This window comes from Pseudomonas sp. PIC25, from assembly GCF_002286785.1.
GTDB lineage: Bacteria > Pseudomonadota > Gammaproteobacteria > Pseudomonadales > Pseudomonadaceae > Pseudomonas_M.
Genome location: NZ_MUJY01000098.1, coordinates 1 through 56,425 on the forward strand (window position 1 = coordinate 1; position 56,425 = coordinate 56,425).

Genomic DNA, 56,425 nt, shown 5'->3' on the forward strand with positions numbered 1-56,425 from the left:
CTCTGTACGAAAAGTGCCTGCGCTCGGTGATGCGTCGTTAAAAATCGGTTCGGAATGCTCATTTACAACTCGTAAACTCCGCTTCCTCACCGATTTTTGTCGGGGGCGCCGAGCCTAGCCTGACCTTCGCTCGACGACTTTTCGTACAGCCCCTAGAGCAGCGGCATCCTCAGCGTAGAGCCGGAGGGCGGCTTTTTACAGCCGTGGGCCAGCGCGGCTGACTAGCGGTAGCCGAAGACCGGTATCAGCGCAACCCCCGTGGATCACCCTTGCCGGCCACGGCCGCCGCTTCGTCCGGTGTCAGCAACGCGGTGCGCGGCACATCCATCAGCCGCGCGCAGGCCGCCAGGACATTGGCCCAGGTGGCGCGGTTGACGAATTGCATACCCGCCTCGTCGAAGGTGCCACCCCGGTTGCGATAGCCCAGGACCGCGCTGTTCGCAGCATCCGGCAGGATCGGCCAGAGGTGCCCACGCGCCACTTCCGGGCGCATGTGGGTGAGCAGCACGCGGCGGACGTGAGAGTCCGGGAACAGCCGCTCGGTCAGCGCCTGCTCGGCCACCGCTTCCAGCTCCTGGCGGTCGCGCGGCGCACGGAAACGCCCGGGCTCCTGCAGGTAGACCAGCCGATACGGATAACCGGCCTCGCGCAGGCGCACCGCGGCACGACGCATTTCCGCCAGTTGATAACTGCCGTTGGCGATCAGCAGCAGCGGCTCGCTGCCGGCCTGCTCTTCCACCACCAGTGCCCCGTCGCGGGCCAGTTGCTCGGCCTGGGCGCGATCGAACACCGACGGCCGCTCGCGCTTGGGCGCCACCACGCAGGCCAGTTGTCCTCTCGCCCGGTAGATCGAGGGCAACAGCGCCAACAGGCTGTTGTGATCGGCCGGGAACAGCACGCGCACCGCATCGCTCATCTCGCCGAGCAAGGCTTCGCAGAAGGTAGTGTCCTGGTGGGACTGCTGGTTCTTGCCGTTCTCCCAGGTGTGGGAAGTGGCCACCAGAGGCCAGCCGAGCCAGCCGGCCGGGCGTCCGGCTTCCTTCTGCTGGCGGGCGAAGATCAGTGCCTGGCGCACCGCACCGAGCATCTTCACGCAGAAGGCTTCGTAACTGGCTACCAGGTTAAGCCCGCCCTGGTTGGCCAGGCAGGCGGAGACCACCGCTTCCTCGTTGAGCGCGGTGATCACCTTGCCGTCCAGCGCTTCGTGGACATTTTCCGGCTCGCAGACGCGATGCTTCAGTGCGTCGAGCACCCCGCCCAACCGGTTGCTGGCCAGTTCGTCGGGATTGCCCACCCGTGGCCGCAACCCTGGATTCGCCTTCACCAGATCGACGAAGAAACGGTCCAGCGCCGCCATCGGCGAGCAGACATCGTCCCGGTAGTGCAGCGCCGGCATCACCGGCTCCGCCGGCCGGCGTACCGCCAGCAGGTTGTCGCGCTCCAGCGGGCGGCCCTGGCGCAAGGCCGCGAAGCATTGGCGCGCGCTGTCCAACTCCGCCAGCGGCACGTACAGCGGCGCGGCATGCTCGTTGAACAGACGGCTGGCCTCGGCATCGCGGGAGGGATTGCCCGGCAGCGGCAGGTTGTGGGCGGCGTTGCTGCCGGCTCCGTAGAAGCCGAAACCCTTTTCCGTCTCGGCAATGGCATAGGGAATAGGCAAGGGATAGTGCAGGATGCCGCTGTTCTTCTCCTGGACCCGTCGCGCCAGCCGTTGCTCCATTTCCCATAGGGTGCAGACGAAGGCCGCCGGGTCGCGACCGTCGAAGGTGATCGGGTCGAAGCCGCAACGCCGCAGGTGCTGGCGGAAACCCTCCAGCCCCTCGTGGGTGCCCAGCTCGGTGCGCTGTTCGATGCGTCGGCCGTTGGCGATCATCACCGGCAGCGCCGTGCCGCAATCCTCGGCCCGCCACCAGCGCGGCATCCAGTCGCTGCCGCGCTGCTCCTCGGCGGCGCCATCGGAGAGGAAGGCCACCAGGGTCTCGCCGGGCAGCGGCAGGTGGGCGTACTGCAACTCGGCAAAGCCGAGGTAACCGCCCTCGGCGATCCCGCCGGCGGTGTGCGGGTTGACGTGGCTGCCCAACGGTACGCCGGGCGCCCCGTCCGGCGCCTGGGCGTAGCTATAGAAGTCCTGTACCAGCCGGTTCAGCCCTTCGTCGTCGAAGCCATAGCGCTCGGCCTGTTCCGGATGCTGGTTGCCGGTGAGCAGGTTGAGCGCCTCGATGGCCGCCACGCAATGGCCCTGGCCCATCAGCCAGCCACGGGTCTCGCCGCTGAGCGCGTTGAGTGCGAGGTAGCCGGCATAGGCCGGGACCATGTTCAGCGCGCCACCGGTATGTCCTTCGGGTGCCTGTTTGAAATCGTCGGCCCCCAGCGGCTCGCCATCCAACCGCACACGTCGGGCGTAGGTCATGTGCACCACCAGCCAGAGGCCGGCGGCGCTCAGCCGGTCGAGGGCATGCAGGGTGCGGTAGACGCTGGCCAGGTCCGGCTGACGCCCGGCCTGCACCAGTTGGTGAGCGAAGCGGTACACCGCGGCCTGGGTCTCGGCACTATGCTGAAAGGGACCGTAGCCCGCCTGCCAGGCGGCGAAGATTGGCTCGGCCCGGGCATGTTCGGCCAGCTCGGCCTGGCTCGGCAGTATCTGATGCATGTGAGGGCTCCGTGAGTTGATGGGATCAAGTCTAGGCAGCTCACATGACGCCGATGCTGATGTGCATCAACACGGCCCCGCGATGGCGCTGACAGGCTATCGAGACATCACATAGAAGGAAGTAGCCATGGCCTTGCTCAGTTTCCTCGGTGCCATCCAACAGGTCACCGGTTCCTGCTACCTGATCGAAAGCCGCGACGGCGCGCGGGTACTGCTCGATTGCGGCATGCGCCAGGGGCGCCGCGAAGAAGAGGAAGGCAACCGCGCGCCCTTTGCCTTCGATCCGAAGACCCTGGACGCCGTGGTGATTTCCCACGCCCACCTCGATCACACCGGGCTGCTGCCCAAGCTGGTTGCCAAGGGCTATCGCGGCCCGATCTTCGCCACCGAGGCGAGCTGCGACCTGATGGAACTGATGCTGCTGGACTCCGCCAATATCCAGGAAAAGGACGCCGAGTGGGAAAGCAAGTGGCGCGCCCGCCTGGGCAAGCCGCCGGTCAATCCGCTCTATACCGTGGCCGACACCGAGCACACCCTGAAGCGTCTCCACCCCCTGCCCTACGGTCAGCCTCACGAGGTGGCGAAGGGCGTGAGCGTGACCTACCACGATGCCGGCCACATCCTCGGCTCGGCCATCGTCGAACTGGCGGTGCAGGACCACCACATCACCCGCCACCTGGTGTTCTCCGGCGACCTGGGCAACACCTGCTCGCCCTTGATGAAGGACCCGGCCATCCTCACCCGCGCCGACGTGGTGCTGCTCGAATCCACCTATGGCGACCGCGACCACCGTTGCAGCGCGGACACCCTGGACGAGCTGGCCGAGATCCTCCAGGCCGCCCACCGCGACGGCGGCAACGTACTGATCCCAGCCTTCGCCGTCGGCCGCACCCAGGACCTCATCTACTACCTCGGCCGCTTCTACCAGGAAGGCCGGCTGCCCCAGCAGGCAGTGTTCCTCGACAGCCCCATGGCGATCCGTGCCAACGCCATCTACTCGCGCTACCACGGTTCTTTCGATCCGGCCGACCGCGCCGAACTTCAGGCCCATGGGGTCAAGCGCGTGGAAGACTGGCTGCCGATCCTGCGCACCACCCCGACGCCGGAAGAATCCATGGCGATCAACCGCATCAAGCGCGGCGCCATCATCATCGCCGGCAGCGGCATGTGCACCGGCGGGCGGATCGTCCAGCACTTCAAGCACAACCTCTGGCGCGAGGAATGCCACATCGTGTTCCCCGGCTTCCAGGCCAAGGGCACCCTCGGCCGCGCCATCGTCGAAGGAGCCAGCACCGTGCGCGTGCTGCACCAGCGCATCGCGGTGAAAGCCAAGGTGCACACCCTCGGCGGCTTCTCGGCGCATGCCGGGCAATCGCAACTGCTCGAATGGGTGAAACACTTCGATCACCATCCTGAGCTTTACTTGGTGCATGGGGAACTCGAAAAGATGCAGGCTCTGCAAACCGTCCTGCGCGAGCGCCTCGATTGGATCGCCAATATCCCTGAACCAGGAGAACAGATAGCCCTCTGAATGACGCCGACGGTTCCTGGCAACTCCGCCGGCGTCGCCGTGCCCTGTGCGGCCGGCCCGATCGCCAGCTTCGGCTGGCGCCTGCGGCATAATGCAGAAACTGTCGGCACTCCGGTGCATTCGCACCGCGACGGCGGCAGCCCTGGGGAGTAGACGCCGCTTCGCCGGTGTCCAACATTCCCTGATGTACAAGGAGAAGTCGAATGCCCTACGAACCGGACGATTACCTTTCCCGCCACTTCCAGACCAGCGGGGTCGATCTCGCCAGCAAGATCGACGAATTGGTCACCCTGTCCGTCCCCGATACCAGCCCCAACCTGCCGCTTTACCGCGAAATGCTGCTCACCGTGATCCGCATGGCCCAGGCCGACCGCAACCGCTGGGACGCCAAGATCATGCTGCAGACCCTGCGCGAGATGGAGCACGCCTTCAGCCGCCTCGAACAGTTCAAGCGGCGCCGCAAGGTCACCGTGTTCGGCTCGGCGCGCACGCCGCTGGAACACCCGCTGTACGCCCTGGCTCGCGAACTGGGCGCCACCCTGGCGCGCTACGACATGATGGTCATCACCGGCGCCGGTGGGGGGATCATGGCGGCCGCCCATGAAGGGGCCGGCCTGAACAACAGCCTCGGCTTCAACATCACCCTGCCCTTCGAGCAGCATGCCAACCCCACGGTGGACGGCACGGAGAACCTGCTGTCGTTCCACTTCTTCTTCGTGCGCAAGCTGTTCTTCGTCAAGGAGGCCGACGCCCTGGTGCTCTGCCCCGGCGGTTTCGGCACCCTGGACGAGGCGCTGGAAGTGCTGACCCTGATCCAGACCGGCAAGAGCCCGCTGGTCCCGGTGGTCCTGCTGGACGAACCCGGCGGCACCTACTGGACGCATGCCCTGGAATTCATGCGCGCCCAACTGGAGGAAAACCGCTACATCCTGCCCAGCGACATGCACCTGATCCGCCTGGTGCACAGCGCCGAGGATGCCGCGGAGGAAATCGCCCAGTTCTACCGCAACTTCCACTCCAGCCGCTGGGTCAAGGACCTGTTCGTCGTGCGCATGAACCACCCGCTGAGCGACGCGGCGCTGGCGGAACTGCGGGAGAATTTCGCCGATCTCTGTCTCAGCGGCACCTTCGAACAGCAGCCCTCCTGCGAAACCGAGCAGGACGAACCGGAGCTTTGCCATCTGGCCCGTCTGGCCTTCACCTTCAACGGCCGCGACCACGGCCGCCTGCGCGAACTGCTCGACTTCATCAACCTCTCCCAGCACTGGGCCAAGGCCTGACCCCGAACGCCAGCGCGCCGGCCTGTCAGGCCAGCCTGCTGGCTCGTCGTGGGCAGTGTTCGCAGATACAGGCGTTCGCCCGGCGAAACCCCGCTGGGCGCCCCTACAAGAGCTCGAGAAACCGCACAGTGTTTCCTGTGGGAGCGAATTCATTCGCGATAGCCTTACACCGTCTTCGCGAATGAATTCGCTCCCACAGATTCGTAGCCCAGACTTCTATAGGGCGATTCATTCGCCCAATGGCACGGTCCGAAGCGCCCGCCCCGTCAAAAGAACGTGGGCAAGGTCTCGATGACTTGCAACTCCGCGTCCACCAGGCAGATCTGCCGCCACTTGTCGAAGGTCAGGCAGGGATGGGAGGCACCGAAGGCGATGATGTCGCCCACATGCAGCACCGCGTCGACGGGGATGTCCATGAAGGCATGCTGGTCCATCAACTTGTTCACCCGCCAGGCGCTGACGTTCTCGGCCACCGTGCTGCCGGATCGGTAACGCCGCAGCGGTTGCGGCATGGCATCGGAGGCGATGTCGCGCTTGCCCAGGGCGACGATGGCCCGACCCGGCTCCGGCAACGACTGCACATGGGCCCAGACCTCCATCGCCGGACGCAGTGGCGCGTCCCAATCCGGATGGCGCGCCTGCACTGCCGCCTGCGCCTCGCCGTAGAGACCATGGTCATGCACCACATAGCACCCCGGACGCAACACGCCGGTGAAACGCTCGCGCACGTCGTGGCGGTCGAAGGCCTCGGCGATCAGGTCATACCAGGCCGAACCGGAAGCCGTGACGATAGGCCTCTCGAGGGCGAACAGGCCGCGCTCCAGCAGGCCGACGGCGATGGCCACCAGTCGCTCGGCGTAATCGCGAACGCTCCCAGCGCTGTCCTCGCCGTAGATGACCCCCTCGTAACCTTCGATGCCGGTCAAGGCCAGCGCTGGCTGGGCCGCCACCGCCTCGGCCAGGCGCTGCGCCTCTTCCGCGCTGCGGCAGCCGCAACGACCGCCGGGCACGCCGACTTCGATCATCACGTTCAGGCGCAGCCCGCGCTCGCCGAAGAAGCGCCCCAGTTCGGCGACGTTGTCCGGGTGGTCGACCAGGCAGTGGAAATCCACCCCGGGATCGCCCAACAACTCGGCCACCAGCTCCATGTTGGGCGCACCGACCAACTGGTTCGCCAGCAGCAGGCGGCGTACCCCATGGGCATGGGCGGCGCGGCACTGCACGGCGGTGGCCAGGGTGATGCCCCAGGCGCCCTGGTCGAGCTGCCGCTGGAACAGCGCCGGGGTCATGGTGGTCTTGCCGTGGGGCGCCAGCAGCAGGCCGTGCTGCTCGGCATAGCGCTGCATCCAGCGCAGGTTGTGTTCCAGGGCATCGTTATGGATGACCAAGGCCGGCAGGCTGACGTCGCTCAGCAGCCGACGGCCGCCCTGGGGCAGGCCTTTGTCGAGGATGGGCAGGGACATGGACGGTTCCTTATGCATACAGGCATCGCCGCCACCGTTGGCACGATCGAATCGGCCCCCACGGCAGTTGGCGGCGTTCTTTCCCGGAGGAATTGGCCACCCAGTCTACTGCCTGGGCCCGACGCCAAGGCAATGGCCTTGGCGACGCGAAGCCCCACGCAATCGTGGGGGCTTCGCCTCAGGGCCGGTTTACGATCTGCTGTGCATCAGTCCGGCAGCCAGGCGGAACGCCAGGCTTCCAGGTTACGGCCCTCCAGCATCCAGTCCGAAAGCACCACGCTGCGCAGCGCATCGCCGGCTTTTGCGGTGGCGTCCATGTCGGCGAGGTGCATGCGGATCGCCTCGACCCAGTCGCGGAAGCGGTTCTTCACCCGCGTCACCGGCAGGTCGCCCCGGTAGCAGCGCAGATCGCTGCACACCACCGGGAAGCCGCAGGCGCCGTACTCCAGGAGACGCAGGTTGCTCTTGCACTCGTTGAACAGGTTCTCTTCCACCGGGGCGATGGCCAGGTCCAGGTTCAGGCTGGCGAGCATCGCCGGATACTGCTCGATGGCGACGCCCTTGTGGATTTCCTTCACGTAGGGACGGATCGCCTCGGGGCACATGCCGAAGAATACCCAGTCGACCTCGCCCGCCAGCTCCTTGACCACGTCGGCGATCATTTCCAGGTCGCCGGTATGGCTCGAACCGCCGGCCCAGCCGACCCGGGGCCGCTCGCCGACCCTCCGCTCGGCTTTCAACCCGCCCCACCAGGGCACCGGCAGGCGGTTCTCGATGACCCGCATCTGCGGATGCAGGCCGGCGAACGCCTCGGCCAGCGCCTCAGTGGAGACCACGAAGCGGTCGACGTAGCCCAGGCCGCGACGCAGCGAACGGAGAATGTCCTTGGGCATCTTCTCCCGGTGCACGCTCTTGATCGGCAGGTTGGGCAGATAGTCGTCCAGCTCGTAGACCTTGAAGGCCCTGGAGAAAATCTGCATCCGCCGCATGGCGTCGAGGCGCTCCTCGCCGATCTGCCGTTGCAGCAGGATCACATCGGGGTCGTAGCGTTCGAGGTCGGTGACGTGCATCAGCCCCATGGACAGCGCCCCCTCGATCAGGCCCGCCTGGTGCTGGGCCTGGAACGGTTGCATGACCCGGTAATGACCGCAGCCGAACGGGTCCGCCGGGTGCGCCAGCACCACTGGCAGCGGTCGCCAGGACGACAGCGGCCGCCAGGAAAGCTGGGTATCGGCCAGTTTGAAGCCGCCCGGCTGCGCCAGCGACAGGTTGGGGTTGTAGGCCGGGTCGCGCGCCAACAGCGGCAGCCACTTGGCGTACATGGCGTCCTGTTCTTCCGGCGTCGCGGGGGTTTCGTCGGCGCGGTCCAGCATCAGCTTGGCGTAGGGTGTCCAGACCGTCAGGTAGCCGGCCTGGCGCGCGCGCAGGCAGAGGTCCGCATCGACGTAGCGCAGCGGAACGTCCGCCTCGCTGAGCCCGCCCAGCTCCGCATAGAGATCGGCCGGGATCATCAGGCAGTCGCGGCTGACGGCGCTGCAGTTCTGCGCCACCTGCAAGCGATGCAGGTAGCCGGGCGCATCCAGCGGCTCGCCCACGAACGGGCGCCCCACAGGCCCTTCCAGGCCGAGGATCGAACAGGCCTGGGCGATCTTGCCGTCGGCGCCGAGCAGCTTGCCGCCGACGATGCCGACCTCGGGACGCTGGGCATGGTTGACCAGCTCGTCCAGCCAGTCGCCCTCCACCACCGCGGTATCCGGGGACAGCAGCAGCAGGTAGCCGCCACGCGCCTGCCCGGCCGCCAGGTTGAACAGGTCCGCCAGGCCGGCCGAGCCGTCGGCGCTGCGCACGATGCGGATGCGCTCTTCGCCCAGCCCGGCCAGGGCAGCCAGCCAGGCGCTCACCGCCTCGGCTTGCGGGTGGCTTTCCAGCAGCAGGATTTCGTAGGGCGAGTAGCCGGTGGTCTCCAGCACGCTCTCCACGCACCGCTGCAACTGCGGCAGGCGCTCGCCGGCCTCGATCAGCAGCGAAACCAGCGGACGCTCGGCATGACCGTAGTCGATGCGGTAGCGCCCCGGCTGCGGCGATGTGACCTGGGCGGACTGGTAGCCGCGCAGTTCGAGGTGCCGGACGATAGCCTGCTTCTCGGCCTCCACATTGCCGAGCGTCGGCGGTGTGCCGATCAACAGCGGCTCGGGCACATGGCCCAACCCGTCCAGCCCGCCCAGGTTGATCAGGCGCAGGATCAGTTCGAATTCCGGTGCGTCGCGGAACGCCGGATCGAATCCCCCTGCCCCGACCGCCACATCGCGGCGGAACAGCCAGTGGCGACTCATGCCGGCCGGGAAGCCGAGCAGGTAATCCAAGTTGAACGCCGGGCGGAAGGCCGCCCCCAGGGTGCCGTCGCCTTGGCGGTACAGCTCGTCGCAATAAATGGCCCGGCACTCGGGGGCGTTGAGCAGCTCCAGGCCGGCCATCAGCAGGCCGCCCGGAGTGAACTCGTCGCCGGCGCGGGCCAGGCCGATCCAATCGGCACTCATCCCGAGCAGGGCCTGGTTCAGCCCGTCGACCCAGTTTTCCGGGGTGACGGTCAGCACGTCGCCGCCGCTGAAGGCGAGGTCGTCGGCACTGGCGACGGACAGCACCACGACCTGGACATTGCGGTAGAAACCTGCCTCCAGCGAGCCCAGCGTCGCCCCCAGCCGGGCACGGTCGCCTTCCAGATCGAGCAGCACCAGGCCGAAGCCCGGTCCATCGCCCTGCTCGGCCAGGCGTTGTTCGATCAGGCGCCGCTGGACCGGCGTCAGCGCGCGACGCTTCAGCCAGTCCTCCAGGCTCGGTGCCTGGCGGCTGCGCCCGCCGTCGCCGACGCCCATCTGCTGCAGCAGTTGGCGCCGGCCCGCCCTCACGCGCTCGCTGCCAAGATCGGAGTGGCGGCGATACATTTCCTGGTAGAGCGCACCGAAGTTCTTCCGCTCGCGTCCGAGCATGTGGTCGCCGGACGCCCCGGCGCCCTCGCGTACCCGAACCTCCGCGGTGATCTCCGGCATGTGCACGACCGGGTAGCGCGCCGCCAGGCGCAGCAGCATGTCCCAGTCCTCGAACGCGGTGAGGCCGGTGTCGAACTCACCCACCGTCGCCAGCATCGCGCGCGGGTGCACCCAGGTGTTGACCGGGATGTAGTTCTGGACGAACAGCTTTTCCCGGTCGAACTGGCTGTGCAGGAACGGCGTGGAGCGGTCCAGCTCGATGCGGGCGCCCTCTTCCAGGCGCTCGCGGACGTAGACCACGCCGCTGTACGCCACGGCGTTGGGGTTGCGCTCCAGCACCGCGGCCAGCTTCGCCAGGTGCTCGGGCAGGTAGATATCGTCGTCGTCGAGGTAGGCGATGTAACGCCCCCGGGCCTGTTTCAGCCCCGCGTTACGCGCCGCGGACAGGCCACGGTTGCGCCCCTGGTAGAGATAGGTGATCGGGAAGTCGAAACCGGTGAGCAGCGACTCCACCGGCGTGCCGTGGTCGTTGACCAGAATGACTTCGAAGTCCTTCAGGGTCTGCCGCGCCAGGCTGGCCAGGGCATCCACCAACAGCTCGGGACGGTTGAAGGTGGTCAGGATGACGGAGAACAGAACCTCGGACTCGGCTTCCTGATCCAGCGCAGCCTCGAACAGCGCCTGGCGGATACGCTCCTTGCGCGCCTCGAAACGCGCCTGCACGTCGGCCGGGTAGGCGGCGAAGCGGCGCAGATAGAGCTCCCAGATGCCCGCCGCGCCCTGGCGCATGCGCTGGCGCGAGCCCGGCACGGCCAGGTTCAGCTCGAGGATTTCGGTGTGCTCGGCCAGTGGCTTGTCGGATGCGTAGAAGCCCTTGGAAATCTGTCCGCCGTGGACGCGATAGCCCACCGTCGCCTGATGCAGGAAGAGGAACTCCGGCGCCACCTGGGCCATGCGGGTCCAGAGTTCCCAATCGCCGGCCAGCATGTCGGCGCGATGGATGCCGCCATCCGGCAGGGTCAGGCTGGGCAGGATGCTGCGCCGCAGAATCGCCGCCGACGGGGTGATGTAGTTGTCGTAGCGCAGCAGATCGACCAACTCGTCGCGACCACCGACGTAACTGCCGGCGCGGTGGCCTGGGTGCACGGCGTGCTTGATCACCTTGCCCTGCTCGTCGATCCACATGCACTGGGTGTAGCCCAGGGCGACATGGGGATGCCGATCCATGGCCTCGACCAGGCTGCGCAGGTGATCGGGGTAGATCAGGTCGTCGGAGCCCAGCACCACCACGTAGCGGCCGGCCCCCGCGCGCAGGCACTGGTTGTAGTTGCCGATCATACCCAGGTTGCGCGGGTTGACCTGATAGCGGAAACGCGGGTCCTGGCGGTAGCGTTCCAGCACCTCCACGCTGTTGTCCGGCGAGCAGTCGTCGAACACCAGCAACTCGAAACGCACCCCCTCCTGGGCCAGCACCGAATCGATGGTCTGCGCCAGGTAGGCGGCGTTGTTGTAGGACATCACCGCCACGGTGACATCGACCGCCGGGGCCTTCGGCGTCCGGCGGCGGGCCTTGGCCTCGCTCAGCCGGCCCAGCCCATCGAGCAGGCGCCCGATCGCGGGGGTTTGTCGATTGAGTTCTGTCATGCAAGGGACCCCGTCACCACGGCCCGGAACGTCTCGTAGTCCCGGTAGTAGTCATCTTCGTCATAGTGTTCGGACGCAAGGACCATGCACACCGAACCACTGGAAAAGTTGTCGATCTCCCGCCAGATCATCGGCGGGATGTAGAGCCCGTAGTAGGAGCGGTTCATGTGGTACTTGAAGCGGGTCCGGCCGTCGTCGAGGAGGATGTCGAAGCTGCCGGACATGGCGATGAGCAACTGGTGCAGCCCCTTGTGCGCGTGACCGCCGCGGTGCGAGCCGCCCGGCACGTCGTACAGGTAGTAGACCCGCTCGATGCCGAATGGCACATGGTGATTGGCCTCGATGAAGGTGAGGTTGCCGCGGGGGTCCTCGATCTTCGGCAAGTCGATGATCTTGCAGTCTTTCAGTGACATGTCGGCTCCTTGGACTCGGCCTGTGAGGCGTGGCCGGCGAAACGGTTGCAGGCATCGATCACCGCCTCGACGAGGGGCTCGGGCATGCCCGGGTACAGCGGCAGGCTGAGGACTTCCCCGGCCAGCCGGTCGGCGATGGGCAAGGCATGGGCGGCCAGTTCCGAGTAGGCCGCCTGTCGGTGGATCGGGATTGGGTAGTGAATCAGGGTCGGAATGCCGCAGGCGTGCAGATGTGCCTGCAGCGCATCGCGCCGGGCGCAGCGCACCACGAACAGGTGCCAGACGTGGCCTGCCGCCGGCTCGCCCGCCTGCGGCAGGCCGATCAGCGGGTTGCGGATGCCCGCCCGGTAGCGTTCCGCCAGGGCACGGCGTTGCTCGGCATCGTCGGCCATGCGCCGCAGCTTGACCCGCAGCAACGCCGCCTGCAATTCGTCCAGGCGCGAGTTCACGCCCTTCACCGCATGCACGTATTTCTCGCTGGAGCCGTAGTTGCGCAGGCGGCGCACCGCCTCGGCCAGTTGCGCATCCTGAGTGGTCACCGCGCCGGCATCGCCCAGGGCACCGAGGTTCTTCACCGGGAAGAAGCTGAAGCCCGCCGCATCGCCCAGCGTGCCCACCGAACGGCCAGCGGCATCGAAGGCGCCATGCGCCTGGGCGGCGTCCTCGATGAGCAGCAGGCCGTGGCGATCGGCGAGGCTACGCAGCCGGTCCATGTCGGCCAGCCGCCCGTAGAGGTGCACGGCGATGATCGCCCCGGTGCGCGGGCCGATGGCCGCTTCCGCCCGCTGCGGATCGATGAGGAAACTGCCCTCCTCCGGCTCCACCGGCACCGGCACGCAGCCGGCCTCCGTCACGGCCAGGGCGGTGGCCACGAAGCTGTTGTCGGGCACGATCACTTCCGCTCCCTCGGCCAGTCGGCCCAGTTGGCGGTAGGCCTTGAGGATCAGGGTCAAGGCATCCAGGCCGTTGCCCACGCCGATGACATGGGCAACCCGGCACGCCTCGGCGAACTCGCGCTCGAAGGCGTCCACTTCCGGGCCCAGCACGTACCAGCCGGAGCGCAGCACCCGCACGAAGGCGTCGGTCAGCTCCGCCTCGTCGCGTGCGTTGAGGGCCTGCAGATCAAGAAAGCGATGCATCGTCGTCATCCAGGTAGCGCACGATCCGTGCAGGGTTGCCAACCACCAGCGCCAGCGCCGGCACGTCCCGGGTCACCACCGCGCCGGCTCCGACCATGGCCCGCTCGCCGATGGTCAGCCCGGGCAGGATCACCGCGCCGGCGCCAATGGAGGCACCGCGCTCGATGCGCGTCTCGGGGAAGCGTTCCGGCCACTGCCGGGAGCGCGGGAAACGGTCGTTGGTGAAGGTGGCGTTCGGCCCGATGAACACGTCGTCGGCGACCCGCAGCCCATCCCACAACTGCACGCCGCACTTCACCGTGACCCGGTCGCCCACCACCACATCGTTCTCGATGAAGCAGTGCGCGGCGATGTTGCAGTCGCGACCGATGCAGGCGCCCGCCAGGATCACCACGAACTGCCAGATCCGCGTGCCCTCGCCGATCGCCTGGCTCTGCACGTCCGCCAAGGGGTGACGCATGGTCATGCCATCAGCTCCTTGAGCACCTCGACCACGCGCCGCCCGGCCTGGCCGTCGAACGCGTGGAAGAACTCGTCGATCGCCGCGCGCCGGTCCGCGCCCAGCGGGTCCTCGCCCCGACGGAGCTGGTCGAGGAACGCGCCGATACCGGCGGCATCGCTGGCCGACTGGTAATGGCGGACCACCGCCGCGCCCTCCTCGTTGAGGCCCAGGCCATCCGGGTTGCGGAGGTAGAGCACCGGCTTGCCGGTGGCCAGGTATTCCATCAGGAAGGAGCCGACATCGCTTATCATCGCCTCGCTGGCGGCGAAGGCGTGCCGATGATCGGAGCGTTCGTCGACCACCACTCCGCGCTCGCGCAGTTCGTCCTTGAGCGCGGCGATACCCGCCTCGTCGAGGATGTTCAGGTTGGTCAGCTTCTTCCACAGCAGCGGGTGCGGACGGAACAGCAGCGCCAGGTCGGGGCGGCTGGCGAAGGCGTCGAGGATGTCACCGGCCAGCCGGTCGAAGGTGGACCAGAGATCGCCGTCGAAGGAGAAATGCGCGTTCCACAGCACCGCGCGACGCCCACCGATGGCCTCGCGCAGCGCCGGGTCCACCGGGAAGTGCGCGAGGTCCACCAGTCCGTCCATGCGCGGATGACCGGTGACATGGACATGCCGGGCCCCGCTCGGGCAGTGGCGGACGAACATCTCGCGCACACCTTCCGAGCGCACGAACACCGCGCTGGCCCCTGCCGTCACCGGCTGGCCGTACTGGTACACGTAGTTGTGCTCGCCACCGCCCACTTCCAGGCCATAGGGGATATAGGCCGTGCAGCGCACGCGCTGACGGAGCTTGGCGAAGCGATAGGCTTCCGGGCGGGTCTCGTCGTAGGGCGAGGTATAGAGCACGGCGTCCAGCCCCGCCTTGTCCAGGTCGAAGGCATCCCAGGCCACGAACGGCACGCCCATGTCGTTCAGATGCGCTTCCGATACCTCGCGGCGCCACTGGTAGTCCTTGTGGATGAACGGCAGCATCACCACGATGACGTCGAGGTCCGCGTCTTCGCGGGCGGCCTCCCAGACGCTGCGCACGTTGGCCCAGGATTCGGGCAGTTGATAGAGAATCGCCAGACGGCGCTTGGCGGGTACGCTTTGGCCGTTACGCATGTTCACCCCGCTCTTCCCAGCCACCGGCAATGACCTGGCGCGCCATGTCCAGGTCGGCGGTGGTATCGATGTCGAAGGCCTTCAGCTCGGCCGCGCGGATCGGCAGGTATGGCTCGATCGCCTGGTAGACGTAGATCGGCTTGTCCACCACCAGGCGCGGCTCAATGACAGCGATGCCGGTCCATTCCCAGGCGTGCTGCGGTTCGCGGGTGAAGCCGGTGACCGCCTCGCCGGTGTCGTCCAGCAGCACGCGCACCCCATCGCTGGTGGTGTAGCGGGAAATACCGATCAGTTGCGCATGCTCGTCAGCCGCCGCCATGAAGGCGCGGAAGGACGCCTCTTCCACCACGGTGTCGGCATCGATCACCAGGAAGCGTTCCTTCAGGTGCCGCGACACGCGGTGAATGCTCTGCAGGGTGTTGGTCCGGGCATAGTCGGGGTTGCGCACGACGATCAGGTCGCGCCGCAGGGACATGGCGTGGTCGATCACGTCCTCCTCCTGGAAGCCCACCACCAGCCAGATGGTTTCCGCCCAGGCCAGGCGCTCCAGGTGGTAGTCGAGCAACGTGCGTCCAGCCACCTCGACCATGCACTTGGGCTTGTTCAGCCCCAGGCGCGAGCCGATACCGGCGGCACTGATCACAACATGTTTAATAGGCGACATAGGGCATTCCCGTCGTTGATCACGAAATCGCTCAGCTTGACCAGCAGGCGATTGGGCGAGTGGGTACCGCCGAAGGCGATGCGCCAGTCGGCGGCTTCGAACATGGGCACGTCGTTCATGCCGTCGCCGACGGCGATGATCCGCTCGAAGCGGTCGCGCAGGCTGCTGACGGCATCGCCCTTGTGCAGGATGTGCGCGATACCGTCGAGGCGGCCGTCTTCCAGGCGCGCGGTGGAGGTGAAGCTCTGGATGCCGAGGCGGTCGAGTACCGGCTTGACCCAGATGTCCAGGTTGCCGGTGACCACGAAGCACCGCTCCGGCCGGCTGGCGATGAAGTCAAGGATATGGCGGTCGAACTCCACCTGTTCGGACAGCGCGGCGTGGATCCAGTCCAGCTTGGCATCGCGCAGCAGACGGACACGCAGCTTGAAGGATTTGTCGAAAGGCAGCACGCCGCTGATCGTGGCTTCGGTGAGAACGGATATCTCGTCTTCGAGCCCGACGGAGGACGCGATCAACGGCAGCAGCTCCTGACGGGTCAGGGTTCCGTCGAGATCGAAGCAGTAGGCAGTGGTCATGGACATCAACCCTTTTGCAGGATGGTGTAGTACTGGCGCGTCTCGGCACGCTTTTCCAGGTTGTCCGGGAACAGGAACTCGGCGATCCGGACGCTGAAGCGGCCGGGCTCCAGGGCCTGTTCCAGCAACCGGTCGAGTTCGTCGATGGTCCGGTAGATCGCCGAATATTCCTGCCCCAGTTCGTTGGAGTAGAAACGATCCAGGGTGAAGCGCTCGCTCACCCCGACCGGTTCGCGCAGGTAGATGCGTCCGCCCGGCGCGCAGAGGCGCCCGGCGTCGGCCAGGACCTTCACGCAGTCTTCGTCGTTCAGGTAGATCAGCAACCCGGAGATGATCACCAGGTCGTAGGGCGGCGGGACGACCAGGACGTCCGGCTCGATGGCGATGGCGGACATCACCTGGAAGCGCAGGTCGGGCTTGCCGCGCCGCACCGCCTCGGCTTGCGCCTTCTCGATCAGCGAGGCGGCGAAGTCGATGCCCAGGTATTCGGCGCCGGGGGTGTGGTCGTGGAGGAACCAGCCCCAGCGACCGATGCCGCAGCCGATGTCGAGGATGCGGCTGCCGGAAGCCAGGCGCAGTTGCGGCGCCAGCACCCGCTTCTCCGCCTGGTCGCGTTGTTCGACCAGCGCCGGATCGTTGTCTTGGTACATGGTCGTGCTGAGCGCGGAAGCGTATTCCCGCTTTCCGCGCGCATCGAAGAAGGCTTGGGTCGCGCTGTAATCGATATCGATCCGCGCCCCTTTCACTCGGCCCCGGGTGCTCATGGTCTCCCCCGTCGATAGGTACATGCCAGAAGCGCAGCCAAGGATCGGGCCCGCGTCAAGCTTCCGGCGTTACGAGAGGGATAAGCAAAAGGTCAGCCAACCACGGCAAGAGCCCGCCGTGGCGGCCCGGAGCGCTACATCTTGTTGAACAGCGACAGGGAGGAAATCTTTACGTAGCTCTGCTGTGCCGCTTCCAGCACCACGGACTGCAACGACAGCCGCGACAGGGCTTCGGCATAGTCGAGGTCCTGCAGGCCGGACTTGATGCTGGTGTTGATCAGGCTCAGGTCTTCGTTGCTGGTCTGCGTGGAGTCGACCACGTTCAGGCGGGCGCCGATCTCGCCGCGCGCCTTGAGCACCGTGGCCTGGCCGTTGTCCAGGTTGATCAGCGAGGCGGCCACCGCATCGCGCACGTCGAGGCTGCCCTGGGGCGAGTCGGGCGCGCTTTCCAGCACCTTGCGCAAGGCGGCGATGGTGTTGAGGATGCCCTGCTTCTCGCTGGAGTCGCCGCCGCTCATATCGAAGCTGTCGCCGTCGGCCGGCAGGCTGTCGAAACGCAGGCTGAGGCCGAAGGCATCGGCCACCAGCGGCAGGTTGCCGCTCACCGTCTGGGTGGTGCCCGACGGGGTCAGGGTGAGGTCGAAGCTGGACGGCGAGCCACCCACCACGTTGCTCACGCTGATGGTACCGGTGCCGTTGGTCAGGCCTTGCCAGGTGGACAGGTCGCTGATGGCGACGGCGCCCAGGGCGGAGCTGGTGGTTTGCACGGCAACCGCCTGGCGGGTCGGTATGACGGTGAAGCGCTCGCCGGTGGCCTTGGGCGTTTCCGCCGCCTGACCGTCCAGGTAGAAGCTCAGGCCGGCGACGACGATGCGGTCGCCCTCGCCAGGATCGCCGTCCATGCGTCCCTCCAGCAGCGGCGCGGCAGTGCCGTCCCAGGGATGAGCGTAGACGCGGTAGACATCGCGCTCGGCGGTGTCGAACACCACCTCGATGGCGCCGGAGGGGTTGCTCTGCTGGAAGGCGTTGTAGGCGATCTCGTCGGCCACCACCGCCTCGCCGATGCTCAGGGTCGAGCCGGCCACGGTCTGGCTGCTGGTCTGCAGGCGCGCGGCATTGGTGACGTTGTCGAAAATCGCCTTGCCGTTATCGGTGATCGCAATCTGCTGCGATCCGGCAATCTGGATCTTGCGCTGGCCTTCGTCGCCAACGTAGCTGTAGCCGCCGTCGGCGTTGCGGATGAACGGCTGGGTCTTGCCCTGGAAGCCACCGAACAGGTACTCGCCCCGGGCGTTCTTGCTGTTCATCAGGTCGAGCAGCTCTTCCTCGCGCTCCTTCAGCTCGGCGGCGATCGCCTGGCGCTCGTTCATGCCCAGGGCGCCGTTGCCGGCCTGCACGGCCAGTTCGCGGACCCGGTCCATGACCACGCCGACGCTGTTCAGCACGCTTTCTTCCTGGGTCAGGCTGTTCTTCGCCGCCGTCAGGTTTCCGGCGTACTGGCCCAGCGCGGCCTGTTCCTGCTCCAGTTGCAGCAGGCGCACCGCCGCCACCGGGTCGTCCGCCGGGGTGAGGATTTTCTTGCCCGAACTGATCTGTTCCTGGGTCCGGGTGATGTTCGAATAGTTGCGCTGGATGCCGCTGACGCCGTTGTTGAACGCCTGGATGGTCGAGATGCGCATGGCTGCTTACCGGAATGTACTGATCAGGGTATCGAACAAAGATCGCGCAACTTGAATGACCTGGGCCGAAGCGTTGTAGTACTGCTCGAACTGGATCAGCTTGGCCGCCTCTTCGTCCAGGCTCACGCCGGACAGCGAATCGCGGTTGTCCTGGGCCTGCTTGAGCAGCGCGGTGGTCGCTTCGCTGTCGACCCGCGACTGCGCGGTCAGGGTGCCGACCCGCTCGACCAGCTCGCCATAGCCGTCGCTGAACGACGCCCCGGAGTTGGCGATCGGGTTGCCGGCGGTGTCGTAGCTCACGCCCACCACCGCCTTGTTCTGCAGGTCCACCAGCTTCAGGCCGTTGCGGTTGTCCGAGACCCCGCTCTGGTTGTAGGCCAGGGTGAAGGTGTCGCCTGTCGAGGGCACGCCGCTGACGGTGAACTCGTAGCTGTAGGTCTCGTTGCTCACCGGATCGGTGTAGTCCAGGCGCAGGTTGTTGGTCTGCCCGCTGGTCAGGCCGGTGGTCGAGGGCGACACGTAGCTGAGCGTGGCCCCCGCCGGCAGCGTACCGGTCAGGGTGCCGCTGGTGCCGTCGTAGGTCAGGGTCAGGCCGCCGCTGCCGAACAGTCGGTTCAGATCATCGGTGAGGACCGGCGAAGGTCCGCTGTTCAGGCTGGGCTGGCCGATGGTGCCGGTTCCTCGGTTCTGCGTATTGGCTTCCGCCCGCGCCGTCGCGGCGAATGCCAGTTGGTCGGCCTGATCGAGCACTTTCTCGATGCTTGCCGCGCCGCGCCGGGTGGGCATCAGGGTCACGCTGCTGCCGGCCGCCGGCGCAACCGCGAAGCTCACCGAGAAACCCTCGTCGCCGATCACCAGCGGGTCCGCTGCGGTGCCGCTGCCGGTGACCGGGATCACCGCGTTGTCGGAAAGCCGGCGCACGCTGTAGTTGGTGCCGTCATAATCCAGGCGGTAGTCGCTGGTGGTCAGCCGCGAAGTATCGTCGATGCGCACCTCGGCGCCGGTGGGATAGCTGCGCAGGGCCATCAGGTCCGGCGAGTTGATGTCCTTGAACAGGTTGGTGCCGACGTTGCCCTTCAGGTCGATACCCTGGCCGAGCTGCTTGTTGACTTCCTCGCTGACGGACAGCGCCAGACGGCCGAGGGAGTTGAAGGTCGGGTCGAGCACTTCGCTGCGGTAGCGCAGCAGGCCGCCCATCTCGCCGCCGCTGATCTGCGAGGTGATCGACTGGCGCGAGCCGCCGCTGACGAACTCCACCTGCATGCGCAGCGGATCCTGGGGGCTGGGGGTCACGGCCAGGGTGTTGGCCTTGGCGCCCACCACCAGCGGCTGGCCGGTGCCGACGAATACGTTCAGCGAGCCGCCATCCTGCTCCACCACCTGCACCCCGATCAGGGTGGACAACTGGCGCACCACCTCTTCACGGGCGTCGAGCAGGTCGTTGGGCTCCTGGCCGGTGGCCTTCATCGAGCTGATCGCATCGTTGTACTGGGCGACGGAAGTCGCCAGGCGGTTGACCTGGTCGGCGATCGAGCCCATCTGCTTGTTGATGTACTGGTTCTGCTGGTCGATGCGCTCGTAGACGGTGTTGAAGCGCTTGGCCAGGCCCTCGGCCTCGGACAGCACCAGTTGCCGCGCCGGCACGTCGGCGGGCGACTCGACGGAGGTCTGCAGGGCGGCGAAGAACTTCTGCAGCGACGGGCTGATGCCGGTCACAGTGCCGGCCAGCAGCGCATCCATCTGGTCGATCTGGCTCTTGTAGGCAGCCACGTCGCTGGCCACCACGGTGTTATTGCGCACCTGGGCGGTGAGGAACTCGCTGGCCAGGCGGCGCACGTCGTTCACCGTCGCACCCGAACCGATGTAGCCGGCACCGCTGAACTGCGGCACACGGGTGCCCTGGACGGTTTCCTGGCGCGAATAGCCGGCCGTGTTCACGTTACTGATGTTGTGACCGGTGACCGTCAGCGAGGTCTGGCTGGTACGCAGCCCGGACAGACCGATGTTCAGCAAGTCAGCCATGATTCACTCAGCTCCTGGTGACGCCGCCGTCGGCAGCCGCGATGGTCTGGTAGGTCTGCATCTGCCGGGCGATCTGGGAAATCTTGCGGGCATACTGCGGGTCGGTGGCGTAACCGGCACGCTGTAGCTCACGCACGTACTGGTCGGAGTTGTCCGCGGCGCTCAGGGCTTTCTCGTAGCGGCCGTTGCTCTGCAGGAAGCTCACGTAGTCGTTGAAGCTGTGCTCGAAGGAGTCGTAGGCGCGGAACGCCGCGACCTCCTTCACCGGCTTGCCGTTGTAGTACTCGCGGGTCACCACCCGTGCCGACTCGCCGTCCCAGCTGCCATGGGCCTTGATGCCGAACAGGTTGTGGCTGCTGGAGCCGTCCTGCTGGCGGATGATCGACTTGCCCCAGCCGGTTTCCAGCGCGGCCTGGGCCACCAGGTAACGCGGGTCGACGCCGATCTTCGCGGCGGCCTTCTCCGCCATCGGCAGCATGGTGGCGACGAACTCCTCGGGCGAGGCGAACGCCGCTTTGCCGGGTGCCAGCGGCGGCTGGGCCAGGCGGCGGCCGGCGAAGGCATCGCTGCCGTTCACGCTCAGGCTCTTGTCCGCGGGCGCGGCGAATGTCTGGGCCGGGACCCAGTCGGCGCCGGCCAGCGGCTGACCTTCCGCGGCGGTGGCGGACGGCACGATGCCGGCCAGCAGGCGGTCGGTGAGCTTGCCCGGCAGCGCCAGGCGGCGCTGGTTGATCAGCGAAGAATCGTCGCGTTTGTTGTCCACCGCCGGCAGGTTGACGCTCTTGGCCGCCGTGGCAGCCGTCGCGTCGCCGGTCTGGGCGAACGGGTTGGGCCGTGCATCGACCTTCCCGGTCTTCGACAACTGGCGCACCAGCACGTCGGCCAGGCCGATGCCCTGTTCCTTGGACAGGGTCACGGCCAGCTGCTGGTCGTGCATGTCCTGGTAGGTCTTGGTCTCGCTGCTGTTCATGTAGTTGCCCTCGGCGAACACTTCGTTCGCCGAGCGCATGGCTTTGAGCATCTGGTTGAGGAACAGCGACTCGAACTCCTGGGCCACCTTGCGGATGTTGCCCTCGCTGTCACGGTCCTTCCCCACCTTCAACTGATTGAGGCGGTTCAGGTCGGTGTAGGAACCGCTGTCAGGCGTCGAGCCTGGGGCGAAGAGTCGAGTGTCCATAGCCGTTTCCCTATATCACGATGAGGTCGGCCTGGAGGGCGCCGGCTTGCTTGAGCGCCTCGAGGATCGCCATCAGGTCGGACGGCGCGGCGCCCACCTGGTTCACGGCGCGGACGATCTCGTCGAGGGTGGTGCCCGGGCCGAACTTGAACATCGGCTTGGCCTCTTCCTCCGCGTTCACCCGCGAACGCGGTACCACCGCCGTCTCGCCGCCGGAAAGGGCTTCCGGCTGGCTGACGATGGGATCTTCGGTGATGGTCACGGTCAGGCTGCCATGGGTGACGGCGGCCGGCTGCACGCGCACGTTCTGACCAATGACGATGGTCCCGGTGCGCGAGTTGATGATGACCTTGGCCACCGCCTGGCCGGCCTCGATCTCGAGGTTTTCCAGCACCGACAGGTAGTCCACGCGCTGGCTCGGGTCCAGCGGCGCGCTGACGCGCACCGAGCCGCCGTCGAGGGCCTGGGCCACGCCGGGGCCGAGCAACTCGTTGAGCTTGTCGACGATGTTCTTCGCGGTGGTGAAGTCCGGGCGGTTGAGGTTCAGGGTCAGGTAGTTGCCCTGGTCGAAACCGCTCGGCACCGGCCGCTCGACGGTGGCGCCGGAGGGAATGCGCCCGGCCGACGGGACGTTGACGGTGATCCGCGAGCCGTCGGCGCCCGAGGCATCGAAGCCGCCCACCACCAGGTTGCCCTGGGCGATGGCGTAGACGTTGCCGTCGATCCCCTTCAGCGGGGTCATCAGCAGGCTGCCGCCGCGCAGGCTCTTGGCGTTGCCGATGGAGGAAATGGTCACGTCGATGGTCTGGCCCGGCTTGGCGAACGGCGGCAGCTCGGCGTGCACGGACACCGCCGCGACGTTCTTAAGCTGCACGTTGCCGGAACCGGCTGGCACCTTGATGCCGAACTGCGCCAGCATGTTGTTGAAGGTCTGCAGGGTGAACGGGGTTTGCGTGGTCTGGTCGCCACTGCCGTTGAGGCCGACCACCAGGCCGTAGCCGATCAACTGGTTGGAGCGCACGCCCTGGATGCTCGCCAGGTCCTTCAGGCGCTCGGCCTGGGCCGGTACGACGAAGGCCAGCGCCAGCAGCGCCGCGCAGGCCGCCACCGGTTTCCGCAGGAGAGTCGGCAGGAGAGAAAGTCCGCGCATTGTCATACTCCTGCTCAGAACGGCCACATCGGGCTCATGAAGAAGCGGTCCAGCCAGCCGGGCTGACTGGCATCGGCGAAGGCGCCGGTACCGGAATAGGTGATGCGCGCGTCGGCGATGCGGGTCGACGGCACGGTGTTGTCGGTGCCGATGTCGTCGGCACGGACCAGGCCGGCAATGCGCACCAGCTCGTCGCCGGTGTTCAGGGTCATCCACTTCTCGCCGCGCACGGAGAGAATGCCGTTGGGCAGCACTTCGGCCACGGTGACGGTGATCGAACCCTGCAGGCTGTTGCTCTGCGCGGCCTGGCCGGAACCATCGGTCTCGCGGGAGGCGTCGTACTCGGCGCCGAGGCTCATCGAGTTGCCGGTCAGCGGGTTGGCCATGGACACCGCGCCGCCGAGCAACGAGGTCAGGCCGATGTTCGCGCTGCTGTCCTTCTGCAGCTTGGAGTTGGCGTTCTTGCTGGCCTGGGTCCGCTCGTTGAGGGTGATGGTGATGATGTCGCCCACCCGGTAGGCCTTGCGGTCGTCGTAGAGGTTGGTCTCGAAACCGGCCTGGTAGATGGCCCCGTTGTTCTGCGCAGCCGGCAGCGGCGTGCGCGGCAGGACCGGCGCGTAATAGGGGTCATTCGGCTTCGGCGGCGGCGACATGCAGCCAGTCAAGGCGGCACCGAGCAGCGGAAGGAGAATAATCAGCCGGTTCATCACCACGTACCTCACGGTGTTGCGTTGCATAAAGCGGGTAACCCGCCGAAATCCAATGGCCTTGTCAGGCCGGCCGGGCTTCACCCGGCAGGGGCGTTACAGGTTCTGCGAGACGAAGCCCAGCATCTGGTCGGCGGTGGAGATGACCTTGGAGTTCATCTCGTAGGCGCGCTGGGTGGTGATCATGTTCACCAGTTCCTCGACCACGCTGACGTTGGAGTTTTCCAGGGTGTTCTGCAGGGTGGTGCCGAGGCCGTTGAGGCCCGGGGTGCCGACCTGCGGCGCGCCGCTGGAGGCAGTCTCCAGGAACAGGTTGTTGCCGATCGCTTCCAGGCCCGCCGGGTTGATGAAGTCGGCGATCTGGATGTTGCCGAGGATCTGCGGCTGCGGGTTGCCGGTGGTGGTCACCGAGACGGTGCCGTCCTCGCCGACGGTGAAGGTCTTCACTTCGTTCGGCAGGACGATGGCCGGCTCCAGGGCGAACCCCTGGGAGGTGACGATCTGCCCGTCGGAGTTCAGGTGGAAGCTGCCGTCGCGGGTATAGGACACGGTGCCGTCCGGCAGCAGGACCTGGAAGAAGCCGCGGCCGTTGATGGCCATGTCCAGCGGCTGCTCGGTGGTCTGCAGGCTGCCGGCGGTGAAGATCTTCTGGGTGCCGACGATGCGCACACCGGTACCCAGCTGCAAGCCGGAGGGCAACTGGCTGTCCTGGCTGGACTGACCGCCCGGCTGGCGGCGGATCTGGTACAGCAGGTCCTCGAACTCGGCGCGGTCGCGCTTGAAGCCGGTGGTCGAGACGTTGGCCAGGTTGTTGGAAATGGTGGTCAGGTTCATGTCCTGGGCGGACAGACCGGTCTTGCTGACCCACAGTGCCGGAAGCATCGTCATTCTCCTCGGGCGCCGGAAACACGGCGCCTCGTGCTAGTCATCAGCTGATTTGCAAAACACGCGCCATGGCCGAGGAGTTGTCTTCGGCGGTACGCATCATCTTCACTTGCAGTTCGAATTGGCGGGACAGCGACAGGATCGCGGTCATCTCCTCGACAGCATTCACGTTGCTCGCCTCGAGGAAGCCGGAGGTCACCCGCACGTTGGCGTCGGCCTCCGCGGGCTGGCCGCCCTTGACGCGGATCAGGCCGTCGGTGCCCTTCTCCATCTGCTTGAGATCTGGATTGACCAGCTTCAGGCGATCCACCTCGGCCATCACGCTCGGCGCTTCGCCGAGGGCACGGATACTGATGGTCCCGTCCTGGCCGATCTCCACCTTCTGCTCCGGCGGCACGGCAATCGGCCCGGCATTGCCCATCACCGGCAAACCGTTGCCGGTGCGCAGCATGCCGAGGGCATCGATGCGCAGGCTGGCGGTGCGCACATAGGCTTCGCCGCCGTCCGGCGCCTGTACCGCGAGCCAGCCTTCGCCGCTCACCGCCACGTCGAGGTCGCGGCCGGTTTCCTGCAGGGTGCCGGGAGTGAAATCGGTTCCCGGCCGCTCGCTCATGGCGTACACGCGGGACGGATAGCTCTCGCCGAACACCGGCATCGAACGCGCCTGCTCGAAGTCGCGGCGGAATCCGTTGGTGGAAATGTTCGCCAGGTTGTTGGCGTGGGCCCGTTGGGCCAGGGTGTTTTGGCTGGCTCCGGTCATGGAGACGTACAGCATCTTGTCCATGGCAATCGCTCCGAGGGCTTTTTGACGCCCAACGTTTGGTTGCCATGGACAGAGCAAGCGCCGTGCCAATACCGAAATCAATCAATAAGTAATTGATGTTAAAAGAAAAATAAAAAGAAGAAGGCCTCTGGCGAGGCCCATTGAAAGGAGAGACGGCGGAGAACTGCCGCTTGCGGCAAAGGCGTTGCCGCCGGGGTGCCATGCTGGCACTCCGGCGGCCCGGATCATCAACGCAGGTTGATGATGGTCTGGGTGATTGCGCTCTCGGTTTCGATGGTCTTGGCGTTGGCCTGGTAGTTGCGCTGGGCGACGATCAGGTTCACCAACTGGTCCGACAGCTCGACGTTGGAGTCTTCCAGCGCACCGGCCTGCAAGGCGCCCATGGTGCCGGAGCGCGGCGTGCCGATGACCGGCTCGCCGGACTGGAACGACTGCACCCAGGCAGTCTTGCCCACCGGGGTCAGGCCCTGGACGTTGGCGAAGTTGGCCAGGACGATCTGGCCCTGCACCTTGGACTGGCCGTTGGTGTAACGGGCGAAGACCACGCCGGTGTCGTCGATTTCCAGGCCGGACAACTGCCCGGTGGTATAGCCGTCCTGGCTGATGCTGCTGACCGCGAACGCACTGGCGAACTGGGTCGACTGGCGCATGTCCAGGGTGATCCCGCCAGCGTTGGCAGTGGCACCGTTGGCGCTCCAGACCGGCGGTGTCGCGCCGTTGGAAACGGCCGGCACCCAGTTGGTCAGGCTCAGCGTGCCGTCGGCGTTCACCGTGAAATCGGTGGAGTTCAGCGCGGTCAGATCGAGCTGGCCGGAGGAGTTGAAGGTCAGATCCACCGCGTAGGGCGTGGTCGAAGTGGGGTCGTTCGGATTGCGTCCGTCGATCAGCGTATTCATCGACCAAGTGTTGGCGCCGGTCTTGACGAAGTACTGGGTGAGCACATGGGCGTTGCCCTGCGAGTCGTAGATGTTCACCGAGGTCGACGAGTTGTAGGTGGTCGGGTCCGCCGGGTCGAACGGCGTGGTGGCCGGCACCGTGTTGGTGGAGTTCAGGTTGTAGGTCTGGGCAATCTGGGTGGTGGCCTTGGGCGCCTGGCTGCTGGTCTCGATGCGCAGGTCGCTGACCACGCCGTTCTGCAGGTTGCCGTTGGCATCCACCGCGTAGCCCTGCAGGCGATAGCCGAAGTTGTTGACCACGTAGCCTTCGCGGTCGGTGCCGAAGTAACCGGCGCGGGTGTAGCTGACGTCGCCGTTGTTGCTGGTGACGAAGAAGCCGTTGCCGTTGATCGCCAGGTCCAGGGCGTTCTGGGTGTAGTTGATGTTGCCCTGGTTGAACAGTTGCGACACGTTGGACAGCAGCACGCCGCTGCCCTGCGGGTTGGAACCGGTACCCAGCACCGACGCCGCATAGACGTCGGAGAACTCGGCGCGGGACTGCTTGAAGCCGGCGGTGCCCGCGTTGGAAATGTTGTTGCCGGTGACGTTGAGGTCACTGCTCGCCGCGCGCAGACCGCTCAGGCCGATGTTGAACGCCATGGAATGTCTCCTTGCCGGTACTGCCGGCGATTACTGACCGATGACCTGTACTTGGGAAAGTGCGACGCTGCCGAGCCCGGCGAGGTTGAGCATCAGCTCGCCGCCGTTCTGGCCCAGGGTGACGCTGTCGACGTTGGCCGGCAGCATGGTGTAGAGCCCCTTGGTCTCGTTGCCATACATCGCCTGCGCTTCGAACTTGTAGGTGCCGGGCGGCATCAGTTCGCCGCTGCTGTTCTTGCCGTCCCACATGAAGCTGACGTTGCCGGCGGCCTGCTCGCCGAGGTTGACCCGGTTCACCAGGGCACCGCTGCTGTCGTAGACGTTGACGAACACGTTGCTGCTGCTCGCCGGCAGCACCAGGCTGGCCTTGAAGGTCTCGCTGGTGTCCACCACCGCTTTCTCGGTGGGCACGATTACCTTGCGACCGACCAGAGAGGAGGCCTGCAGCGCCTGGGACGATTGGTAGCCGGAGAGGATCGACTCCATGCTGGTATTGAGCTTCTCGACCCCTTCCACGGTGCTGAATTGCGCCAACTGGGCGATGAATTCGCCGTTTTCCTGGGGCTCGAGCGGGTTCTGGTTGTTCAACTGGGCCACCAACAGGTTGAGGAATTCGTTCTTGCCGAGTTCCTTGCTGGACGAGGTGTCATTCTGGATCTGGTACTTGTCCAGAACCGAACTGGTCGAGCCGAGGCTGCTGCTTTCGATGCTCATCGTTTATCCCTCTCCTACGCTCACTGACCGAGGGTCAGCACGCGCTGCATCATCTGCTTGGCGGTGTTCATCATTTCGACGTTGGTCTGGAAGGCACGGCTGGCGGAGATCATGTCCGCCATTTCCTCGACCACGTTGACGTTCGGGTAGTACACGTAGCCGTTGGCATCGGCGGCCGGATGGTTCGGCTCGTAGCGCGGCGTGAGGGTGCTCTGGTCCTCGATCACGCCGAGCACCTGGACGCCGGCGCCGGACTGATCCTGGTCGGCGAACAGCGAACCGCGGTCACCGCCCTCGGCAGCCTGCTGCTGGAACACAGTGGCAAACACCGGATGGCGGGCGCGGTAGGTCTGGTCGATGCTGGACGACACCGTCTCGGCGTTGGCAATGTTGCTGGAGATGGTGTTCAGGCGAGTGCTCTGGGCGCTCATGCCGGTACCGGCGATATGGAAAACACTGCTGAGTGACATGGCATGAACCTCCGTCATTCACCGCGAAGGGCGCTCATCAGCCCTTTGAACTTGCTGTTGAGAAAGGTGAAGCTGGCCTGGAACTGCACGGAGTTTTCCGCGTAGTTGGATTGTTCGAGCTGCAGATCGACGGTGTTCTGGTCGATCGACGGCTGGGTGGGAATGCGATAGCGCAACGCCGGATCGCCCATGGGCACGCCTTCCGCAGCGATGTGCTGGCTGTTGGTCCGGCTCAACCCGAGCGCGCCACCCTTGGCCTTGGCATTCTGCTCGGCGAGCACCGAGGCGAAGTCCAGGTCGCGCGCCTTGTAGTTCGGCGTGTCGGCGTTGGCGATGTTGTTGGCCAGCACCTCGGCACGCTGCGAGCGGAAGCCGAGCGCTTTTTCATGGATGCCGAGGGCGTTGTCGAAGCTGATGCTCATGGTCGGGAACCTTGCCGGTGGGCGTCGTGGTTTTTCCTCGCCAACGAATTAGCAAGGCCCGTGCCATTTTTGTTTTTCTTTTAAAATCAGCTAATTATCTATTTCTAGAAGTGCCTTGCCGGCAAAAGCGGCAAGGGCTTTCCGCCGTGGGAAGGGGAGCGGCAAAGGACGATTGCCGCTTTTGCCGCTGGAAGAACGGCTGAAGAAATATTGTGGGAGCAAACTCATTTGCGATCGGGCTGCTCGACGCCTCACGTGGATGGAGGCGTTCCCACATGCGGGTCGAGCGAGCTTTTTATAGGAGCGAGCTCTGCTCGCGAATCGAACAGCGCCGAAGTTCGCCAGCAGAGCGGGCTCCTAAAAGCGCGGTCACTTCACCTTGTAGATGATCCCCGGACTGCACTGGACCATCTGGTACAGCTCCGGCAGGCCGTTGAGCGCCTCGGAAGCGCCGAGGAACAGGTAGCCGCCGGGCTTCAGGGTCGCGTGGATGCGGGTGAGGATGTCCTTCTTCACCTCGGCGGAGAAGTAGATCAGCACGTTGCGGCAGAACACGATGTCGAACTTGCCGAGGCTGGCATAGCTGTCCAGCAGGTTCAGCGCGCGGAACTCGACGCGGCTTTTGATCGGCGCCTTGACCGCCCAGCGGCCCGGCCCCTTCGGATCGAAATAGCGCTGCAGGCGCTCCTGCGACAGGCCGCGGCCCATCGCCAGGCTGTCGTATTCGCCGGCCTTGCAGGCATTGAGCATGGAGCCGGACAGGTCGGTGGCGACGATCTGCACGCCGGCCCTGAGCTGTCCGAGGTTGCTCCGCTCGAACTCGTCGATGGCCATGGACAGCGAATACGGCTCCTGCCCCGACGAACAGGCCGCCGACCAGATGCGCAGACGCTGGCCGGGACTGGCCTTGATCATTTCAGGCAGAACGCGGCTCTTGAGCACTTCGAACGGATAGGTATCGCGAAACCAGAGGGTTTCGTTGGTGGTCATGGCGTCCACCACCTGCTCGCGCAGTCCGCCGCGGGGCTGCGTCTGGATCCGCTGCACCAGTTCGCCTAGCGTCTTGATGCCGTGCTGCTCCATCAGCTTGTTGAGGCGGCTGGAAACCAGGTACTGCTTGTTGCTCCCCAGCAGAATGCCGCAAGTCTTTTCCAGAAACGTCCGGAACTGCTCGAAATCCAAATTACCTGAAGACACTAATGCCGCCTCGCCGACCATAGAAACGCTGAGGGCCGAGCCCTCAGCCCTCTTCCGTTGATTTGATGCGTTCGATCACCCGCGCGGCCAGATCGTCCGGACGGAACTTGGCGAGGAAATCATCCGCGCCGACCTTTTTCACCATCGCCTGGTTGAACACACCCGACAGCGAAGTATGCAGGAGGATATGCAGTTTCTGCATGCGCGGGTCGCCACGCACTTCGGCCGTGAGGGTATAGCCATCCATTTCAGGCATTTCGATGTCGGAGATCATCATGAGGAACTCCTGTTCCGGCTGACGCCCCTCCTCCACCATCTTGCGCAGGTAGTCCAACGCTTCGCGGCCGTCGTTCAAGGCGACCACGTCTACCCCCACCGTCTGCAGGCAGCGCGCCACCTGTTTGCGCGCCACGGAGGAGTCGTCGACGATCAGCACGCGCTTGGACACCGCCTTGCTCTGGGTTTCGACATCGATGACCCCCTCGGAGATGGCTTCCGACATCGGCGCCACCTCGGCGAGGATCTTCTCCACGTCGATGATCTCCACCAGTTGCTTGTCCACCCGCGTCACTGCCGTCAGGTAGTGCTCGCGACCGGTCCCCTTGGGTGGCGGATGGATCTCCTCCCAGTTCATGTTGACGATGCGCTCGACCGACCGCACCAGGAATCCCTGCACCTTGGTGTTGTATTCGGTGATGATGACGAAGCTGTTCTTCAGATCGTCGAGACCCGACCGGCCCGTGGCCATGGACAGGTCAAGAATGGGAATGGTACCCCCACGGATATTGGCAACCCCGCGCACCACCGGACTGGCCTTGGGCATGATGGTGAGGCGGGGGCATTGCAGCACCTCCTTCACCTTGAACACGTTGATCCCATAGAGCTGCTTGCCGTCCAGACGGAACAGCAGCAGTTCGAGGCGGTTCTGCCCTACCAGTTGAGTACGCTGGTTAACCGAATCCAACACACCGGCCATGCCCAGACTCCTCTCGTTCGACCGGGACGCCTTGCTTAGCGTAGCAGGCGGCACGGCCCTTGCTTTTTACTTGTCATGAACGCAACAACGACGTTTTTCCGACACCAGGTGGCAAAGTATCGCCGGCTGCTCTGTGTTGTACCCGCAATCTGCGGGCTCTGCCACAGCGGCATGACAGCGGCGGCGACGATGACCCTGCCCGATGAGCTTATCGGCACCACCCAGCGCTTTCTTGAGCAGGCGGTGGACGAATACCTGCGCCGCAGCGAAATCCAGGGCCGCCACGAAGTCCAGGTCAATCGACTCGACCCGCGCCTGCGCCTGCCGCTGTGCGACGCGGAACTGGCCGCGTCCCTGGAAAGCCCCGCGCAGCCGCTGGGGCGGGTCACCGTGCGGATTCGCTGCGAAGGCAGCGCGCCCTGGACGGTGTTCGTGCCGGCCCAGGTCCGCCTGTTCCGACAGGTGGTCGTCATCAGTCGACCGCTCAAGCGCGAAAACGTGCTGACGGAGCAGGACCTGTCCCTGGTCGAGCGCGACGTCGGGCTGCTCAACCAGGGCTATCTCACCGATCCCGGCCAGGCCATCGGCAAGAAACTGACGCGCCCCATGCTGCCCGACCAGATTCTGGCGCCCGTTCATCTGCAACAGGCCGAAGTGATCCGCAAGGGCGACCAGGTGGTGATCACCGCGCGTGGCGCCGCCGTGAGCGTGCGCATGCCGGGCGAGGCGCTGTCCGATGGCGCACCGGGCCAGCAGATCCGCGTGAGGAACCAACGTTCCCAGCGGGTGATCAAAGCTCGAGTGGTGGGACCGGGCCAGGTGGAAGTCGCCATGTAGCCCTTCAATCCTGTATCGTGCAGTGTCTGACGATCCCGCAAGAGCGATTTGGCAGCGACGCGAAAAAAAGTCCTAAAGTTTTTCTGGCGATGGCCGAAAAGCTAGGCAAGCGTCCAACATCGTCCGAGGTTTGCATCATGGTCATCGATTTCAACCGGCCCAACAGCGCCGCTACGCCAGCCAACTCGGGGCGTGTCGGCAACACCCAATCCAACCGTGGCGAAGCCGTTTCGGGCAACCCGTCCGCCCCGGCCCCGGCATCCGCCGAAACCACCGCCAAGAGCGGCGAATCCGTGCAGCTCAGCCAGGAAGCCCAGCGCCTGCAGCAAGTGACGGACAATCTGCGCGACCTGCCTGAAGTCGATCAGGAGCGTGTCGCGCGGATCAAGCAGGCCATCGCCGACGGCAGCTATCAGGTCGATAGCAAGCGCGTCGCCAGCAAGCTGCTCGACTTCGAATCCCAGCGCTAGTCCGACGGGCTGCGCTGGCGGTGTAGGACGCCCACTCCCCAGAGCCCACCATGCACGACACGACCCTGCTTCAGCTATTCACCGACGATATCGGCCAGGCCGAACGCCTGCTTGAGCTGATCGACGAAGAATTCCAGGCACTCAACGACCGCGACCTGCCCCGCCTGGAAGGCATCCTGGCGGCCAAGCAGCCCTTGCTGGCGCAGCTCGACCAGCATGGTGCACAGCGCAGCCAACTGCTCGCCAGCCAGCAACTGAGTGCCGACAAGGCCGGTCTGCAGGCATTGGCGGCACGCTCGCCGCAAGGCCCGGAACTGCTCGAACACGCCGACCGCCTGGGCGAGCTGCTGGAACGCTGCCAAGCCGCGAACCTGCGCAACGGCCGCCTGATCCGCGCCAACCAGGCCTCGGTGGGCAAGCTGCTCGGCATCCTCCGCGGCGGCGATACACCTAGCCTTTACGACAGCCGCGGCAGCGCCGCGAGAACCGGACAACAGCGACCACTCAGCCAGGCCTGAACCGCCCGGCAAAAAGCACAGGGACAAGCAGGCACAATGCCATTATTCTAAAGGGAATATCAGGAAAGCCCTCGCCAGGGCGAGGCGGACGCGGGACAATCCAGCGACGACCCGCCCGATGCGGACAAGGCACTTTCCACGGCCTGGTGCGTAGTGACAGTTTGGAGACTAGTGGACCGTGTCCAACCCATTCATCCAAGAAGAAGGACCGCAACCACCCAAGGTGCTCAAGGCGCCCTTGGAAGTGTTCGCCAACCTTCGCCAGTTGCAACAGAACCACGATCCCCTGGTCATCACCTTTCGCGACCGTAACCAGCGGTTCCAGAGCTATCTGGTCGAGATCGACCGCGAGCGCGGCCTGCTGGCCCTGGATGAGATGATTCCGAACGACGGCGAGCGCTTCCTGAAAGCCGGCGAGGCCTTCGCCATCGAAGGCTTCCACGAAGGCGTGCGGATCGCCTGGGAATGCACCCGCCCGGTCCAGATCGGCGAACTGGAAGGCGCCCGCTGCTACTGGACCGCCCTCCCCGGCGAAGTCACCTACCACCAGCGCCGCAATGCCTACCGCGCCTCGCTCAAGCAGACCCAACTGGTCAACATCCAACTGGCCGGCGACAAACTGAGCACACCGATCAGGGGCCAGTTGCTGGACATCTCGGCCACCGGCTGCAAGGTACGCTTCCCCGACAATCTCACCAGCCGCCTGCAAGCCGGCCAAGTCTACGAGCGCTTCACCGCGGAATTGCCGTTCGGCGCCATGACCACGCCGGTGGAATTGCGTCATCTGTATTTCGAGGAAAAGCTCGGCATGAGCTTCGCCGGCCTGCGCTTCTATCGGATGAGCGGCCTGGAGCAGCGCCAGGTCGAGCGCTTCGTCTACCAGTTGCAGCGCGAAGCCCGTCGCTTCGAGAAAGACGACCCGTTCTGAGTCGGGCTCAATGCATTCCCAGCCGGATTCCCAGGCTGGCCAGGCGCGGAAGGTCCTCGGGGCGGTCCACATCCCATAGCACCGGCAGCAACCCGTAGGCCCAACCCAGTTGATGCAGACGCTCGCAGGTCAAGGCCAGGAGGCGGTCGCTGCCCCAGGGCAAGGATTCGAACAGCAGCGGATCGATCCGGCGCAAGCCCAACAGCACGTAACCGCCATCCTCCGCCGGCCCCAACACCACCTCCTGCTCGCGCAGCGCCTCGCAGGCCGCCGCCAGGTAGTCGCCGTCGAGCGCCGGGCAATCGTTGCCGATCAACACCACCCCTTCGCTTTCCGCCAGCCCCAGCGCAGCAATGCGCCGCATGCGTTCGCCGAGATCGCCGGCAGGTTGTTCCATCACCGTCCAGCCATGCGCTTCGGCGAGCTCGACGAGCGAGTCGTCCGGGCCATCATCGAGCCAGAAAAAGCGTTCACTGAAGGTATCCGCGGGGAGTTCCAACGCCCGTTCGACCAGCAGGCGCTGCAGATCGCAGGCTCCCTCGTCGCCCAGGGCTGGTATCAGACGGGTCTTGACCCTGCCGGGCTCCGGGGTACGTGCCAGCAGGTGCAGCGAGATGGACTGAGTCATGACCGCGGTCCTCCGTAATACCGTTGCGCCAGCCGTTCCGGACTGACGCCGAAGTAATAGGAAAGGCGCAAACGCCACATCAACCACACGGTACGCCAGATTCCGCGCTGTTCCCAGCGGCGGCTGGAAGTGACCAGCGGAGGCCGCAGGCAACGTGGAGGCGCCAGCCGCTTGAGCCGCCGGCACAGCTCCAGGTCTTCCATCAGCGGCATGTCGGCATAGCCACCCAACTCCACGAACAGATCGCGGGAGATGAAGATGCCCTGGTCGCCACTGGCTATACCGGTCAACCGCGAGCGTAGGCTGATCATGCTGCCGATCAATCGTAGCGAAGGGCCATTACCGGAAAGGTGCACATCGAAGCGTCCCCAGGCGGGCTGGACGGCGAGGACATCCAGCAGACACCGCCAGGACGTCGCCGGCACTCGCGTATCGGCATGCAGGAACCAGAGATAGCGCCCCGAGGCGACACGGGCCCCGGCATTCATCTGCCGCGCCCGCCCCGGCTCGCTGTGGAGCACCCGGTCGACGCCCGCCTCTGCCAGTTGCGGCGTGCCATCGCGGCTGCCGCCGTCCACCAGGATCAGTTCCGCGCCCATCGCCCGCAACGGCACCAAATCCTCCAGCAGTAGCGGCAAGGCCTGTGCCTCGTCGCGTGCCGGGATGACGACGCTGAGCGGCGGCGCGCTCATCGCGGCGCGTCAGGTTCCGCCGCGGGCGGCTCCTGCGGCTCGGGAGCGCTCTGCATCTGCTCCTGCACCACCTGTTCGTCCACCCGCGGGTCGAGGGCCGCCACCAGCGGCGAGCTGGCGATGTCCGGCATGGGGATGTGATGCAACGGTGCATCCTCCACCTGATGCTGGTGGGTGACCTTGTCGGGACGAATGCGCCAGACCAGGATCAACGCGCAGAAGCTGAAGAACGCATAGAGCATGTTGGCGCCGAAGTACTTCATCAGCACCCCGGCCAGCAGCGGGCCGATACTCGCCCCCACGCCGAAGGTGACCAGCAGCATGGCGGTCAGCGACACCCGCCGCTCGCCTTCGACGTGGTCGTTGGAGAAGGCCACCGCCAACGGATACAGGCTGAACTGCAACAGACTCACCAGGAAACCCATGGGCAGTAACAGCAGCAGGGCCACCGAGGGCATGATCGCCAGCGGCAGTGCAATCAGCGTCAGCAACAGCGCGCAGCCGCGAATCAGCACGGCGCGGTCGCTGCGGTCCGACAACCAGCCCAGCGGCCATTGCACCACTAGGCCGGCGAGAATGCAGGCGCCCATGAACAGACCGACCTGCTCCGTCGACAGCCCCTGGCGGGTGGCATAGAGCGGCGCGAGACCGTAGAAGGCGCCAATCAGCAGGCCGGAGACCAGAGTGGTGGTCAGCGATTGCGGCACCCGCTGGAGGAAGAAACGCGGCTCGAGCGGCGCGGGATGCAGCGGCGCGGGGTGAATCTTGCGGGTCACCGCCACCGGCACCAAGCACAGGGCGAAGCACAGCGCCACCAGCATCAGCAATTCCAGCCCGAGGGTCGGGTGGACCACCAGCACCAACTGGCCGAGGATCAGCCCCAGGTACGACGCCGTCATGTAACCGGCGAACACCTGGCCACGCTGGCTGGCCGCGGCCTGCTCGTTCAGCCAGCTCTCTATCACCATGTACTGGCACATCATGCCGAGGCCGACCAACATGCGCAGGAACAGCCAAGCCGGCAGCCAGTCGATCAGGCCATGGCCGAGCACCGCTGCCGTCACCGCGCCGGCGCAGGCGACGTAGGCGCGGATATGCCCGACCCGGGCGATCAACCGGTGGCCCTGCTTGCCGCCGAGCACCAGGCCGATGTAGTTGGCGGCCATCAACGCACCGACCCAGAGGCCGTCCACCTTGTCCGCCGCCAGACGCAACGCCAGGTAGGTACTCAACAGGCCGGAGCCGAGCAGCATCAACAGGGTGGCGAAATACAACGCCCGAAAGGACTTCCAGATTCTGCGCATCGACTTCCGAGCGGCTCCTTGAGGTGGGCCGGGCCGCCCTTGCGGCCCGGTGGGAGGTCACGCCTGCGCAGCGAGTATTCGGCGCTCCCAGGGCGTGATTTCTTCGAGGAAGCTGGTGAGCTCCATCGTCTTGCTGGCAATGTAGCCTTCGATGAACTCCGCATCGAACAGTTCCCGCGCCAGCCGGCTGCGCTTCAGACGCTCCAGGGCCGCATGCAGGGTACAGGGCAGGCGCAATTCATCCGGGGTTTCGAACTCGCCCTGGATCGGCTCGCTCGGCTCCAGTTCGCGTTCCAGCCCATACAGGCCCGCCGCCAGGCTGGCGGCGATGGCCAGGTACGGATTGGCATCGGCCCCCGGCAATCGGTTCTCCACCCGCCGCGCCACCGGCGAGCTGGCCGGGATACGCAGGCCGGCCGCGCGGTTATCGTGAGACCAGCAGGCGTTGTTCGGCGAAGCGTAAGGATGGCACAAACGCTGGTAGGAATTGACGTTCGGCGCGAACAACAGGGTGAAATCCCCCAGTGCTGCCTGCTGGCCGCCGATGAAATGGCGGAATGCCGGGGTCGGCGCGCCCTGCTCGTCGCTGAAGATATTCCGGCCGCTACCCTGCTCCACCACGCTCTGGTGGATGTGCATCGAGCTGCCCGGCGTCTTCGGCAGCGGCTTGGCCATGCACACCACGGTCAGGCCGTGCTTGAGCGCCACTTCCTTGAGCAGGTGCTTGAACAGGAATGTCTGGTCGGCGAGCAACAAGGCATCGCCGTGCAACAGGTTAATCTCGAACTGGCTGACGCCCATTTCGTGCATGAAGGTGTCGCGCGGCAGACCGAGCGCCGCCATGCAGGCATACACCTCCTCGAAGAACGGCCGCAGCCCGTTGTTCGACGACACGCTGAAAGCCGAGAAGCCCGCCTCGCGCCGGCCATCCAGGCCAACCGGAGGCTGGAACGGCTGGTGCGGATCGTTGTTGGGCGCGAAGACGAAGAATTCCAGCTCGGTGGCCACCACCGGCTGCCAGCCGTGCTCGGCGTAGCGCGCCAGCACGCGCTTGAGCAAGGCGCGGGTGGAAAGACCGCAGTCGCGTCCGTCCAGCTCCTCGGCATCGCAGATCGCCAATGCACGGGGCCGCTCGCCCCACGGCAGGCGATGAATCTGCCGGGCATCGGCGCACAGCGCCACGTCGCCGTCGTCGCTACCGTAGAAGCGCGCCGGCGGATAGCCGCCCATGATGCATTGCAGCAACACCCCCCTGGCCAGTTGCAGACGCCGCCCTTCGAGGAAGCCCTCGGCGGTCATCACCTTTCCACGCGGCACCCCGTTCAGGTCGGGAGTGACACATTCGATCTCTTCGATGCCGGCCAGGCGCTCAGCGAGTGGACTACGGCCGTTGCTGCTCATGACTGCTTATCCTTGTTGTGCCAGAAGCCGCGTTGCGGCGGTGTGCACAAAATACTCATCAGGCGTTCAAGATATCAAGCACAGCGGTATAGGTTCCGTTTTCAACGTGCACGAAAATCCTGAGCCAAACCGATTATTGAGTTCAGTAGACACTTCTTGTTTCGCCCCCCGGCGAGTTACTTCTGGCAGTCGCCCCAGAAGGTAACCAAGAGGGCTTGCCCCGGCATCCGGGTCTCGCTGCGCTCGACTCCCCTCCCTCCATCGTCGTTCCGGGGGCCGGCGCGAGGGGCCGTCCCTGGCCAATCGCGCCTCTCGCGGCATCCATGCCGCTCGTCCCCCTACACGACGATTCCGCTCGGCCTCCTGACGGGGCGTCGGAGTTGGTCCTACCTCTTCTACAAATCCTCAGCCAATGGCAAAGCATCAGGATCACTTCACTGCACCGGGCAGCACGAATCTCCCCTCTCCACTTCAGGAGAGAGGGGCCGGGGAGAGGGATGCCACGCGCACGGTAGATGTAATAGCCAACACCCAATTGATCCCAATCAGTTCAATGCGAAATCCCCCGCTCCGTTGCTTGGAGGGACGCGCAGCCCTCTGCTAAGGTGCCAGCATTGAACTCCAGCGGTATCGCCATGCGACTGCGCCTGATCCTGCTCCTCATCCTGACCATTGCCTTCCCGGCGTACGCCAGTCTGCCGGCCGGCGAACCGCCGTGTCCGATGCTGGAGATGGACATGACCGCTGCCGCGGACGCCACCGACGAGAACCCCTGCTGTCAGGAAGACGGCAAGGGCAGCCAGTTGATGTCCTGCAAATCCGGCCAGGAATGCAAGACCGGCGGCACCCTGCGCAGCGCCTTCCCGCGCGGTGCCGTGGTTCAGACCGCTACCCGTCCCCTCGCCCTGCCGGACCCGGCGGCGATCCCTCCCGAGCCCGGCTCCGTCTGGCGCCCACCCCGTTTCCTCTGATGCCCTGACCTGAACGTCGCGCGCCCATCGGTGCGCGGCAAGGCGTGCCCGTGCGCGGGCACGGATCATCCGCATTGGAGATTCGGAAGCATGATTGTCTTCCTCCCTCGACGGCACTGCGCCGTCCTGCTGGCCGCCGCCTGGATCGCTGCCGGGCCGGCGGTCGCCGAACCCCTGACCTTTCAGCAGGCACTGTCTATCGCCGAACGCTCGGCCCCGGAGAACCTGGCGCAGACCGCCCAGCTCGACGCCGCCCGCGCCGCGGTGATACCGGCCGATGCCCTGCCCGATCCGAAGCTCAGCCTGGGGGTGGACAACCTGCCTCTGGAAGGCCCGGATCGCTACCGCCTCGACCGCGACTTCATGACCATGCGCCGCATCGGCCTGATGCAGGAAGTACCCAACGGCGACAAGCGCCAAGCCCGGCGCCAACTCGCCGAAGCCGGCGTGGTCCGCTCCGAAGCCGAGCAGGTGGCGATGCGCCTGGAAACCCGCCGGCAGACCGCCCTGGCCTGGCTGGAGGTGTTCCATCTCGAACGCGGCCTGCAGGTGCTGGGCGAACTGGACCGGGAGGTCGCGCGGTTGCGCAGGCTGGTCCAAGCGCAGATCGCCGGGGGCGGAGCCCGTTCGGGCGACCTGCTGCTGGCCGACCGCGATGCCCTGGCCCTGGAAGAACGCCGCGACGAATTCGAACGTGACCGCCAGCAGGCCCGCGCCGGCCTGCGCCGCTGGCTGGGCGACGCCGCCGATGCGCCCCTGGCTGGCGACCCGCCGCGTTTCGCCTTGGACAGCCAGCGTCTGCACCAGCACTTGTTCGACCACCCCGAATTGCAGACCGCCTCGGCGCGGATCGGCGAAGCCCAGGCCGAACTCGCCGAAGCCCTCGCCGAGAAGAAGCCCGACTGGGGCGTGGAAGTCGCCTACAGCAACCGCGACAGCCGCTTCGGCGACATGCTCTCGCTGCAATTCAGCTTCGACCTGCCGCTGTTCACCGGCACCCGCCAAGGCCCGCGCATCGATGCCCGGCAGAAGGGCCTGGTCCAACGCGAGGCGGAGCAGGAAGCCCTGCAACGCGCGCATCGGGCGGAGCTGGAAAGCGGCTTGGCCAGCCTCGACCAATTGAGCCGCGCCCTGGAACGCAGCGAGCGCTCGCTGGTCCCCCTCGCCCGCCAACGCGCCGACCTGGAACTGGCCGCCTACCGCGCCGGCACCGGCGAGTTGCCGGCGGTGATCGAGGCGCGCCGCGAATTGATCGAAGCCCGCCTGCGCCAGATCGAGCTGGAGAAGAAGCGCGACCAACTGGCCGCCAGCCTGCATTACGCCTATTCGGAGAACCGCCCATGAAAGGCTTCCTTCCCACACTCCTGGCGGCAGCCGTACTGGCCTCTGCTGCTGGTGGCTACTGGTTTGGCCAGCAGCAGGCCCATCCTCAATCCGTCCAGGCCGCCGCGACGCCAGTTGCGGAGCGCCCGGTGCTCTACTGGTACGACCCGATGTACCCGGACCAGCGCTTCGATCAGCCGGGCAAATCGCCGTTCATGGACATGGACCTGATCCCCAAGTACGCCGACCAGGGCGATGCCGGCAGCGGCCTGAGCATTCCCGCGCAAACCGTGCAGAACCTCGGCATGCGCACCGCCCCGGTGGTCCGGGGCGCCCTGCCGGCCAGCCTCGACGCGGTCGGCAGCCTGGCCTACAACCAGCGCGAGATCGCCAACTTGCAGGCCCGCGCCGCCGGTTTCGTCGAGCGGGTCTACGGACGCGCACCCGGCGATGTATTGCCGGCCGGCGCTCCCTTGGTCGATCTGCTGATTCCCGAATGGTCGGCGGCGCAACTGGAATTCATCGCCGTCCTGGCCGACGGCGATCCACGCCTGATTGCCGCGGGTCGCGAACGCCTGCGTCTGCTCGGCATGCCGCCCGCATTGATCGAACAGGTCGCCCGTGAGCGTCGCGCCCGCCCGGTGCAGACCCTGCGCGCGCCGATTGCCGGCGAGTTGCTGGAACTGCCGGTGCGCGCCGGCATGACCGTCTCCGCTGGCCAGGACCTGGCGCGAATCAACGGCCTGTCCACGGTCTGGCTCGACCTCGCCATCCCCGAGGCCCAGGCGGCGCTGGCGCGGCCCGGCGCGGAGGTCCGGGCGCAGTTGAGCGCCTACCCCGGCGAGGACATCCAGGGCAAGGTGATCGCCCTGCTGCCAAGCACCGACCCGCAGACCCGCACCCTCACCCTGCGTAGCGAACTGCCCAACCCCGACGGACGCCTCAAGCCCGGCATGTTCGCCCGCGCACGGCTGACCGATGCACCGAACCAGTCCGCGTTGCTGATCCCCAGCGAAGCATTGATCCGCACCGGCAAGCGCAGCCTGGTGATGCTCGCCGACGGCGACGGCCGCTTCCAGCCGCAGGAAATCCGCACCGGCCGGGAAAGCGCGAGTCAGGTCGAAGTACTCTCCGGCCTGGAGGAAGGCCAGCAGGTGGTGGTGTCCGGCCAGTTCCTGCTCGACTCCGAGGCCAGCCTGCGGGCCGTGTTGACTCGCGCCGTTCCGGCCGAAGAACCGCTGCACAGATCCGAAGGCATCATCCGCAAGCTCGAAGACGGCTACGTCACCCTGGAGCATGGCCCGTTCCCCAGCCTGGAAATGCCGGGCATGACCATGGAATTCCCACTGGCCTCGGCGCAAGTCGCCGCCGGCCTGAAGGAAGGCGACAAGGTGCGCATCGCCGCCCGCCAGACCGATGACGGCCTGGTGATTGAGCTGTTGGAAAAGCAGGGAGACGCGCCATGATCGAACGCCTGATCCACTGGTCGATCGGCAACCGCTTCCTGGTCCTGCTGGCCACCCTGTTCGTCACCGCCTGGGGTATCTGGTCGGTGCGCAGCACACCGCTGGATGCCCTGCCGGACCTCTCCGACACCCAGGTGATCATCCGCACCAGCTACTCCGGCCAGGCACCACAGATCGTCGAAAACCAGGTCACCTACCCGCTGGCCACCACCATGCTCTCGGTACCCGGCGCGAAGACGGTGCGCGGCTATTCGTTCTTCGGCGACTCCTTCGTCTATGTGCTGTTCGAGGACGGCACCGACCTCTACTGGGCCCGCGCACGCGTGCTGGAATACCTCAACCAGGCCCAGGAGCGCCTGCCGGAAGGCGTCACCACCACCCTTGGCCCGGACGCCACCGGGGTCGGCTGGATTTACCAGTACGCCCTGGTCGACCGCAGCGGCCGGCACGATCTCGCCCAGCTCCGCGCCTTGCAGGACTGGTTCCTCAAGTACGAACTGAAAAGCCTGGCGAACGTCGCCGAAGTCGCCAGCATCGGCGGCATGGTCAAGCAGTACCAGGTGCTGCTCGACCCACTGAAGCTGGTGTCCTACGGCGTTACCCAGCAGGACGTCATCGCCGCGCTGCGCGCCGCCAACCAGGAAACCGGCGGCGCCATCCTCGAACTGGCCGAGCGCGAGTACATGGTCCGCGCCTCGGGCTACCTGCAAAGCCTCGACGATTTCCGCGCGGTGCCGCTGAAGGTTTCGCCGCGCGGGGTGCCGGTCACGCTCGGCGACGTCGCCCAGGTTCAACTGGGGCCGGAAATGCGCCGCGGCATCGCCGAGCTGGATGGTGAAGGCGAGACGGTCGGCGGCGTGGTCATCCTGCGCTCGGGCAAGAACGCCCGCGACGCCATCGCCGCAGTCAAGGCGCGCCTCGACAGCCTGCGCGGCAGCCTGCCGCCGGGCGTCGAACTGGTGACCACCTACGACCGCTCGCAACTCATCGAACGCGCCATCGACAACCTCAGCTTCAAGCTGCTGGAAGAGTTCATCGTGGTCGCGCTGATCTGCCTGCTGTTCCTCGGCCATCTGCGCTCTTCACTGGTCGCCATCATCACCCTGCCGCTGGGCGTGTTGATGGCCTTCATCGTCATGCGCCACCAGGGCATCAACGCCAACATCATGTCCCTCGGCGGGATCGCCATCGCCATCGGCGCCATGGTGGACGCCGCAGTGGTGATGATCGAGAACGCTCACAAGCGACTGGAAGCCTGGCAGCACCGGCATCCGGGCGAAACCCTGAAAGGCGAGGCGCATTGGCGAGTCATCGCCGAAGCGGCCGCCGAGGTCGGGCCGGCGCTGTTCTTCAGCCTGCTGATCATCACCCTGTCATTCCTCCCGGTGTTCACCCTGGAAGCCCAGGAAGGCCGCCTGTTCGGCCCGCTGGCGTTCACCAAGACCTACGCCATGGCGGCGGCGGCCGGCCTCTCGGTGACCCTGGTGCCGGTGCTGATGGGCTACTGGATTCGCGGACGGATTCCCAGCGAGGAACGCAACCCGCTCAACCGCTGGCTGATCGCCGCCTACCGGCCGCTGCTGGAAGCCGTGCTGGCCTGGCCGAAGACAACGCTGGCGGTAGCCGCGCTGGTGTTCCTCACCAGCCTCTGGCCGTTGAGCCGGCTGGGCGGCGAATTCATGCCGCCGCTGGACGAAGGCGACCTGCTCTACATGCCCTCGGCCCTGCCCGGCCTCACCGCCACCAGCGCCTCGCATCTGTTGCAGCAGACCAACCGGATGATCCGCAGCGTGCCGGAAGTGGCGCGGGTGTTCGGCAAGGCCGGCCGAGCGGAAAGCGCCACCGACCCGGCGCCGCTGGAGATGTTCGAGACCACCATTCAGTTCAAGCCACGCGACCAGTGGCGGCCCGGCATGACACCGGACAAGCTGGTGGAAGAACTCGACCGCGCGGTGCAAGTGCCGGGGCTGGCCAATCTCTGGGTGCCGCCGATCCGCAACCGCATCGACATGCTCGCCACCGGCATCAAGAGCCCCATCGGGGTGAAGGTTTCGGGCACCTCGCTGGCCGATATCGAGCGGGTCGCACGCGAGGTCGAGAAGGTGGCCAAGCAGGTCCCCGGCGTCAGCTCGGCCCTGGCCGAACGCCTCAGTGGCGGCCGCTACCTGGACATCGACATCGACCGCCACGCCGCCGCCCGCTACGGACTGAACATCGCCGACGTACAGGACGTGGTGGCCAGTGCCATCGGCGGGCGCAACATCGGTGAGACGGTGGAGGGCTTGGCACGCTTCCCGATCAACCTGCGCTATCCGCGCGAATGGCGCGACAGCCCCGAAGCCTTGCGCCAATTGCCGATCTTCACCCCGGCCGGCCAACAGCTCACCCTGGGCGACGTCGCCGCCATCCGCCTGAACGATGGACCGCCGATGCTGCGTAGCGAGAACGGTAGGTTGTCCGGCTGGGTCTACGTGGACGTGCGCGGTCGCGACCTGGCCTCCACCGTGCGCGAACTGCAACGGCAGGTGGCGGAACAGGTGCAACTGACCCCGGGCATGACCCTGGCCTACTCCGGCCAGTTCGAATACCTGGAGCGCGCCAACGCCCGCCTGGCCTGGGTAGTGCCGGCAACCTTGCTGATCATCTTCGTGCTGCTCTACCTGACCTTCGGCCGTGTCGGCGAAGCCCTGCTGATCATGGCCACCCTGCCCTTCGCTCTCACCGGCGGGGTTTGGATGCTGCATTGGTTCGGCTTCAACCTCTCAGTGGCCACCGGCGTCGGCTTCATCGCCCTGGCCGGGGTGTCGGCGGAGTTCGGTGTGATCATGCTGATCTACCTGAAGAACGCCTGGCTCGACCGCCAGCACAACGGCCACGGCGACGCCGCCGCCCTGCGCGACGCCATCCGCGAAGGCGCGGTGCTACGGGTACGGCCGAAGGTGATGACGGTGGCGGTGATCGTCGCCGGCCTGCTGCCGATCCTTTGGGACAGCGGCACCGGCTCGGAAGTGATGCAACGCATCGCCGTGCCCATGGTCGGCGGCATGCTCACCGCACCGCTGCTGTCCATGCTGGTCCTGCCAGCGGCGTATTGGTTGATGCGGCGGAGGGAGGCCAAGGCATAGGGGCTTCGGGGAAAAGCGGGCGAATAAATTCGCCCCTACCACTCCGTAGTCCGGATAAGCGCAGCGCAATCCGGGAGTCCATTGCCCCCGGATTGCGCCAAGGCTTATCCGGCTACAAAACCGCGTCCCCATAGAGAGGTCACCGTAGGAACGAATTCATCGCGCAAGGGGGTACGCCGATGTTGCGTCGTCGCGAATGAATTCGTTCCCACAAAACTCTCGTCGTTACGACGCTGCCTCGTCGCGCAACAACTGGCTCAACACAGCGCGCAGCTTGCCGGGCTTCACCGGTTTGTTGAGCAGCGGCATACCGAGACTCTGGAGCTGCCGGCGGCAGTCGTCGCTGCGGTCGGCGGTGATCATCACGCAGGGAATTTCACGGCCGAAAAGGCCACGCAGGTCGCGGACCACCTCGCAGCCGAGCACGCCGTCGTCCAGATGGTAGTCGGCGAGAATGAGCTCCGGTGCCCTTCCCTGCAGCACGTCCAGCGCCATGGTGCGGCCGGTGGCGGTGAGCACCTGGCAGCCCCACTGGCCGAGCAGCGCGGCCATGCTGTCGAGGATGCTCACCTCGTTGTCCAGCACCAACAGGCGGCGCCCTGGCAGCGGGTCGCCGGTAACCGGCAGGCTCGCCGGCACCTCTTCCGACACCGCCGGCATGTCCGCCGCCAACGGCACCTCGATACTGAACACCGAGCCGAGCCCCAGTTGCGAGCGGACCCGTACCGGATAGCCGAGCATCTCGGCAATGCGATCGACGATGGCCAGCCCCAGGCCAACGCCCTTGCGTTCCGCGGCACGGCCGGCGCTGAGCTGGTTGAACTCAAGGAAGATGGCATCGAGCTTGTCGGCCGGAATCCCGCGGCCGGTGTCCCACACTTCCAGACGCAGGGTTTTCCCCTGCCGACGGCAACCGAGCAAGATGCGGCCCCGCTCGGTGTAGCGGCAGGCATTGCTGAGGAAGTTGCGCAGAATGCGACTGAGCAGACGCGCGTCGGTGCGGATCGCCAGGTGCGGGATGTGCGCCCGCAGTTCCAGACCGGCCGCCTGGGCCACCGGCTGGAACTCCGAAGCCAGCGGCGCGAGCAGGTCGTCCAGGCGGTAGACATCGATATCCGGCTTGATCGCCGCCTGGTCCAGCTTGGAGATTTCCAGCAGGTCGGTCAGCAGGTCCTCGGCGCCCTCCAACGCCTGGTGGGTGCGCTCCACCAGCGTGTGCTCGGCCGTCGGCAAGCTGCGCTCACGCAGGGTCGAGACCAGCAGGCGCGCGGCATTCAGCGGTTGCAGCAGGTCATGGCTGGCGGCGGCGAGGTACTTGTCTTTGCTCAGATTGGCGGCCTCGGCCGCGTCGCGGGCCTCGCGCAACTGGCACTCGATGCGCTCACGCTCGGCGATCTGCAATTGCAGGTCCCGGTTCAGCGCCTGCAATTCGCGGGTTCGTGCCTCGACACGCTGCTCCAGTTCGTCGTTCAACTGTTGCAGGCGGACGCGGGCCAGCTTGCGCTCGGTGATGTCGGCGACGAAGCCCTCGATCAGACCATCCTCTTCCCCCGGCTTGAGCAGCAGGTTGATTAGTACATCGATGACTTGGCCGTCCTGCCTTCGCAGCTGGGTTTCATAGCCGAACAGGCCGGTCTGCCGGCGCAGCACCTCACGGATGCGCTGCAACTCGGCCAGGCCGCCGACGAACAACTGCTCGGCGCGCTCGGTGAGCGAGCCGAGCAACTCCTGCGGGTCGCCGTAGCCGAGCATCCGCGCCAGCGCCGGGTTGGCCGCGCGCAGCCCTTCGTCCAGGCTGGCCTGGAAGATGCCGTAGACAGCGTGCTCGAACAGCCATTTGTAGCGGTTGCGCTCGGCCTCCAGCTCCTCCAGGCGTGCGATCAGTTCGGGGTAGTGGCTCTTGCGGGCGGAGTGGGAGCCCAGGCCGAGCAACTCGGCAACGGCCTGGCCGGGGTCTTCATAGGGCTTCTGCATACACGACTTCGACGTCCCGCACCGTGGATTCGCGCGGATTGGTAAGGATGCAGGGATCTTCCATGGCGTGGCGCGAGAGGAACGGGATGTCCGACGTACCGACGCCATGCGGGCCGAGGGTTTCGCGGAAACCCACCGACTGCTTGAAGCGGATCAGGTAGTCCACCAGGCGCTGGCGGATTTGCGCATGATTGAGGCCCCGCACATCGATGCCGAGGGTCTCGGCGACCATCCGGAAGCGCTCCGGCGCCGCACTGTAGTTGAACGCCACCACGTGCTCGATCAGCACCGCGTTGCACAGGCCATGGGGCAGGTCGAGGAAACCGCCGAGGCTATGGGACATGGCGTGAACCGCGCCGAGGATGGCGTTGGAGAACGCCAGGCCGGCCTCCATGCTGCCGAGCATGACCCGCTCGCGCAGCAGCATGTCGTTGGGATTGGCGATCATGTCCACCAGATTGCCGTTGATCAGGCGCATGGCTTCCAGTGCATGGGAATCGGTGAGCGGCCCGCTGCCGGTGGAAACGAACGCCTCGATGGCGTGCACCAGGGCATCGATTCCGGTACAGGCGGAGAGGAACGGGTCCATGCTCAGGGTGGTTTCCGGGTCGATCAGCGACACATCCGGCACCACCGCCTTGCTGACGATGGAAAACTTCACCCGCTCGAGCTGGTTGGAAATGATCACGAACTGCGAGACGTCCGCCGAGGTGCCGGCGGTAGTGGGAATCAGAATCAGCGGCGGGCTGGGCACGCGCAGCTTGTCCACCCCCTCGAACTCGAGAATGCTGCGGCCATGGGCAACCACGATGCCGATGCCCTTGGCGCAGTCCATCGGGCTGCCGCCGCCCACTGCGACGATCAGGTTGCAGCCCTGCTCGCGGTAGAAGTCCGCGCCCTGCATCACCTCTTCCGAGCGCGGATTGGGCGAGACGTTGGTATAGAGGCAGTAGTCCAGGCCCTGGGCCTGCAGACTGGCCTCGACGTCGGCCACCCAACCGGCGGCCTGCACGCCGGGATCGGAAACCACCAGCACCTTGCGAGCACCGAAAGTGGTGGCGTAATTGCCGACAGCATGCCGGGACCCGGCACCGAAGATGATTTCCGGTGAGACGAACTTGCGCAGTTGGCTGATATCGTGGCGCATACGGCGGCCTGATTCTTGTAGTTATGGGATATGCCGTCAGCCTACTGCATTCCCCTGGCAATGCAATCCGACAAGGGTCGCAGGCGATGGGAGGAGCGGCCTCGCTTCGCAGTCTGCCCCTGTGGGAACGAATTCATTCGCGATGGCGCGGCTCCACAACCTCACGCCTGCTGCGACTCGGCTTCCTCATGGGCCTGGCGCAGCCGCTCGCGGCTGTTGGTCAGGTGCAGGCGCATGGCCGCGCGGGCGGCATCGGAGTCCTGGCGGGCGATGGCTTCGTAAATCTCCTCGTGCTCGCGGGTCAGACGCGCCAGGTAGCTCGGCTGGTCGTCATGGCTGATGCGCGCCGAATTGACCCGGGTCCGCGGGATGATGCTGGTGCCCAGGTGGGTCATGATGTCGGTGAAATAGCGGTTGCCAGTGGATTTTGCGATCTGCAGGTGGAACTGGAAGTCTGACGACACCGCGTCGCTGGCATGAGCCACGCTCTGCTTCATCGCATCCAGCGCGGCACGCATGGCCGCCAGTTGCTCGTCGGTGCGACGCTGGGCCGCGAGGCCGGCCGACTCCACTTCGAGGCTGATGCGCAGTTCGAGAATGGCCAGCACGTCGCGCAGCGTGACGATGGTCGCCGGATCGATGCGGAAGCCACTGGGGCTCGGCGTGTCCAGCACGAAGGTGCCGATGCCGTGACGGGTTTCCACCAACCCCGCGGCCTGCAGGCGGGAGATCGCCTCGCGCACCACGGTCCGGCTGACGCCCTGGGCCTCCATGATCGCCGATTCGGTGGGCAACTTCTGCCCGCGCTTGATCACGCCGTCGCTGATCTGTTGGGAAAGCTCCGCCACCAGCTCCTGCGCCAGACTACGATGTTTGCGACGGGGACGCGGCTGACTGCTCTGATTGTCCATCTCGAACCCTTAAATCCACATTGACGGCATGGTTGCCATCATAGCCCAAGGCAGTTGTACGATGACACCTCTCTTGGCAGTCTTGCCGCGGCCCGACAACAATTTCAAGAAAAAACGGTGATGCCCCGATGAGCTTGCAACTGCTGACCCTGGAAGACGAGCTGAGCCACGTAGCCCTGGCCCCGGAAATCGGCGGCAGTCTGGTCAACTGGACCCTGCGCGCCAATGGTCGGCCGCTGCTGCGGCCGAGCGCGGAAGACCGGCTGGACGGCATCACGCCGCGACAATTGGCCTGCTACCCGCTGGCACCCTGGTCCAACCGCATCGCCGAGGGTGGCTTCGACAATCCGGACGGCTGGCTGGCGCTGGCACCCAACACCCCCCACGATCCCTACCCGATCCACGGCAGCGCCTGGCAGCAACCCTGGCGCGCCATCGAATGCCTGTCGCGCCAAGCCCTCCTACGGCTGGACAGCCACGAGCCGTTCCCCTATCGGGCGGAGCTGCGCGTGCAACTGATCGACGGCAGCCTGAGCCTGGCCCTGAGCGTCACCCACCAGGGCGAGCATCCCACTTGGTATGGTCTCGGCCTGCACCCGTACTTCCCGCGCGGCCCGCAAACCCAGTTGCAGGCCAGCGCGCAGCAGGTCTGGATCGGCGCAGCGGATCGCCTGCCCGATCACCAGGAAGACATTCCACCGAGCTGGCGCTTCGACCAACCACGCCCCCTGCCCGACGAACGCATCGACCACGCCTTCTCAGGCTGGGACGGCCGCTTCCGCCTGCTGGAACCCGAAGCGGGCTACCAGCTCGAAGGCCGCGCCAGCGGCTGCGACCATTTCCTGTTCTACACCCCGCCGCAGCAGGACTTCTTCTGCATCGAACCGGTGACCCACCCGATCAACGCCCACCATTTGCCCGGCCGACCGGGACTGAGGCTGTTGGCCAGGGGCGAAACGATGAAGATGGGACTGACATTGACGTATCGGGAGGTGTGAGGGTGGAGAGCGAGACTATCCGCTCCCCTCACCCCTCACGCCTCACCACTCCAACCGCAACCGGCTTTCGAAACGGCGTGCCTCGCCGGTCACAGGGTCATCGAAGGCCAGGCTGCGGGCCAGCAGTTTCAGTGGGCGGCTGTAATCGTCCTGGCTGCGCGGGACGCGCTCGGTCAGTTCCGGGTAGAAGGGGTCATTGCATAGCCCGGCACCAAGGGCGGCCATATGCAGGCGTAGTTGGTGCTTTTTCCCGCTGATCGGGTGCAGCGCATAACGCCACAGCGCACCGTTGCGTTCGAGCACGTCGATCTGGGTCTCACTGTTGGCCGGCCCCTCCTCCGCTTCGCGCATACGGAAGAAAGGCTCGCCGGCGACCATCCGGCTGCGGTGCATCCGAGGGAAATCGAGGCCGGGGAGCGCCGGGGCGATGGCTTCGTAGGTCTTGTCGATCCGCCGGTCGCGGAACAGTGCCTGATAAGCCGCGCGGCTCGCCGGGTTGGCGGAAAACAGCACCAGCCCGGCGGTCAGCCGGTCGATGCGATGCAGCGGCGAAAGCTGCGGGTTGCCGAGCCGGCGGATCAACCGCGCCAAGAGGGTTTCCTCGACGTATTCGCCGGAGGGCATCACCGGCAGGAAGTGCGGTTTGTCCGCCACCACCAGATGTTCGTCGACGAACAGGACCTGCTCCTCGAAGGGGATAGACGTTTCCTTCGGCACCTCACGGAAATAGTGCACACGCAGCCCCACCTGGTAGGGATGATCGGGGCCGATCGGTTGTCCGTCGCTATCCAGCACCCGCCCACGGGCCATGCGATCGAGCCAGACGTCACGGCCGATGGCATGGAAGTGTGCGCAAAGACACTCCAGCACCGTCGCCCACGGGCCCTGCGGCAGGTGCAAAGTGCTCGGGCGGAGGCCGTTGGAAGGATGAAGACGATCGGTCATGGCACAGGTCGGTCGGGAAAGACGCGCATTAGGCCGCAGCCATCCGGCCCCGTCAAAGCCTGGCGGACCGGGGGCGCAACTGTTGCGACGGATACGAGTCCACCTGTGGTGAACCTGTCGAAGAAGCCGGGCGGCGGCCCGGACGGAGGTACTTATGCATACCGCCTTCATCGGCCTGGACTACATCGTCGATATCATGCACCCGAGCGGCAAGATCGCCCGCGCCGCCAGCCAGGCGAGCGAGCGCGACGTCATCGGCAAGGCCAACCGCGTGCTGGCCATTGCCCGGGAGAGGGATTGGCTGCGAGTACTGGTCAAGGTCGGCTTCGCACCTAGCTATCAGGACCAGCCGAAAGCCTCGCCGATGTTCGGCAAGGCCCATGAAATCGGTGCTCTTGCGCTGGGCGCCAAAGGCACCGAGCTCCACCCGCAGCTGGATGTCGGCAACGATTGCCTAGTGGTGATCAAGCCACGCATAAGCGGCTTCTATGGCACCTCGCTGGACGCGATCCTGCGCGCGAACCACATCCAGCGCCTGGTGGTCGCCGGGGTCAGCAGCACCTGGGCGGTACAGAGCACCGTGCGCGACGGGCATGACCGCGATTACGAAGTCATCGTGGTGGAGGATGCCTGCGCCGCGGCCAGCCAGGACGAACACGATGCCTCGATGCAGATGCTCGGCACCATTGCCAGGGTGGTGACGAGCGAAGCGCTGGTGGAGTTGATGTAGCGATTTCGGTAGTCACAAACTCTGCCCGCGACTCGACAGTCGGTCGGGGACGCGGTTCGCCAGCAGAGCTGGCTCCTACATGAGCGGTCAACGGACGGACGAAGGAGTTCGTCCGTCAGACGTGGACGCCGCTCTCGCGCTCCCAGGCGCAACGGACCCGCAGCTCGCCCTCACGCGGGCTGTGGAAACCGCTCTCCGACTCCCAGCGGAAGATGTGGCTGCCGTTCAGTTCGGTTTCCAAGTGCACCACCGCACTGGCCCAGTAGAGCTGCTTGAGCAGCGCCTCGAACTCCTGCACCCAGAGCTTCCACTCGTACTCCACCGTCTGGTAGCTGGCGCCGAAGTGGATCACCTGGGTCCGGTAGAGGCCCGCGCCGGGGAGGTCGCAGAAGGAGAACATTTCCCGGCCGAGGAACGGCCAGGCTTCGCCGCCGGGCAGGCTGGCCAGTATCCGATGGTTGGTTTCGCGGCGCAGGATGCGCTGGTCCGGGTTATCGGACGGCCAGTCACGGATGCAGCCATAGACAATGGATTCGGACTCCACGCGGGCACTCCTGGAAATGGACGCAGCCTTCTAACACAGGGCAAGGCCGAGGCCAAGGAACTGGCACTCGGCTTGAACAGGTCGAGTCCGAAGCGTCGCCGTCCGGCGTTATGAGGTGGACGAACGGCTCGCCCGCGGATGCAGCCGCCAGGCCAGCACACACATCAGCAGCGCCAGCAGGGTGAGCACCAGGAACGGCAGGCGGTAGGTGCCGGAGAGGTCGCGGCCGAGGCCGGCGAGCACCGGGGTCAGGCAGCCCAGGCTGTAGCCGGCGCAGAGCATCATCGCCGTCCAGCGGCTGACCGCCAGGGGCGTCTTCACTTCATACATCGGCAGCACCAGAGATAGGGCAAAGGAGCCGCTGAGACCGAAGCCCATGAGTAGCGCCCAGAACTCCGGTACGAAGGTCGGGAAGAAAGTGATCATGCCCAAGCACAGCGACGACGACAGGCCGCAGGCCAGCAAGAGCTGGTAGCGCTTGTCGAAACGCTGGGCCAGCCAGGGCACCAGGTAGGCGCTGGCCAAACCAATCAACATGAACAGACTGAACAGGCTGTTGGCCCGCAGCAGGCTCATGCCGGCTTCGTGGTAGCGCGCCACCAGCCAAGTGGTCAAGGCGTAGAACAGTCCGGCCTGGATGGCGAAGAACCCGGTGATCAGCCAGGCGCGTGGCTCGCGCCAGGGCAAACCACCCGCCGCGCCCCCTTCCTGCGCGGTTTCCCGCAGGTTCGGCAGGCGCACCCAGAGCAGCACGGCGACGGCCGCCGGCAGAGCCCAAATGGCCAGGCCGTAGGTCCAGTCATCGCCCAGCAGCGCCACGGCCGGAGCCGTCAGCACCGCTCCACCGGCGCCGCCGATGGCCATGCTGAACGAATACCAACCCACCACGCGCCCGATATGGCCGACGAAATGACGCTTGATGAAACCGGACAGCAGCGGCCCGGCGACGGCGATACCGGCGCCCAGCAGCACAGCGCTGCCGATCAGCACGGCACTGGCATGCCCCAGCAGGCGCAGCAGAAGTGCCCCGAGGATCATCCCCAGGCAGACAGCGATGATGCGCTCCAAGCCAAAACGCAACGCCAGACGCGGCGCCAACGGCGCAAGCAGGCCCATGCAGAGTACCGGCAACGCGGTGGTCAGGCTGATCAGGCCACGGCTGAGCGCCAGCTCATCGGCGATCCGTTCGATCAGGGGAGCAAAGGAGGTGATGCCGGGGCGCAGGTTGATCGCCGCCAGCACCAGGGCTAGCATCAGCATGGCCCGGGATACGGCTTTCACAGGGTGTTCCAACGATTTGCGGCTGGCAGGCCGGAAGCGGGAACCCTACCCGGACAGACTGTTCCAGGCAAGGGAAAGCTGACCATAAGGACAACTTGAAAGAAAGAGGATTGACTTCTGGGGCGGATGAAGTCGCTCTGTCGGTGCCAGGAGCTTTCTGGTCGATCTTTCCTTTGTGCGAGGTCAAACCCTCTTCCCCGGCCCCTCTCCCCTAAAGGAGAGAGGCGGAGATATTCGTGCCGCCTGTCCTGATGAAATGACCCTAACGTTTTGGCATTGCCAGAAGGTTCGCAGAAGAGGTGGGACCCACGCGGACGCCCCGTCAGGAGGCCGAGCGGAATCGTCGTGTAGGGGGACGAGCGGCATGGATGCCGCGAGAGGCGCGATTTGCCAGGGATGGCCCTTCGTGCGGGGCTGCCGAGGTCGGCCCCCGGAACGGCGATGGAGGGAGGGAACTCCGGCGTAGCCGGGGCCGGATGTCGGGGCAAACCGTCTTGGTTACCTTCTGGGGCGACTGCAAGAAGTAACTCGCCGGGGGGCGAAACAAGAAGTCCCTACTGAACTCAGTAATCGGTTTGACTCAGAACCTTCTGATAACATTTAACGCAGACAGAACCAAGAAGTTCGCCCATACACGGAGCGAATTCATTCGGTAGCCCGGATAAGCGCAGCGCCATCCGGGACAACCACCTCCCAACTCAGCCCTGGCGAGCCTTGGCTCGCATCTTGGCCGCCATGCTGGCCATCTCGTCGTAGAGCGCTTGCGGATTCTGCCGCTTGAGCTGCCAGGCCATGCGGCCCATCTCGTGGGGCAGGATCATGAATTCGCCCTTCTCCACCTCGCGGTAGATGTAGTCGGCGATATCCGCCGCACTGATCGGCGAACTCTCCAGCAACTTGCCGACCTGGGCCTTCATTTCCGGCGTCGGGCCGCGGAAGGAATCCAGCAGGTTGGTCTGGAAGAACGACGGGCAGACCACATGGACACCAATCTCCTGCTGGCGCAGCTCCGCCAGCAAGCTTTCCGACAGCGCCACCACCCCGGCCTTGGCCACGTTGTAGTTGCTCATCGCCGGGCCCTGCATCAACGCAGCCATGGAGGCGATGTTGATGATCCGGCCCTTGCTGCGCTCCAGCAGCGGCAGGAAGGCCTTGCAGCCCTTGACCACGCCCATCAGGTTGATCGCGATCTGCCAGTCCCAGTCTTCCAGCGACAGCTCGCTGAAGAAGCCGCCGGAGGCCACACCAGCGTTATTGACGATGACGTCGATGCCACCGAACTGTTCGTCGCAAGCCTGGGCCAGGGCGGTGAGCTGGCTGTAGTCGCGCACATCGCAACGGCGGGTGAAACCGTCGCCGCCGGCTTCGCGGACCAGCCGCAGGGTTTCCTGCAGGCCGGCGTCGTTGACGTCGGACAACGCCAGTCGCCAGCCTTCACGCGCCCAGCGCAGGGCGATCTCGCGACCGAGGCCGGAACCGGCGCCGGTAATCATCATGCGGTTTTGCATAGGGAGGTTTGCCTGTTGTTCTAGGGAGTTGGCCGCAGTGTAGCGAAGCCCGACAGGGTGCCGAGCCACCATCAGGCTGCTGAATGACCAGGGCAAACCCGCCCGCTAGAGGGGGCTGATCCGACGCAACAGGAGAGTCCCATAGACCAGACCGTTGACCAGCAATACCACCCCACCCAACCAGAGTTGCATCTGCGGGGTCAGCCCGCTCGGGTAGATCAGCGGGATCAGGTAATGCTCGATGAAGCCACCGTCGTAGCCCTGCTCGCCGGCCGCCCGCCGCAAGGCGTTTTCCCATGGCGTCAGCGGGCAGTACAGGTGGAACAGTTCGACAGCCGCACCCCAGGCGGCCGCCGGCAGGTGCAGCCAGGCCAGCCAGCGCCACTTCAGCACCAGCAACCCGCCGAGCAGAACGAAGAGAATGAAGCCCAGATGCAGCAGAACCAGCGCATCGGCAGCCAGCCGGTAGACCATGACAAGCCCTTCTGGTAGCGAAACCGTATGTCCCCTGGGCAGGAATCTTGTTCCGGCCAGCGAGTCGGAATCAGTAAGCGTGGTGTTTTTTCCGATAAGAGCCACGCGTCCCGTTCCGATGCATAAGGAGTCATTCCATGACGCTCAGTACCATTCTGATCGTGATCCTGCTGCTCCTGCTGATTGGCGGCCTGCCCGTATTCCCCCACTCGCGCGCCTGGGGCTATGGCCCGTCCGGGGCCATAGGTGCCCTGCTGGTCGTGGTGGTAGTGCTGTTACTGCTCGGTGTGATCTGACCGATCCGCTCAGTCGACCAAGAACAGCTTCGCCCCGATGGGCGTAGAGGAACGGTGCGCCTCTGCGTGGTCGGCCACCTGATAACTCATGCCGGGCTGGAGGACGAACTGGCGTCCGTCCGCCAGTTCGGTGTGCAGCTCACCTTCCAGGCACAGCAGGATGTGGCCTTTCTCGCACCAGTGATCCGCCAGGTAGCCCGGCGTGTATTCCACCATGCGTACCCGCAGCTCGCCGAACCGGCAGGTGCGCCAGTAGGCTTTGCCGGTTTCGCCGGGATGTTCGCTGCGCTCGATGTTGGCCCAGTCGGTGACGCCGAAGGGAATGTCGCTGATTTTCATGGAGAGGCCCTCGGGAATGTCCAAGGATCATTCCCGAGGGTCCGGTGGTTGTCCACCCCGCGGGACGAATGCGTTCGCCCCCGGTTTCACGCTGTCACTGCAGCCACTCCTGGACCCGTTGCGGGTTCTCGCTGACCCACTTCTGGGCGGCGGCGGCAGGCTTGGCGCCTTCTTCGATAGCCAGCATCACCTGGCCAATCTCGTCCGGCTTCCAGGAGAACTTTTTGAGGAAGGCAACCACCTGCGGTGCCTTTTTCTCCAGGCCCGGGTTGACGATGTTATCCACATGCTCGGCATCGCCGTAGACGCCTTTCGGGTCTTCCAAGAAGCGCAGCTTCCACTTGGCGAACATCCAGTGCGGAATCCAGCCGGTCACCGCCACAGGCTTGTTGGCGTTGATCGAACGCGCCAGCTCTGCGGTCATGGCGCTACCGGAACTGGCCTGCAGCTTGAAGTCCAGGCCGTAGTCCTTGATTGCCTGGTCGGTCTTGAGCATCACACCGGAGCCGGCGTCGATGCCAACGATGCGCCCACGGAAAGCGTCCTTCTGTGCTTGCAGGTCGCCGATGCTCTTCGCCGTGACGTACTCCGGTACGATCAGGCCGATCTTGGCGTCGTTGAAGTTGGGGCCCAGGTCGACTACTTCGTCCTTGAGTTTTTCGTAATACGAACCGTGGGTCACCGGCAGCCAAGCGGACAGCATCGCGTCGAGTTGTCCCTTGGCCACACCCTGCCACATGATGCCGGTGGCGACGGGCATCAACTGGACGTCGTAGCCCAGCTTCTGCTTGATCACCTCGGCCGCCACATGGGTGGTCGCCACGCTGTCCGACCAACCGTCCACGTAGCCGATCTTCAGGGTCGTCTTCTCGGCGGCGCCCGCCATGCCGGCCCCGAGTGCAAGCAGCAAGCCCGCTCCCACGCCCATCAAACGTCGAATATTCATAGTCGCTCCCCGTGCGCGCATGTTGCGCTCAAGCCTGGAATGTTTGTTCTGGTGTCGGGTGCGCCCCCTTCACGCCCCACCGCCTTGGCCCTTCGCCAGTGGAGTACTGGCCACTCGATCATCGACGCGGCGCAGCGGAAAAAATGCTCTGACAGCGACATGCAACCCAACAAGAAACGACAAGCCGGATGAAGTCGGCGGAGCCGAGCCTTCCCTGCCCCGTAGCA

General features: G+C 65.7%; 50 protein-coding genes. 13 read left to right on the top strand and 37 right to left on the bottom strand.

What is annotated here, in order from left to right; all coding sequences use genetic code 11:
* Positions 1-244: 244 nt before the first annotated feature.
* Positions 245-2,650 (bottom strand): xylulose 5-phosphate 3-epimerase, encoded by a 2,406-nt coding sequence (locus BZL41_RS11730; protein WP_095599464.1) that lies wholly within the window; start codon positions 2,648-2,650, stop codon positions 245-247.
* A 127-nt stretch (positions 2,651-2,777) separates the two neighbouring features.
* Between BZL41_RS11730 and BZL41_RS11735 the strand changes: the two genes are divergently transcribed.
* Both BZL41_RS11735 and BZL41_RS11740 read left to right on the top strand, forming a co-directional pair.
* Entirely contained in the window at positions 2,778-4,181 is a 1,404-nt protein-coding gene (locus BZL41_RS11735; RefSeq protein WP_095599465.1) for an MBL fold metallo-hydrolase RNA specificity domain-containing protein, read from the top strand.
* A 203-nt stretch (positions 4,182-4,384) separates the two neighbouring features.
* Entirely contained in the window at positions 4,385-5,461 is a 1,077-nt protein-coding gene (locus BZL41_RS11740; RefSeq protein ID WP_095599466.1) for an LOG family protein, read from the top strand.
* A 266-nt stretch (positions 5,462-5,727) separates the two neighbouring features.
* Here the strand turns inward: BZL41_RS11740 and BZL41_RS11745 are convergent, their stop codons facing one another.
* The 22 genes from BZL41_RS11745 to BZL41_RS11850 form a co-directional block, all read right to left on the bottom strand.
* Positions 5,728-6,924: an amino acid deaminase gene (locus BZL41_RS11745; protein WP_095599467.1), complete on the bottom strand. Its 1,197-nt coding sequence runs from the start codon at positions 6,922-6,924 to the stop codon at positions 5,728-5,730.
* 206 nt (positions 6,925-7,130) lie between these two features.
* Positions 7,131-11,555 (bottom strand): glycosyltransferase, encoded by a 4,425-nt coding sequence (locus BZL41_RS11750; RefSeq protein WP_168190984.1) that lies wholly within the window; start codon positions 11,553-11,555, stop codon positions 7,131-7,133.
* Positions 11,552-11,968 carry an FdtA/QdtA family cupin domain-containing protein gene (locus BZL41_RS11755; RefSeq protein ID WP_095599468.1) on the bottom strand — a complete coding sequence of 139 codons (417 nt, stop codon included), beginning with the start codon at positions 11,966-11,968 and terminating at the stop codon, positions 11,552-11,554. Before BZL41_RS11755 ends, BZL41_RS11750 begins: the two co-directional genes overlap by 4 nt.
* Entirely contained in the window at positions 11,959-13,107 is a 1,149-nt protein-coding gene (locus BZL41_RS11760) for a DegT/DnrJ/EryC1/StrS aminotransferase family protein (RefSeq protein ID WP_095599469.1), read from the bottom strand. The genes BZL41_RS11755 and BZL41_RS11760 overlap by 10 nt, the downstream gene beginning before the upstream one ends.
* Positions 13,091-13,573: an acyltransferase gene (locus BZL41_RS11765; RefSeq protein ID WP_218224507.1), complete on the bottom strand. Its 483-nt coding sequence runs from the start codon at positions 13,571-13,573 to the stop codon at positions 13,091-13,093. The genes BZL41_RS11760 and BZL41_RS11765 overlap by 17 nt, the downstream gene beginning before the upstream one ends.
* Positions 13,570-14,718, bottom strand: coding sequence for a CDP-glycerol glycerophosphotransferase family protein (locus BZL41_RS11770; RefSeq protein ID WP_095599470.1), 1,149 nt, complete (start codon positions 14,716-14,718; stop codon positions 13,570-13,572). The genes BZL41_RS11765 and BZL41_RS11770 overlap by 4 nt, the downstream gene beginning before the upstream one ends.
* The gene (locus BZL41_RS11775; RefSeq protein WP_095599471.1) at positions 14,711-15,382 is read right to left on the bottom strand and encodes an NTP transferase domain-containing protein; all 672 of its coding nucleotides are present in this window, start codon (positions 15,380-15,382) and stop codon (positions 14,711-14,713) included. Before BZL41_RS11775 ends, BZL41_RS11770 begins: the two co-directional genes overlap by 8 nt.
* On the bottom strand, positions 15,358-15,960 hold the full coding sequence (locus tag BZL41_RS11780; protein WP_095599519.1) for an HAD-IB family phosphatase: 603 nt from the start codon (positions 15,958-15,960) through the stop codon (positions 15,358-15,360). The genes BZL41_RS11775 and BZL41_RS11780 overlap by 25 nt, the downstream gene beginning before the upstream one ends.
* A 5-nt stretch (positions 15,961-15,965) precedes the next feature.
* Positions 15,966-16,724, bottom strand: coding sequence for a class I SAM-dependent methyltransferase (locus BZL41_RS11785; RefSeq protein WP_095599472.1), 759 nt, complete (start codon positions 16,722-16,724; stop codon positions 15,966-15,968).
* A 134-nt stretch (positions 16,725-16,858) separates the two neighbouring features.
* A complete protein-coding gene (locus tag BZL41_RS11790; RefSeq protein WP_095599473.1) occupies positions 16,859-18,403 on the bottom strand; it encodes a flagellar hook-associated protein 3 in 1,545 nt (514 codons plus the stop codon).
* 6 nt (positions 18,404-18,409) lie between these two features.
* Positions 18,410-20,425, bottom strand: coding sequence for a flagellar hook-associated protein FlgK (gene flgK, locus BZL41_RS11795; RefSeq protein WP_095599474.1), 2,016 nt, complete (start codon positions 20,423-20,425; stop codon positions 18,410-18,412).
* Positions 20,426-20,432: 7 nt separating this feature from the next.
* Positions 20,433-21,602, bottom strand: coding sequence for a flagellar assembly peptidoglycan hydrolase FlgJ (flgJ, locus tag BZL41_RS11800; RefSeq protein ID WP_095599475.1), 1,170 nt, complete (start codon positions 21,600-21,602; stop codon positions 20,433-20,435).
* Between the two features lie 10 nt (positions 21,603-21,612).
* A complete protein-coding gene (locus tag BZL41_RS11805) occupies positions 21,613-22,752 on the bottom strand; it encodes a flagellar basal body P-ring protein FlgI (protein WP_256578144.1) in 1,140 nt (379 codons plus the stop codon).
* Positions 22,753-22,766: 14 nt separating this feature from the next.
* Positions 22,767-23,459: a flagellar basal body L-ring protein FlgH gene (flgH, locus tag BZL41_RS11810; protein ID WP_095599520.1), complete on the bottom strand. Its 693-nt coding sequence runs from the start codon at positions 23,457-23,459 to the stop codon at positions 22,767-22,769.
* Positions 23,460-23,555: 96 nt separating this feature from the next.
* Positions 23,556-24,341 carry a flagellar basal-body rod protein FlgG gene (gene flgG, locus BZL41_RS11815; protein WP_095599476.1) on the bottom strand — a complete coding sequence of 262 codons (786 nt, stop codon included), beginning with the start codon at positions 24,339-24,341 and terminating at the stop codon, positions 23,556-23,558.
* A 46-nt stretch (positions 24,342-24,387) separates the two neighbouring features.
* Positions 24,388-25,128 (bottom strand): flagellar basal body rod protein FlgF, encoded by a 741-nt coding sequence (locus tag BZL41_RS11820; protein WP_095599477.1) that lies wholly within the window; start codon positions 25,126-25,128, stop codon positions 24,388-24,390.
* 227 nt (positions 25,129-25,355) lie between these two features.
* On the bottom strand, positions 25,356-26,663 hold the full coding sequence (flgE, locus tag BZL41_RS11825) for a flagellar hook protein FlgE (RefSeq protein ID WP_095599478.1): 1,308 nt from the start codon (positions 26,661-26,663) through the stop codon (positions 25,356-25,358).
* Positions 26,664-26,693: 30 nt separating this feature from the next.
* Positions 26,694-27,377 (bottom strand): flagellar hook assembly protein FlgD, encoded by a 684-nt coding sequence (flgD, locus tag BZL41_RS11830; protein WP_095599479.1) that lies wholly within the window; start codon positions 27,375-27,377, stop codon positions 26,694-26,696.
* A 20-nt stretch (positions 27,378-27,397) separates the two neighbouring features.
* Positions 27,398-27,847: a flagellar basal body rod protein FlgC gene (flgC, locus tag BZL41_RS11835; RefSeq protein WP_095599480.1), complete on the bottom strand. Its 450-nt coding sequence runs from the start codon at positions 27,845-27,847 to the stop codon at positions 27,398-27,400.
* Positions 27,848-27,861: 14 nt separating this feature from the next.
* Positions 27,862-28,269, bottom strand: coding sequence for a flagellar basal body rod protein FlgB (flgB, locus tag BZL41_RS11840; protein ID WP_095599481.1), 408 nt, complete (start codon positions 28,267-28,269; stop codon positions 27,862-27,864).
* Positions 28,270-28,638: 369 nt separating this feature from the next.
* Positions 28,639-29,466, bottom strand: coding sequence for a protein-glutamate O-methyltransferase CheR (gene cheR / locus BZL41_RS11845; protein WP_095599522.1), 828 nt, complete (start codon positions 29,464-29,466; stop codon positions 28,639-28,641).
* A 43-nt stretch (positions 29,467-29,509) separates the two neighbouring features.
* On the bottom strand, positions 29,510-30,442 hold the full coding sequence (locus BZL41_RS11850) for a chemotaxis protein CheV (RefSeq protein ID WP_095599482.1): 933 nt from the start codon (positions 30,440-30,442) through the stop codon (positions 29,510-29,512).
* Between the two features lie 75 nt (positions 30,443-30,517).
* Between BZL41_RS11850 and flgA the strand changes: the two genes are divergently transcribed.
* The 4 genes from flgA to BZL41_RS11870 all read left to right on the top strand — a co-directional run bounded on the left by flgA (position 30,518) and on the right by BZL41_RS11870 (position 33,195).
* Positions 30,518-31,279, top strand: coding sequence for a flagellar basal body P-ring formation chaperone FlgA (gene flgA, locus BZL41_RS11855; RefSeq protein WP_095599483.1), 762 nt, complete (start codon positions 30,518-30,520; stop codon positions 31,277-31,279).
* 137 nt (positions 31,280-31,416) lie between these two features.
* On the top strand, positions 31,417-31,749 hold the full coding sequence (flgM, locus tag BZL41_RS11860) for a flagellar biosynthesis anti-sigma factor FlgM (RefSeq protein WP_095599484.1): 333 nt from the start codon (positions 31,417-31,419) through the stop codon (positions 31,747-31,749).
* Positions 31,750-31,799: 50 nt separating this feature from the next.
* Entirely contained in the window at positions 31,800-32,267 is a 468-nt protein-coding gene (locus BZL41_RS11865; RefSeq protein ID WP_095599485.1) for a flagella synthesis protein FlgN, read from the top strand.
* Positions 32,268-32,445: 178 nt separating this feature from the next.
* A complete protein-coding gene (locus tag BZL41_RS11870; protein ID WP_095599486.1) occupies positions 32,446-33,195 on the top strand; it encodes a flagellar brake protein in 750 nt (249 codons plus the stop codon).
* Between the two features lie 7 nt (positions 33,196-33,202).
* Here BZL41_RS11870 and BZL41_RS11875 read toward each other — a convergent pair whose 3' ends face one another.
* From BZL41_RS11875 to BZL41_RS11890, 4 genes are read right to left on the bottom strand one after another with little or no spacing between them, the layout of a single operon-like run.
* Positions 33,203-33,823 (bottom strand): TIGR04282 family arsenosugar biosynthesis glycosyltransferase, encoded by a 621-nt coding sequence (locus BZL41_RS11875; protein ID WP_095599487.1) that lies wholly within the window; start codon positions 33,821-33,823, stop codon positions 33,203-33,205.
* Positions 33,820-34,515 carry a TIGR04283 family arsenosugar biosynthesis glycosyltransferase gene (locus tag BZL41_RS11880; RefSeq protein WP_095599488.1) on the bottom strand — a complete coding sequence of 232 codons (696 nt, stop codon included), beginning with the start codon at positions 34,513-34,515 and terminating at the stop codon, positions 33,820-33,822. Before BZL41_RS11880 ends, BZL41_RS11875 begins: the two co-directional genes overlap by 4 nt.
* Complete coding sequence (locus BZL41_RS11885; protein WP_095599489.1) at positions 34,512-35,819, bottom strand: MFS transporter; 1,308 nt, start codon at positions 35,817-35,819, stop codon at positions 34,512-34,514. Before BZL41_RS11885 ends, BZL41_RS11880 begins: the two co-directional genes overlap by 4 nt.
* Before the next feature lie 57 nt (positions 35,820-35,876).
* On the bottom strand, positions 35,877-37,118 hold the full coding sequence (locus BZL41_RS11890) for a glutamine synthetase family protein (protein ID WP_174706162.1): 1,242 nt from the start codon (positions 37,116-37,118) through the stop codon (positions 35,877-35,879).
* 716 nt (positions 37,119-37,834) lie between these two features.
* On the opposite strand from BZL41_RS11890, the gene BZL41_RS11900 reads away from it, so the two are divergent.
* The 4 genes from BZL41_RS11900 (at position 37,835) to BZL41_RS11915 (ending at position 44,105) form a co-directional block, all read left to right on the top strand.
* Positions 37,835-38,191 carry a hypothetical protein gene (locus tag BZL41_RS11900; protein WP_095599492.1) on the top strand — a complete coding sequence of 119 codons (357 nt, stop codon included), beginning with the start codon at positions 37,835-37,837 and terminating at the stop codon, positions 38,189-38,191.
* Positions 38,192-38,281: 90 nt separating this feature from the next.
* Complete coding sequence (locus BZL41_RS11905) at positions 38,282-39,535, top strand: TolC family protein (protein ID WP_095599493.1); 1,254 nt, start codon at positions 38,282-38,284, stop codon at positions 39,533-39,535.
* A complete protein-coding gene (locus BZL41_RS11910) occupies positions 39,532-40,980 on the top strand; it encodes an efflux RND transporter periplasmic adaptor subunit (protein ID WP_095599494.1) in 1,449 nt (482 codons plus the stop codon). The genes BZL41_RS11905 and BZL41_RS11910 overlap by 4 nt, the downstream gene beginning before the upstream one ends.
* The gene (locus tag BZL41_RS11915) at positions 40,977-44,105 is read left to right on the top strand and encodes an efflux RND transporter permease subunit (protein ID WP_095599495.1); all 3,129 of its coding nucleotides are present in this window, start codon (positions 40,977-40,979) and stop codon (positions 44,103-44,105) included. The genes BZL41_RS11910 and BZL41_RS11915 overlap by 4 nt, the downstream gene beginning before the upstream one ends.
* A 225-nt stretch (positions 44,106-44,330) precedes the next feature.
* Here the strand turns inward: BZL41_RS11915 and BZL41_RS11920 are convergent, their stop codons facing one another.
* The 3 genes from BZL41_RS11920 to BZL41_RS11930 form a co-directional block, all read right to left on the bottom strand.
* On the bottom strand, positions 44,331-46,079 hold the full coding sequence (locus tag BZL41_RS11920; RefSeq protein WP_095599496.1) for a NahK/ErcS family hybrid sensor histidine kinase/response regulator: 1,749 nt from the start codon (positions 46,077-46,079) through the stop codon (positions 44,331-44,333).
* Positions 46,063-47,226: an alcohol dehydrogenase-like regulatory protein ErcA gene (gene ercA / locus BZL41_RS11925; RefSeq protein WP_095599497.1), complete on the bottom strand. Its 1,164-nt coding sequence runs from the start codon at positions 47,224-47,226 to the stop codon at positions 46,063-46,065. Before ercA ends, BZL41_RS11920 begins: the two co-directional genes overlap by 17 nt.
* A gap of 161 nt (positions 47,227-47,387) precedes the next feature.
* Positions 47,388-48,137, bottom strand: a complete 750-nt coding sequence (locus BZL41_RS11930) for a FadR/GntR family transcriptional regulator (protein ID WP_095599498.1) — start codon at positions 48,135-48,137, stop codon at positions 47,388-47,390.
* 128 nt (positions 48,138-48,265) lie between these two features.
* Here BZL41_RS11930 and BZL41_RS11935 point away from each other — a divergent pair, with 128 nt between their 5' ends.
* Positions 48,266-49,135 carry an aldose 1-epimerase gene (locus BZL41_RS11935; protein ID WP_095599499.1) on the top strand — a complete coding sequence of 290 codons (870 nt, stop codon included), beginning with the start codon at positions 48,266-48,268 and terminating at the stop codon, positions 49,133-49,135.
* A 42-nt stretch (positions 49,136-49,177) separates the two neighbouring features.
* Here the strand turns inward: BZL41_RS11935 and BZL41_RS11940 are convergent, their stop codons facing one another.
* On the bottom strand, positions 49,178-50,080 hold the full coding sequence (locus BZL41_RS11940; protein WP_095599500.1) for an RluA family pseudouridine synthase: 903 nt from the start codon (positions 50,078-50,080) through the stop codon (positions 49,178-49,180).
* Positions 50,081-50,234: 154 nt separating this feature from the next.
* On the opposite strand from BZL41_RS11940, the gene BZL41_RS11945 reads away from it, so the two are divergent.
* Positions 50,235-50,810, top strand: a complete 576-nt coding sequence (locus BZL41_RS11945) for an isochorismatase family cysteine hydrolase (RefSeq protein WP_095599501.1) — start codon at positions 50,235-50,237, stop codon at positions 50,808-50,810.
* A gap of 115 nt (positions 50,811-50,925) precedes the next feature.
* Here the strand turns inward: BZL41_RS11945 and BZL41_RS11950 are convergent, their stop codons facing one another.
* From BZL41_RS11950 to BZL41_RS11965, 4 genes are all read right to left on the bottom strand, one after another.
* A complete protein-coding gene (locus tag BZL41_RS11950; RefSeq protein ID WP_095599502.1) occupies positions 50,926-51,354 on the bottom strand; it encodes a hypothetical protein in 429 nt (142 codons plus the stop codon).
* A 108-nt stretch (positions 51,355-51,462) separates the two neighbouring features.
* Complete coding sequence (locus tag BZL41_RS11955) at positions 51,463-52,635, bottom strand: CynX/NimT family MFS transporter (RefSeq protein WP_256578145.1); 1,173 nt, start codon at positions 52,633-52,635, stop codon at positions 51,463-51,465.
* A gap of 698 nt (positions 52,636-53,333) precedes the next feature.
* On the bottom strand, positions 53,334-54,143 hold the full coding sequence (locus tag BZL41_RS11960) for an SDR family oxidoreductase (protein WP_168190985.1): 810 nt from the start codon (positions 54,141-54,143) through the stop codon (positions 53,334-53,336).
* 105 nt (positions 54,144-54,248) lie between these two features.
* Positions 54,249-54,617: a DUF2784 domain-containing protein gene (locus BZL41_RS11965; RefSeq protein WP_095599505.1), complete on the bottom strand. Its 369-nt coding sequence runs from the start codon at positions 54,615-54,617 to the stop codon at positions 54,249-54,251.
* 137 nt (positions 54,618-54,754) lie between these two features.
* On the opposite strand from BZL41_RS11965, the gene BZL41_RS11970 reads away from it, so the two are divergent.
* Positions 54,755-54,913 (top strand): DUF3309 family protein, encoded by a 159-nt coding sequence (locus BZL41_RS11970; RefSeq protein ID WP_095599506.1) that lies wholly within the window; start codon positions 54,755-54,757, stop codon positions 54,911-54,913.
* 9 nt (positions 54,914-54,922) lie between these two features.
* On the opposite strand, the gene BZL41_RS11975 is transcribed toward BZL41_RS11970, so the two are convergent.
* On the bottom strand, positions 54,923-55,252 hold the full coding sequence (locus tag BZL41_RS11975) for a DHCW motif cupin fold protein (protein WP_095599523.1): 330 nt from the start codon (positions 55,250-55,252) through the stop codon (positions 54,923-54,925).
* 94 nt (positions 55,253-55,346) lie between these two features.
* The gene (locus BZL41_RS11980; RefSeq protein WP_095599507.1) at positions 55,347-56,198 is read right to left on the bottom strand and encodes a glycine betaine ABC transporter substrate-binding protein; all 852 of its coding nucleotides are present in this window, start codon (positions 56,196-56,198) and stop codon (positions 55,347-55,349) included.
* Between the last annotated feature and the right edge of the window lie 227 nt (positions 56,199-56,425).

What these genes read in the sequence shown, in the direction of transcription:
- BZL41_RS11730 (WP_095599464.1), bottom strand. Translation starts at nt 2,650, where the DNA reads ATGCATCAGATACTGCCGAGCCAGGCCGAGCTGGCCGAACATGCCCGG.
- BZL41_RS11735 (WP_095599465.1), top strand. Translation starts at nt 2,778, where the DNA reads ATGGCCTTGCTCAGTTTCCTCGGTGCCATCCAACAGGTCACCGGTTCC.
- BZL41_RS11740 (WP_095599466.1), top strand. Translation starts at nt 4,385, where the DNA reads ATGCCCTACGAACCGGACGATTACCTTTCCCGCCACTTCCAGACCAGC.
- BZL41_RS11745 (WP_095599467.1), bottom strand. Translation starts at nt 6,924, where the DNA reads ATGTCCCTGCCCATCCTCGACAAAGGCCTGCCCCAGGGCGGCCGTCGG.
- BZL41_RS11750 (WP_168190984.1), bottom strand. Translation starts at nt 11,555, where the DNA reads ATGACAGAACTCAATCGACAAACCCCCGCGATCGGGCGCCTGCTCGAT.
- BZL41_RS11755 (WP_095599468.1), bottom strand. Translation starts at nt 11,968, where the DNA reads ATGTCACTGAAAGACTGCAAGATCATCGACTTGCCGAAGATCGAGGAC.
- BZL41_RS11760 (WP_095599469.1), bottom strand. Translation starts at nt 13,107, where the DNA reads ATGCATCGCTTTCTTGATCTGCAGGCCCTCAACGCACGCGACGAGGCG.
- BZL41_RS11765 (WP_218224507.1), bottom strand. Translation starts at nt 13,573, where the DNA reads ATGACCATGCGTCACCCCTTGGCGGACGTGCAGAGCCAGGCGATCGGC.
- BZL41_RS11770 (WP_095599470.1), bottom strand. Translation starts at nt 14,718, where the DNA reads ATGCGTAACGGCCAAAGCGTACCCGCCAAGCGCCGTCTGGCGATTCTC.
- BZL41_RS11775 (WP_095599471.1), bottom strand. Translation starts at nt 15,382, where the DNA reads ATGTCGCCTATTAAACATGTTGTGATCAGTGCCGCCGGTATCGGCTCG.
- BZL41_RS11780 (WP_095599519.1), bottom strand. Translation starts at nt 15,960, where the DNA reads ATGACCACTGCCTACTGCTTCGATCTCGACGGAACCCTGACCCGTCAG.
- BZL41_RS11785 (WP_095599472.1), bottom strand. Translation starts at nt 16,724, where the DNA reads ATGAGCACCCGGGGCCGAGTGAAAGGGGCGCGGATCGATATCGATTAC.
- BZL41_RS11790 (WP_095599473.1), bottom strand. Translation starts at nt 18,403, where the DNA reads ATGCGCATCTCGACCATCCAGGCGTTCAACAACGGCGTCAGCGGCATC.
- flgK (WP_095599474.1), bottom strand. Translation starts at nt 20,425, where the DNA reads ATGGCTGACTTGCTGAACATCGGTCTGTCCGGGCTGCGTACCAGCCAG.
- flgJ (WP_095599475.1), bottom strand. Translation starts at nt 21,602, where the DNA reads ATGGACACTCGACTCTTCGCCCCAGGCTCGACGCCTGACAGCGGTTCC.
- BZL41_RS11805 (WP_256578144.1), bottom strand. Translation starts at nt 22,752, where the DNA reads ATGCGCGGACTTTCTCTCCTGCCGACTCTCCTGCGGAAACCGGTGGCG.
- flgH (WP_095599520.1), bottom strand. Translation starts at nt 23,459, where the DNA reads ATGAACCGGCTGATTATTCTCCTTCCGCTGCTCGGTGCCGCCTTGACT.
- flgG (WP_095599476.1), bottom strand. Translation starts at nt 24,341, where the DNA reads ATGCTTCCGGCACTGTGGGTCAGCAAGACCGGTCTGTCCGCCCAGGAC.
- BZL41_RS11820 (WP_095599477.1), bottom strand. Translation starts at nt 25,128, where the DNA reads ATGGACAAGATGCTGTACGTCTCCATGACCGGAGCCAGCCAAAACACC.
- flgE (WP_095599478.1), bottom strand. Translation starts at nt 26,663, where the DNA reads ATGGCGTTCAACATCGGCCTGAGCGGTCTGCGCGCGGCGAGCAGTGAC.
- flgD (WP_095599479.1), bottom strand. Translation starts at nt 27,377, where the DNA reads ATGAGCATCGAAAGCAGCAGCCTCGGCTCGACCAGTTCGGTTCTGGAC.
- flgC (WP_095599480.1), bottom strand. Translation starts at nt 27,847, where the DNA reads ATGTCACTCAGCAGTGTTTTCCATATCGCCGGTACCGGCATGAGCGCC.
- flgB (WP_095599481.1), bottom strand. Translation starts at nt 28,269, where the DNA reads ATGAGCATCAGCTTCGACAACGCCCTCGGCATCCATGAAAAAGCGCTC.
- BZL41_RS11850 (WP_095599482.1), bottom strand. Translation starts at nt 30,442, where the DNA reads ATGGCCGGTGTGTTGGATTCGGTTAACCAGCGTACTCAACTGGTAGGG.
- flgA (WP_095599483.1), top strand. Translation starts at nt 30,518, where the DNA reads ATGAACGCAACAACGACGTTTTTCCGACACCAGGTGGCAAAGTATCGC.
- flgM (WP_095599484.1), top strand. Translation starts at nt 31,417, where the DNA reads ATGGTCATCGATTTCAACCGGCCCAACAGCGCCGCTACGCCAGCCAAC.
- BZL41_RS11865 (WP_095599485.1), top strand. Translation starts at nt 31,800, where the DNA reads ATGCACGACACGACCCTGCTTCAGCTATTCACCGACGATATCGGCCAG.
- BZL41_RS11875 (WP_095599487.1), bottom strand. Translation starts at nt 33,823, where the DNA reads ATGACTCAGTCCATCTCGCTGCACCTGCTGGCACGTACCCCGGAGCCC.
- BZL41_RS11880 (WP_095599488.1), bottom strand. Translation starts at nt 34,515, where the DNA reads ATGAGCGCGCCGCCGCTCAGCGTCGTCATCCCGGCACGCGACGAGGCA.
- BZL41_RS11885 (WP_095599489.1), bottom strand. Translation starts at nt 35,819, where the DNA reads ATGCGCAGAATCTGGAAGTCCTTTCGGGCGTTGTATTTCGCCACCCTG.
- BZL41_RS11890 (WP_174706162.1), bottom strand. Translation starts at nt 37,118, where the DNA reads ATGACCGCCGAGGGCTTCCTCGAAGGGCGGCGTCTGCAACTGGCCAGG.
- BZL41_RS11905 (WP_095599493.1), top strand. Translation starts at nt 38,282, where the DNA reads ATGATTGTCTTCCTCCCTCGACGGCACTGCGCCGTCCTGCTGGCCGCC.
- BZL41_RS11910 (WP_095599494.1), top strand. Translation starts at nt 39,532, where the DNA reads ATGAAAGGCTTCCTTCCCACACTCCTGGCGGCAGCCGTACTGGCCTCT.
- BZL41_RS11915 (WP_095599495.1), top strand. Translation starts at nt 40,977, where the DNA reads ATGATCGAACGCCTGATCCACTGGTCGATCGGCAACCGCTTCCTGGTC.
- BZL41_RS11920 (WP_095599496.1), bottom strand. Translation starts at nt 46,079, where the DNA reads ATGCAGAAGCCCTATGAAGACCCCGGCCAGGCCGTTGCCGAGTTGCTC.
- ercA (WP_095599497.1), bottom strand. Translation starts at nt 47,226, where the DNA reads ATGCGCCACGATATCAGCCAACTGCGCAAGTTCGTCTCACCGGAAATC.
- BZL41_RS11930 (WP_095599498.1), bottom strand. Translation starts at nt 48,137, where the DNA reads ATGGACAATCAGAGCAGTCAGCCGCGTCCCCGTCGCAAACATCGTAGT.
- BZL41_RS11935 (WP_095599499.1), top strand. Translation starts at nt 48,266, where the DNA reads ATGAGCTTGCAACTGCTGACCCTGGAAGACGAGCTGAGCCACGTAGCC.
- BZL41_RS11940 (WP_095599500.1), bottom strand. Translation starts at nt 50,080, where the DNA reads ATGACCGATCGTCTTCATCCTTCCAACGGCCTCCGCCCGAGCACTTTG.
- BZL41_RS11945 (WP_095599501.1), top strand. Translation starts at nt 50,235, where the DNA reads ATGCATACCGCCTTCATCGGCCTGGACTACATCGTCGATATCATGCAC.
- BZL41_RS11960 (WP_168190985.1), bottom strand. Translation starts at nt 54,143, where the DNA reads ATGCAAAACCGCATGATGATTACCGGCGCCGGTTCCGGCCTCGGTCGC.
- BZL41_RS11965 (WP_095599505.1), bottom strand. Translation starts at nt 54,617, where the DNA reads ATGGTCTACCGGCTGGCTGCCGATGCGCTGGTTCTGCTGCATCTGGGC.
- BZL41_RS11970 (WP_095599506.1), top strand. Translation starts at nt 54,755, where the DNA reads ATGACGCTCAGTACCATTCTGATCGTGATCCTGCTGCTCCTGCTGATT.
- BZL41_RS11975 (WP_095599523.1), bottom strand. Translation starts at nt 55,252, where the DNA reads ATGAAAATCAGCGACATTCCCTTCGGCGTCACCGACTGGGCCAACATC.
- BZL41_RS11980 (WP_095599507.1), bottom strand. Translation starts at nt 56,198, where the DNA reads ATGAATATTCGACGTTTGATGGGCGTGGGAGCGGGCTTGCTGCTTGCA.